Below are 57671 nucleotides of genomic sequence, written 5' to 3' on the forward strand. Positions count from 1 at the left end.
GGGGTGGCGGCGGTGGCGGCGGAGGTGGCGGTGGCTCCTTGATCATGTGCACCTCGACCGGCGGCTTGGGCGGCTCCTGGGGCGCATCTGGCGGCGAGCTGAGCCCGAACAGAAGCGCGAGCACCAGCAGCCCCTCGAATGCCAGGACGAGGGCAAAAACGATTACCTTTTGTAGTGTGTTATCACTCTGTTCCGCATACGTCATACCCATACCTCACTCAGAACGGCATAGTTTTTAGGAAGGATTATTACAGAATTTGTTCTGGATGTTCTGATTTCACCAATTTGACTACGGGAGTATGACCAGATTTCTACGAAACGACTGATGCGATCCGCCTTGTTCTCCCCGGCTTGACCCTGAAGCACGATAATCCTCTTTCCCGGCGGAACGGAAAAGCATGACAGTCGTAGCCTCCGGCAGTCCATACGCCAATGCACGGACACTGGATGCATCCTGCCCTGACAAGCCAAGCCATTCATTCATCACGTTTTATCCATAAACATTATTAACATCTCGAAATCAACCCTGATCTTATATGAAATATCTTTATGTGACCCTGCTGCCCGGCAGGTCACTTTTTCCATGGCAGAAAGCCTCCATGAAGCTGTGCTCCTTCCGCATGGCAGCCAGACAAAAAACCGTTTGTTCCAGCTTGATCAAAAAAAAAATTCAGTCAAGCAAAGTGTTAAAAAAATAAGAGAAAAATCGGCTCACGTCCCTGCGGGCCAGCCACGCCGCCAGCATATTACTTATTCGATATGAATGGGGCCGCGCCAGCAATACAGGCGGCAACATTCATGCCGCCACCGCCTTGGTTTCTTGCCAAAAACGGTTCAGGCCGCGCCGTCGCGCTCCACGTTGCCAAAACGGGGGAGCGTATCGGGGCCGGGCTGGTAGGCCAGCGCCTCGCCCTGCTTGACCATTTCGAGGCAAGCGGTGAACGTGCTGCTCCACGCCGAACGCCGCAGCCCCGTGCCCCGCGCGCCCTCCTCCGCCCCCCGCCGAACGGAATCGGGCAGCATGCGGTCCAGCGGCACGGGTTTGCGGGCATGCGCCAGGCAGGCGCGCACCCGTACCCGCGCCTCCTCGACCGAGAACAGGTCAAGCTGCACCGGGGCATAGAAGGGCGTCTGCTCCGGCATGGCGCCCCAGTTGCCATCAAACACCGCAAGGCAGCCCCACAGGAATTCGATCCGGTCGACTTCCCATGCAGCCGATTCGTGACAAAGGGCGGGCTGTGCGCCGCCAAAGGCATGGACATCGCGCCCGAGCTGCGCGCGCGCGGCAAGCCATCCGGCCAGCTGCCCCGCCTGCTCGGCCGCGATCAGGCGCGCGCGCAGGTCATGCGCCTCCTGTTCCGCCTGCTGCTGGCGCGGATCATCGGCAGGCAGCAGCAGGCGCGAGCGCAGCAGCAGCAGGCCCGATGCCATGACCGCCCACTGCGCCTTCATGCCCAGCGGCAGGGCGGCATGCGCCCGCGCAGCCTCGGCCAGCTGGTCGATCAGGGCCACGATATCAAGCCGGGTCAGGTCGATTTCACGCGCATGGGCCAGCTGCACCAGATGCGTGAGATCACCCTGGTACGCATCCAGCATGATGACCGGCTCAAGGCCGGGCCGCGCGGGGTCGAACAGGTCGGGCTGGCCGCTCATGTCAAAGGCCGCGACGTCAGGCGGAAGGTCAGCAGGGGGTAATGCTCCTCCATCCGGCGCACCACGGGTGCTGGCGTGCCGCCACGGGTGAAGAAGCCATACACCACCGCCCGATGCCCGCGCGGCAGCCGCCGGCCCGCCCTGCGCCCCGGCACCAGCGCCATCCGGGCGGGCGCTTCCAGCACGCCCCAGTTGGCCATGAGCCAGGCGCGGGCATCGGGGTGGGTCGCGCCCAGGTGCAGGATGCGGTCCGGCACGGGCACCAGGCGGTTAAAGTCCAGCGGGCAGGCGCCATCAGGCCGCAGGGCGAGACGGGCATGACGCGCCTCCGCCGCCGCGCGGAACTGGCGGGCAAGGATGCGGCACCCTTCCACCGACAGGCCGCCCCGGTCCTGACCGGGCCTGTTGGCCCCGATGGCCAGCGCGAACATGTCTTCTTCCACCCGCTCCGCATCGAACGGCCATGGAATCAGTCCCGGCCCGGCGGCCTCGGTGGCAAAGGCCGCCATGCCCGCGTCAGGGCCATGCACCAGCAGGTGCCAGCCCTGCCACGGCAGCGGCCCTGCGGGCGCGGGCCAGGCGGAAAGCGGTCGCCGCCCCCGGCGCGCGGGCGGGCGGCGGGCCGGGGCGGATGGACCTTCCCCCTCGCACAAGGTGGTGGGTGGCAGGTCGGCCCAGGGCAGGCGCAGGGTTTCAGTCATGGGCCAGCAGTTCCGCATAGGGACGCAGGGCGCGCGGATCACGGTAGCGGGTGCGCTGGCCCAGGGCCGCGGCGTCCATGCCATGGCGCAGCGCCTCGACAATAAACCCCGCCCGCAGCGCATGGGCGCTGAGCCGGGCCACGGTGGCGGGTGGCACCTCGGCCATCAGCGCCCGGCGTTGCAGGATGCGGGTCACGGCATAGGGCGTCAGCGCCCGCCCGCCCACGCGCTCACCCTTGGAAATGGCGCGGAACAGCGGCCCGGTCTGCCGGTGTGCCACCTGCTGCCATGCCGTAAAGGCCATTGCAGGGCACAGGTCACGCTCCTGCGCCACGGGCAGGGCGATGGTGGGGGCCTCATGGCCGTCGCGCACCGTCAGCATGACCGCCTTGGGGGTGAGGCGCACATCTTCCACCTGCAGGCCCACCAGTTCCGAACGGCGCAGCGCACCCGCGAAGCCGAACAGCAGCAGGCAGCGGTCGCGCAGGCCACGAATGCCGTCGGTGCAGCGTTCGGACATGGCGCGCAGCATGGCGGGCGTGACCACGGCGGGGGGTGGCGCGGGGCGGCGGGCCTGCTCCAGCATCTCGGCCAGTGCCGCGCGGATGAGCGGATGCGTGACATCCCACGCCAGCCCGTTGAAACGGTGCATCTTGCCAATGGCGGCAAGGCGGCGGCGGATGGTGGCGGGGGCAAACGCACCAAGGCTGCGCAGGTAGGCGGCCACCCCCTCAGGCGCTGCGGGAATGGGGGAAAGCGCATGCTCCGCGCACCATTGCGTAAAATGCACCCAGTCCGCCCGGTAGGCACGCAGGGTGGCCGTGGCCTCCCGCGTGGGGGCCTCCTGTGGCGGGATCATGGGCACTTCCTGCCTGACCGGATCAGACCAGTTCCATCCGGTTGACATCGACCATGCCGAAATCCGTGATCTTGAGGTGCGGGATCACCGGCAGCGGCAGGAAGGCAAGCTGGAGAAACGGCTCATCAAGCTGGCAGCCCAGCGCGCGGGCGGCGGCACGCAGCACCTCGAGCTGGTCGCGCACGGTCTCGAACGGCGCATCGCTCATCAGCCCCGCCACGGGCAGCGGCATGTCGGCCACCACCTTGCCATCACGCACCACCACAAAGCCGCCGCCGGTCTTTTCCAGGTGGTTGACCGCCAGCGCCATGTCGGCATCGTTCATGCCCACCACACATATATTATGGCTGTCATGCCCCACCGATGAGGCCAGCGCCCCGCCAGACAGCCCGAAGCCTTTCACGAAGCCCCGGCCGATATTGTCGTTATGCCCATGCCGCGCCACCACGCAGATGCGCGCGATATCCTGCGCCGGGTCGGGCTGCACGATGCCATCCACAACAGGCAGGTCGGCATGCAGGAAGGGTGTGATGATCTGGCCGGGCAGCAGGCCGATCACGGGGCGCTGCGTGCCGCTGCCCTTTATTTCCATATCCGTAGCGCTGACCGGGGCGGGCAGGCTGATGCTCTCCAGCCCCACGGGGGCGATGACCTCACGGGCGGCGAACAGCGCGTCATCCACCAGGCGGCCTGCGCTGATCACATCCGACACAACGCATTCCCGCAGGTCATCAAGCAGCACGATATCGGCACGCCTGCCCGGCGCGATCATGCCCCGGTCACGCAGGCCAAAGGCATTGGCTGCACTGAGCGAGGCGCTGCGATAGGCTGCCAGCGGCTCGACACCCAGCGAGATGGCCAGGCGGATCAGGTAGTCCAGATGGCCTTCATGCGCGATTTCCAGCGGATTGCGGTCATCGGTGCAGAAGGCGAAGAACGGTGACGTAACCGGGTTGAGCAGCGGCACCAGCGCACGCAGGTCCTTGCACACCGAGCCTTCGCGGATCAGCACCATCATGCCCTTGCGCACTTTTTCCAGCGCCTCTTCAGCCGTGGTGGCCTCGTGATCGGTGGTGATGCCCGCACTCAGGTAGCCATTGAGTTTGCGCCCGCGCAGCAGCGGGGCATGGCCGTCGATATGGCCACCGGCAAAGGCTTCCAGCTTTTCCATGCAGACCGGGTCGCCATTGAGCACGCCGGGGATGTTCATGAACTCGGCCAGGCCAATCACCTTGGGGTGGTCGCGATAGGCCAGCAGGTCGGCGGCCCCCAGCGTAGCGCCCGAGGTTTCAAGGTGGGTGGACGGCACGCAGCTCGACAGGTTGACCCGCAGGTCCATCACCGTGCGCAGGGCGGCCTCGGTAAAGTAATCCAGCGCCGGGCGGCCGAGCACGTTGGCCATCTCGTGCGGGTCGCATATGGCGGTGGTCACGCCATGGGGCAGCACGCAGCGATCGAACTCGAAGGGCGTGATGAGCGAGGATTCGACATGCAGGTGCGTGTCGATGAAGCCGGGCACGGCAATGCGGCCATGGCCCTCGATCACGTTCGTGCCCTCGTAATGGTCCAGCGTGCCGACAATCGTGTCGCCACAGATGGCGATATCGGTTGGCAGCAGTTCCCCCGTCACCAGATCGAACAGGCGCACATTGCGGATGACGGTATCGGCCACCGCGCGCCCGCTACCCTGTGCAATCCGGCTGGAAATCGTGCTTGCTGCCATCCTGTATCGCTTCCCCGCAAAAATGATGTTCGCCAGTACTCTACCACAACGGGGCGGCTGGCAAATCGGCACACGAATTCTTTTTCAGGTCCTGCACCCCGCACCCCGCCTGCATGATTGACAAGACAGGCGCGATTGATGATCCTGACCGGACCAAGGGGAGTCCCGGCAAGGGGCTGAGAGACCGCTGGCAGGGGCAACCCTGCGCGCGGAGACCCTTCCGGGCGCATTGTGCGTTCCGGGGAACCTGATCCGGCTCATACCGGCGGAGGGACTGGTGCGGACAATCGGCAACACGCCGCCTGCCCCCGGCACGCGGCCGCCCGCATGAGGCGTGGCATCCCCGATTTTCTCTCCACACCCCCTGTCGGAGAGAGGATGCGAGGAGCACTGCCATGACGACCGCCGCTTCGCCTTCATCTCCCGACCATGTCACCACCGGCCCCATCATGGGGTCCGTCAAGGTCTGGTCATCGCCCGAGGGGCATGCGGATATCCGCGTGCCGTTCCGTGAAATCGCACTCGAACCCAGCGCCAACGAGCCGCCGGTGCGCGTGTATGACACCTCTGGCCCCTATACCGACACCAATGCCCACATCGACGTGCGCCAGGGGCTCAAGCCCGTGCGCGCGCCGTGGATCGTAACCCGTGGCCTGCCTGCGGTCAGGCCGCGCGCCGTGCGGCCGGAAGATAACGGCTTTGCCAAGGGCGAGAATCTGGTCCCCGCCTGCCCCGCGCCGCATGTGGTGCATGAGGGGCGTCCGGGCCAGATGGTCACGCAATACGAGTTCGCACGCGCAGGCATCATCACGCAGGAGATGATCTACGCCGCCCACCGCGAGAACCTTGGCCGCACCACCATGGCCGAGGGCGCCGAAGAGCGCCGCGCCAATGGCGAGGATTTTGGCGCTGACATTCCCGCCTTCGTCACCCCTGAATTCGTGCGCTCCGAAATTGCTGCGGGCCGCGCCATCCTGCCCGCCAACATCAACCACCCCGAGCTTGAGCCGATGGTGATCGGGCGCAACTTCCTGGTGAAGGTCAACGCCAATATCGGCAATTCCGCCGTGACCTCATCGGTCGCGGAGGAAGTGGAGAAAATGGTCTGGTCCATCCGCTGGGGCGCCGACACGGTGATGGACCTCTCGACAGGCCGCAACATCCACAACATCCGCGACTGGATCCTGCGCAACGCGCCGGTGCCCATCGGCACGGTGCCGCTCTATCAGGCGCTGGAAAAGGTGGGCGGCGTGCCCGAGGACCTGACATGGGAGATCTTCCGCGACACGCTGATCGAGCAGGCCGAGCAGGGCGTGGATTACTTCACCATCCATGCGGGCGTGCGGTTGCAGCATGTACCGCTGACCGTCAACCGCGTGACCGGCATCGTCTCGCGCGGCGGGTCGATCATGGCCGGGTGGTGCCTGCACCATCACCGCGAGAGCTTCCTGTACGAGCATTTCGAGGAAATCTGCGACATCATGCGCCGTTATGATGTCTCGTTCTCGCTCGGTGACGGCCTGCGCCCCGGCTCGATTGCCGATGCGAATGACGCCGCCCAGTTCGCCGAACTCGAAACGCTGGGCGAACTGACCAGGATCGCCTGGGCCAAAGGCTGCCAGGTCATGATCGAGGGACCGGGCCACGTGCCCATGCACAAGATCAAGGTCAACGTGGAAAAGCAGCTGCGCGAATGCGGCGAGGCCCCCTTCTACACGCTTGGCCCGCTCACCACCGATATCGCACCGGGCTACGACCACATTACATCGGGCATCGGTGCCGCCATGATCGGGTGGTTCGGCACCGCCATGCTGTGTTACGTCACACCCAAGGAACATCTCGGCCTGCCCGACCGCAATGACGTGAAGGTTGGGGTTGTGACATACCGCATCGCAGCCCATGCCGCCGATCTGGCCAAGGGGCACCCGGCGGCGCAGATCCGCGATGACGCCATCAGCCGCGCGCGATTCGACTTCCGCTGGAATGACCAGTTCAAGCTCTCGCTCGACCCCGATACGGCATGTTCGTACCATGACGAGACCCTGCCGCGCGAGGCGCACAAGAACGCGCATTTCTGCTCGATGTGCGGCCCCAAATTCTGCTCCATGCGCATCAGCCACGACCTCAAGGCCAATGCCGAGCGCATGGCCGGGCTGGAACAGAAAAAGGAGGAGTTCCGCAGCCACGGCAACCGGCTCTATGTGCCGGTGGATGAGGCTGCGACGCCTGCGGAATAAGGCAGGCGTTTTCGGGTGCCGCCTTTTTTCAATAAAGGGGGCACCCTTCGAAGCCTTTATCCGTATTTTACCACAGGGTGGGCGGATGCCGCCACGAAGGTGGCCAGTTCCAGCGATGCTGCAAGGTAACATGAACGGCCTGGCCCGCCTGCGTGCGGACCGCGCTGACCGCCACATCACCGGGATCGCTGCCGATCATGGTCACGACATACCATAACCCGACGGGCAGGTTGCCAAACGTGAAACGCCCATCTTCCCCGCAGGCCTGATGGCGCACGTCCTGTGCCACATCGGCAGGCGCGAGGGCTGTATCCGTCAGGGTATTGTAGCGGAACATAGTGTCCACCGCATGGTCAAACGGGGCGCCCTGCGGCATGAGCAGCACGTCATGCCCCGCACAGGTGAGCAGCGCGCCCTTGCCCGTACTGTACCGGATCAGCCCCCCATGCCCGTTTGGCACGCTGGCATGCCTGAAGACCTGCCGGTAGGCATAACCGGCCAGTTGCGCCGTGCCCGGCCCGCGTGACCATGTCGTGTCAGCCGGCACGGCTTTCGGTCTCGCATGACCCGTGCAGGCGGCAGACAGAAACAGAATACAGAATGCGGAAATCCTTATGGCCGGGATCAATCTGTTGCCTGTCATGAAACAGGGTGCCGGGTATTGTCTGCTTGAAAAATATTCACCACGAACCCGGATCATTTCTTGCCAAAAATTTTCAGGCAATGTTCCAGCTCTTCAATGCAGTCCTGTACAGTGCCTTCGGCATAAGGTATCTGTTTATTCATTGTCTTATGGAACGCCTTTTCCAGGGCCAGACTTTCCCTGATCCTGTAACTCGTCTTGCGCATGGGGTAATAGGTTCCCACAGGACCACCTCGATCTCCTGATCCGTCATGTCACGCGGGCCTTCATAGATCATTTTTGAGATTTCCTGCCTGGATCGGGAACGATCAACAGCACAGGGATCAGTCAGCCAGCACTGCGGCCTCACGCCGCACGGCGGTTGCATTGCCCTTGCCGCGCGACATGCGAAATGCCCCCGACCATGACCCGGCAATCCGCCACTCCCCTTCAATTTCGGTGCCATCGGCATTGAGCAGGCCGGTATAGAGCACCGGATGCTGGCGGTTCCCGCTGCCGTCATAGGTTTTGGTAAAGCGCACGGTCACGCCATGGCGCTGGCCCTGCACGGTGGCAATGAAACACGCCTGCGCCGATGGCGCGCGTTCCGTGACCGTGCCGCCCAGCATGGCCCCTGCCTCAAACAGCGATGCGGAAAACGACTCCGGCGGCAGCGCATGGGGATAGCTGAACTGCCCCTCCCACTGGCCTGTCACATTAAGTCGGTTTGCATCCATCGTGCCGTGGCCTCCAGCCCTTCTGCCGCCTGTGGGTCATTCGAAAAACGGGCCATGCCTTATGGCATAACCCGTCCATTTAATGCCAATGACCGGACCCGGACATTCAGCAGAAATAAAAGTTTTCGGGCGCCGCTTTTTTAAAAAGGCGGCGTTCTTTGAAGCTTTTTGAAAAAAGCTTCACCAAAAACTTTTGCTCATGTCAGATGACCTTTTCCACCCAGTCATGGGTGTCAGGCGCCGTGCCGCGCTGGATGCCGATCAGGGCATTGCGCAGCTTTGCCGTCACCGGACCGATGCCCGCGCCATCGCCAATCACCGCCTCGCCCTTATGGCCACGAAAGCGCCCGATGGGCGAGACCACCGCCGCCGTGCCGCAGGCGAACACTTCCTTCAGGCGGCCCGAGGCGGCATCGGCATAAAGCTGGTCGATGGCATAGGGCTCCTCGCGCACGGTCAGGCCCATCTCACGCGCCAGCGTCAGCAACGAATCGCGGGTGATGCCGCGCAGGATGGTGCCGGTCAGCGGCGGGGTGGCAACCGAGCCGTCATCAAACACGAAGAACACGTTCATGCCGCCCATTTCCTCGATCCAGCGGCGCTCCACTGCATCAAGGAACAGCACCTGCGCACAGCCATGGCCCTTGGCCTCCTGCTGGGCCAGCAGGCTTGCGGCGTAGTTGCCGCCGCACTTGGCCTCGCCCGTGCCGCCGGGGGCGGCGCGACAGAAATCGGACACCCACACGCTCACCGCTTCCGCCCCGAAATAGGCCCCCACGGGCGAGGCAATGACCATGAACAGGTATTCCGACGCGGGCTTGACGCCAAGGAACGTCTCGCTCGCAATCATGTAGGGGCGGATGTACAGGCTCTCATCGGGCCTGGACGGCACCCAGGCATGGTCCATGCGCACAAGCTGGCGCACGGCCTCGACAAACACGTCTTCGGGCAGTTCGGCCATGGCGAGGCGTGCCGCCGATTTGCGGAAGCGCGCGGCATTGGCCTGCGGGCGGAACAGGGTGATGCCCCCTTCCGCCGTGCGGTAGGCTTTCATGCCCTCGAATATTTCCTGCGCGTAGTGCAGCACGGCCGCCGCCGGGTCGATGGTGAACGGCGCATAAGGCTGTACGCGGGCATCGTGCCACCCCTTGCCTTCCTGGTAGCGGATCACGACCATGTTGTCGGTAAAGACACGCCCGAAACCGGGATTGGCCAGAATTTCCGCCCGTCGCTCGGGTGAGACCGGCGTTGCGGTGGGTGAAAGCGTGAAGGGAAGGGAAGTGGCGCTGTCCATAGCCGTTATTTCTCTTTCATCATGGCGCTGGCGCGCCATACGGAGCGCGCCCCTGCCCGCGACAAGCTGCGGGCAGCCGCACCAGAAGTTCACCAGAACATTGCGCCGGTCAACCCCGCCCTGTGCGCATGACCCCTGCTTTTACGCCTTGCCCAGCACAAAACCCAAGGCGTGCAGGGCAGCGGGCAGGCGCTCGCGGCCATGGAGTGCCGCCACATCACCCAGCCGCGCCACCACGCTCCCGCTCCAGCTCCGCGCGCCCGCGCGGCTGGCCGCGAGAAGGGCGTCATAGGCGCTGATGCTGGCGTCATCGGTGGCAGTGGCGGGGTTGTAGCGTTCCTCATGCAGCACCAGGGCCTGCGGCAGGCGCGGCTTGATGGAGGTGGGCTGCGCGCGGTCAGGGTAGCCTACGCTCATGCCAAACAGCGCGAATGTTTGGGGCGGCAGGCCGAGTTCGGCAGCAATGGCCTCGGGCTGGTTGCGCACGGCGCCCACGTACACGATTCCCAACCCGTAGGATTCAAACGTCGCCGCCGCATTCTGCCCCGCCAGCGCCGTATCCACCACGCCGCCCAGAAATGTATCGAGGCAGTCCAGCCCCGGCAGTGCGTGGCCCTGCGCGTGGCCCACATGCTCAAGGCGCGACAGGTCCACCACCCACACGAGGAACAGCGGCGCCTGCGCAATGAACGCCTGCTCGCCCGCAATCCTGGCCAGCCGGGCGCGCCGCGCCGGGTCGCGCACGGCAATCACGCTCCACGCCTGCAGGTTGCATGAACTCGAGGCCGACTGGGCTGCGGCAATGGCGGCTTCCACCACGCCTTCGGGCAGGGGGGCGGGGCTGAAATGCCGCACGGAGCGATGCGCCATGAGGCTGCGCGCCACCGGGCTTTCGGGCAGCGGTTTTTCAGGCGGCTTCGTGCCATAACGGGCCTGCCACAGCGCGTTCATGGAGGACTGGGCGGAAAAGGAAGAAACGGTACTGTTGGACATGCATGCCTCCTGCCTGTGCAATGCTGGCTGAAAAAGCAGCACACCACAGCGCAACAGGGACAGGTAGCGGGGCGATCTCACACCTGCCCTGCGCATTTTCATGCCGCAGGCCGCAGCATGGGCGCGGTGCCTCCGGCCGCCTTTCAGGCGTGGTCTGCTTTTGTTAAAATTCGTTTCCAGATCAGGTGTTTATTGCAGCCCGCCCATCACGTTCATGCGAAATCACACGGCTGTAAATAGGAAGAAACACCTAAAATGGAGCATGAAGACCACAGCACGCCCCCTGTTTTCACCACCTGCAAGGAAACCCGTTCGCATGTTCGAGGCCCTCATGATCCGCCAGGCCGATGGCGCGACCACCACCCGGCTGGAACAGGTCGACCCCACAAGCCTGCCGCAGGGCGATGTGACGGTTGAAGTCGCGCAGTCGAGCCTGAACTATAAGGATGCGCTGGCCATCACGCGCGGGGCGCCGGTGGTGCGGCATTTTCCCATGATTCCGGGCATCGACCTTGCAGGCCGCGTCCTCCATTCCGATGACCCGGTCTTCCGCCCCGGCGATCAGGTGCTGGCCACTGGCTGGGGCCTGGGGGAAAAGCATTGGGGCGGCCTGGCTGGCATGGCCCGCCTGCCGGGGCGGTGGCTGCTGCCGCACCCTGCGGGCCTGTCGGGGCGGCAGGTGATGGGCATTGGCACGGCGGGCTTTACGGCCATGCTGTGCGTCATGGCGCTGGAGGATGGCGGGCTGACGCCTGCCTCCGGCCCCATCATCGTGAGTGGCGCGGGCGGCGGCGTGGGCGGCATGGCCGTGATGCTGCTGGCGCAACTGGGCTATCAGGTGGTGGCGGTGACCGGGCGCGCACAGCTCCAGGCGTATCTGATCAGCCTGGGTGCGGCCGAAGTGCTGCCGCGCGAGGCGCTGGCCCCCACCGGCAAACCGCTGGAAAAGGCGCGCTGGGCGGGCGGGATTGACGTGGCCGGGGGCGCGGTGCTGGCCACGATGTGCGCCTCGATCATGCATGGCGGCACGGTGGCGGCCTGCGGGCTGGCCGGGGGCATAGCGCTGCCACTGACGGTGGCTCCCTTCATCCTGCGCAATGTGCGCCTGCAGGGAATCGACAGCGTGATGTGCCCCCGCCCGCGCCGCATGACAGCCTGGGCACGGCTGGCGCGTGACATCGACCCCACCCGGCTGGACAGCATGCTGCATGACGCAGCCCTGGCCGAGGTGCCCGACATCGCACCGCGCCTGTTGGCGGGGCATATAAGGGGGCGGACGGTCGTCCACCTTGACTGATTGAAAATAACAAAAGTTTTTGGGTGCCGCCTTAATTTTTCAAAAAGGCGGCGTTCCTTGAAGCTTTTTGAAAAAAGCTTCACCAAAAACTTCTGCTTTTGAAGCAGGCAATAAAAAACGGCAGGCGCGAGGGGCGCATGCCGTTCTTCATGTCAGGCCATGCGGGGCAGGAGCCCCGCGCCCCTTAGTGGCAGGGGAAGCCAAGCAGATGGCGGCCATCATGCACGAATTCATGCACGTAATGCCCGGAAATGAGCGAAGTCGCCCCCTGCTCCGCGCCAACGAAGTAGATCAGCAGCGAGGCCAGAACCAGCCCGAACACACCCCACGGCAGCAGGTCGCGCACCGGGATGGCAACCGGCGGGGCGGCAATATTGGCGGACAGGACGGATGTGTCTTGGCTCATGCTGAAAAACTCCATGGATCATGCTCGACCCGGAGCAGTATGGCATGACAGGGCGGCATGCAATGCCCTTGCCGTGTAACCGGATCAGTCGCCATGGTTCCAAAATCGACCGGCAAGGTCAATCATCCATTGCTCGCCCCACCCTTTCAGGCCACGCAGGGCATCATGCACCAGACACTGACCTGCATCGCCCTGCCCGCGCCCGATGGCTTGCGCCGGGGCGTCATGCCCCCGCGCGATGCCATTCCCATCCTGCCCGCAGGCTTCATGGGCGCGCTGCCACCAGCCGACCGCCTTTTTGTGCCACCCGCCCTGAGCAGAATCATCGGGACCGATGCGGGCGAAGCCGTGCCCGCCCTGAATGCTGCCGATATGGGGGCGTGGCACGGGCTTTCGCTCAAGGCCCTGCCTCCTGCCGATCTGGCCCGCTGGGTCGGGGATGCCAGCTTTGCCCCACCGGGGGGTGAAAGCCGCGATTCGCTGCTGCGCCGCGTGGCCACATGGCTGGCCGCCCTGCCCGCAACGCCAGCCCGCCTGCTGGCGCTGGCCGATGCCACGACCGTCCGCGCCCTTGCCATCGCGGCCCTTGGGGGTGATGGCGCCATGATGGCGCGGCTGGATATCGCCCCCCTCACCCGCACGGTGCTCACCCGCCACGCCACATGGCGGCTGGCCACAAGCGGCGCGCCCCTGCCCTGAAACCGGCCGTGTCTTTTTTGACAGCGCGCCCCGCAATCGGCTAGATCCGCCGCTGATGGTTCCCCCACCAGGGAGAATAGGGAAGACGGTGCGCCTGACAGCAATGCCGTCGCTGCCCCCGCAACTGTAGGTGGTCGAATCCGGCCCGGTGCATGCACCGGCCCCGCCACTGGTCCCGAAGGGGCCGGGAAGGCGGCCGGATACTGAGGGTGTGGCCCGCCACGCCCTTCGCCACAAGCCAGGAGACCTGCCATCCCCGCCCGTGCGGGATAGAGTTACCGTTTCGATCGCATGGCTGGCGGGGTGCCCGGCACGCGACTGGCCACCACCCGGGCAATGCCTGCCGCCGGGTGGGGCATGACCGCGCACCCCGCTTTTTGTGCTGCCCGCCCGGCAGCGCCGCGAAAGGGCACGGACCAGATGACCACTCCCTCCCCGCCAGACACGACACCACCGCCCGTGCACCTGCATGTGTGCGTGACCTGCCGCCGGGGACTGCCCGCATCGGACAATCCGCAGGGCCGCCAGCTGCACGACGCCATGCAGGCACTCGCCGCGGGCAACCCAAACCTTGTCGTGCATGAGGTCGCCTGCCTTGCCGCGTGCAACGATGGCTGCACCGCCGTTATTGCCACGCCGGGCAAATGGGGCTGGCTGCTGGCCAACCTTGGCCCCGAAAAGGCAGATGACCTGCTGACCTATATCGACGCCTATGCCGCATCGGCCAAAGGCACCGTCATGCCCTCGCGCAGGCCCGCAAGCCTGAGCGACATGGTGCGCGGCCGCTTTCCCTCATCCCTCTTTTCCGGAGTCTGACTGCCATGAACACCGCCGCCACGGCCCGCGCCAAAGTGCCCGTTACCGTCATCACCGGCTTTCTGGGCGCGGGCAAGACCACGCTTCTGCGCCACGTGCTGGCCAATGCGAAGGGCAGGCGCATTGCCATCGTGGTCAATGAATTCGGCACGCTGGGCATTGATGGCGACACGCTGCGCGCCTGCGGCGTGGAAGGCTGCACGGATGAGGACATTGTCGAGCTGACCAATGGCTGCCTGTGCTGCACCGTGGCCGATGACTTCCTGCCCACCATGGAGGCCCTGCTCGACCGCGCGACCCCGCCCGACCATATCGTGATCGAGACCTCCGGCCTCGCTTTGCCCAAGCCGCTGCTCAAGGCGTTCGGCTGGCCCACCATCCGCACGCGCATGACGGTTGATGGCGTGGTGACCGTGGTCGATGGCCCCGCCGTGGAAGCCGGCCGCTTTGCCGATGACCCCGCCGAAGTCGCCCGCCAGCAGGCGGCCGACCCCTCGCTCGACCACGACAACCCGCTGGCCGAGGTGTACGAGGACCAGCTCCTGTGCGCCGACCTCGTGGTGCTCAACAAGACCGACCTCATGACGCCACAGCAGGCCGATGCGGTCGAGGCCGCGATCCGTGCCGAGATCCCGCGCGCGGTCAAGGTCGTGCGCGCAACCGACGGGCAGGTCGACCCCGCCGTGCTGCTCGGCCTCGATGCGGCAGCGGAAGATGACCTGGCCGCCCGCCCCTCCCACCACGATGCCGAGGGCGGCGAGCACGAGCATGATGATTTCGAGAGCTTCGTGCTGCCCATCCCCGAGCAGGACAGCGTGGAAGGCTTCATCACGCGGCTGAAAAAACTTGCCGGACAGCACGACATCCTACGCATGAAGGGCTACGCCACCGTGCGCGGCAAGGCCATGCGGCTGGCGGTGCAGGGCGTGGGCAGCCGCTTTCGCCACCAGTTCGACCAGCCTGTGCCCAAGGATGGTCCGCGCACCGGCAACCTTGTGGTGATCGGCCAGAAGGGCCTTGATCAGGCTGCCATTACGGCGGCACTGGCCCAGGGCTAGACACCGGGCAGACGGGAGCCGCATCATGCACCTGCTGGCACGCGAGGTCCGCACGCTCGATGAAGCCGATCAGGCCGAGGATCTCGGCCACGCCCCGGCTGATATCGTGTTCCTGTCCTTTTCGGACAGTGACCTGCTGTGCCTCAACGCCGCCCATGCGGCAGGGGCCGCCCCCGATGCCAGCCTGCGCACCGCAACGCTTGCGCGCCTGCGCCACCCCATGTCGATCGACCTGTACGTAGCCGACACCATCATGGAGTCGCGCTGCGTGGTGGTGCGGCTGCTGGGCGGGCTGGAATACTGGCGCTACGGGGTGGAGGAACTGGGACGGGCCTGCCAGCAGGCGGGCATTCCGCTGGTGCTGCTGGCGGGCGACGGGCGTGATGACCCACGTCTTGCCAGCCTGTCCACCGTGCCCGACGCCATCCGCACCCGGCTTGATGCCCTGCTGCGTACGGGGGGGGCCGTCAACACCGCCACCGCCCTGCGGCTCATGGCCCATATTGCCGGGCGCGGGCCGGATGATGGCATGCCCGCCGAGCCGCTGCCGCCCGCAGGCGTGCTGCATGCCGCCAGCCCGGCCCTACCGTTTCGCGCCATGGTGGTGTTCTACCGCGCCCACCTGCTGGCCGCCGATATCGCCCCCGTCACGGCCCTCGCCACTGAACTGGAGCGGCATGGCATGGGGGCGGACCTTGTTTATGTCACCTCCCTCAAGAACCCGGAATCGGCGGCTTTCGTTACGGCCCGGCTGGCGGAGGCACCGCCGGATGTCATCATCAACGCCACCTTCTTTTCCGCACGCTCCGGGGGGGATGGCCACGCCCCGCTCGACATGGCGGGCGTGCCGGTGCTGCAGGTGCAGCAGCCCGGCATTCCCCACGGCCTGTGGCGCGACAGCGTGCGCGGCCTGTCGCAGGCCGACCTTGCCATGCAGGTGGTGCTGCCCGAACTCGATGGCCGCATTCCCGCCTTCCCCATCTCCTTCAAGGAGGACACCACCCCCGGCCTGCCCGCCCGCCATGTGCCTTACGCGCAGGGCATTGCGCTGACCGCCGCCCGCGCGCTGGGCTGGGCGCGGCTGGGGCATGAACTGCCCGGCCAGCGCCGCGTGGGCATCATCCTGTCCGATTATCCCGGCGCGCAGGGTGCGCCCACCGGGCAGGCCGCCCATGCCGTGGGGCTGGACAGTTTTGCAAGCCTTGAACACATCCTGAGCCTGCTGCATGCGGCAGGCTACGACACGGGTGATGTACCCACGGCGGACCAGCTGACGCACGCGCTGGCCCGCGCGCCTGCCACGCCCTTTGTTTCGGTTGCGACCTATCGCCAGTGGCTCGAGGCCCTGCCACAGGCCCTGCGCGACCAGCTTGCCGCCTGCTGGGGCGCGCCGGAGGAGGATTCCGCCGTGCAGCACGGCCAGTTCCACCTGCGCCACCTGCATGCAGGCCGTATCCTGCTAGCGCTGCAACCCGACCGGGGCACGGCCACCGACCGCCACGGCGGCTACCATGACCCCGACACCCCGCCGCGCCATGCCTATGTGGCCTTCTACCTGTGGCTGCGCCACGGCTGCGGGCTGGACGCCATGGTGCATCTGGGCACGCATGGCACGCTGGAATGGCTGCCGGGCAAGGCGGCGGCCCCATCGGCCGAATGCTGGCCCTCGGTGCTGGTGGGGGGGCTGCCGGTCATCTACCCCTTTATCGTCAACAACCCCGGCGAGGCGGCGGCGGCGCGGCGCAGGCTGGGGGCGGTGACCATCAGCCACATGACGCCACCCATCGCGGCCGTGAACAGCGCAGGCGCCGATACGGGTGAACTCGAACGCCTGATTGACGAATATGCCGCAGCCGACGGGCTCGACCGCAGGCGGGGCGCCATCCTGCGTGGCGAGATCCTGCAACGCGCCGACAGTCTTGGCCTGCTGGAGGAAGGCGGCATTGCCCGTGCCGATAACGAGGATGAAGCCCTCGCCCGGCTCGATGCCTATCTGTGCGATGTAAAAGACCTCCAGATCCGTGACGGGCTGCATGTGTTTGGCCGCCCCCCCACCCGGACAGTGGAACTGGCCCATGCCATCGCCCGCGCCTGCGGTGAAAGCGCGCCTGCCGACCTGCCCGCCCGCCTGCACGCCTGCGGCGCGGCGGAGGGAGCGGCCCTGCTGGCCGCCCTTGATGGGCGATTCGTGCCGGCAGGCCCTGCGGGTGCCCCCACCCGTGGCCGGGCCGACGTGCTGCCCACGGGGCGCAACCTTTACGCCATGGACCCCCGCGCCATTCCCACCCGCTCGGCGCTTGTGCTGGCCGAGCGCACGGCGGCGCTGCTGCTGGAGGAACACCTGCAGGACCAAGGCGAGCCGCTGCGCGCGCTGGTCATCGACCTGTGGGGCTCGGCCAGCCTACGCACCGGCGGCGAGGACCTGGCCCTTGCCCTGCTGCTGATGGGCGTGAAACCGGTATGGGATGGCGCATCGGGGCGCGTAAGCGGTATCGAGGTCATTCCCATGGCTGCGCTCGACCGCCCGCGCGTGGATGTGACGCTGCGCCTGTCGGGGCTGTTCCGCGATGCATTTCCCGGCCAGATCGCGCTGTTCGAGCAGGCGGTGCAGGCCATTGCCGCCCGCACGTTCGAGGCCCCCGACCTCAACCCGCTGGCCGCCAGCACCGAAGGGCTTGAAGGCGCAGCCCGGCACACCGCCACCGCCCGCATGTTTGGCGCAGCCCCTGGCAATTATGGCACGGGGGTGGAAGATGTGCTGGCCAGCGGCCAGTGGCACGAACGTGACGGGCTGGGGCAGGCATGGCTTGATGGCTCGGCCTGGACCTATGGCGGCGGGCGTGAAGGGCAAAAAGCGCCTGACATCCTGGCCGGGCGCATGGCGCAGGCGGGCGTGCTGCTGCATGTGCAGGACCATGCCGAGACCGACATCCTCGAAAGCGTGGACATGGCCACCCATGAGGGCGGCATGGCGGCGGCCGCCACGATGCTGGGCAACACGCCGCGCCTCGTGCATGGCGACACCTCCCGCCCCGATACGCCCCGCCTGCGCGGCACAGCGCAGGAAGTGGCCCGCGTGGTGCGCGGGCGGCTGGCCAACCCGGCCTGGCTTGCGGGCATGCGCCGCCATGGCTACCGGGGGGCGGGCGAGATCGCACGCGGCGTGGAGGCGTTGCACGGCTTTGCCGCCACCGTGCCCGCGCGCTTTGACCGGCAGTTTGACCTCGCCTTCAGCCGCCTGCTCGATGACCCGGAGATGGACGCCTTCCTGCTCGCGGCCAACCCCGATGCCCATACCGCCATCCGCCACCTCATGGCCGATGCCCTGCGCCGCGACCTGTGGCGGCCGCGCAGCAACAGTGCCGCCATGCTGCTGGACCCCGCGCCATGACCACGGCCCCTTCCGTGCGCGGCTGGTGCCCCGGCCTGCACACCCCCATGGAGGCCGCCGATGGCTGGCTGGTACGCGTGCGCCCGCCGCTTGGCCGCCTGTCCGCAGCGCAGGCCCGCATCGTGGCCCAGGCCGCCCGCACGCATGGCAACGGGCTGATTGAACTGACCAGCCGGGGCAACCTGCAACTGCGTGGCCTGACACCGGCCAGCGCCCGCGCCTTCGCCCGTGACATGGCTGATGCGGGCCTTGCCAGCACGGACGCCGCGACCGAGGCCCGGCGCGCGCTACTGATTTCGCCCCTTGCAGGCATCGACCCTGAAGCCGCACCCGGTGCCCCGGCCCTCATCCACGCGCTCGATGCCGCACTCGCCGGGGCCAATACCCTGCGCGGCCTGCCCGCCAAGTTCGCGATTGCGGTGGAGTGCGGCGGGTATGTGCCCGCCGGCAGCCTGCGGGGCGATATCATGATCCGGGCGGACAGGGATGGCTGGCAGGTCACCTGCGGCACGCGCGCCCTGCCCTGTGCCGCGCAGGATGTGCCTCCCACCGTGCTGGCCCTTGCCCATGCGCTGGCCGATATGGGCGGCCAACCCCGCCCGCTGCGCAATCCGGCGCTTGGCGCACAGGCCTTTGCCCGGATCGGGCAACTGGCCGCCACATGCGCCGCAACCACGCCCCCCCACGCGCCAGCCTGCCTTGCCGGGCCGCTACCCGGTGGCGCGATGGGGCTGGTCCTGCCGCCCGGCCCCATTGGGGCCGACCTGCTGGCGCATGTGGCGCAATGGGCCGAACAGGCTGGCAATGGCCAGATGCGCGTGGCCCCCATGCGCGCCCTTATTGTTGAACACTGCGCCACGGCCCCGCCCCTGCCCGGCCTGATCACCCATGCGGATGACCCGCGCCTGCGCATCAGCGCATGCATCGGCACGCGCGGCTGTGGCTGCGCCGCGCGTGACGTGATTGCCGATGCGCAGGTTCTGGCCCCCGCCCTGCCGCAGGACGTGCGCCTGCATGTATCGGGCTGCCCTAAGGGCTGCGCCCATCCGGAGCCTGCCGACATCACGCTGGTGGCGCAGCCGGAGGGCTATGGCCTGTGCCCGCATGGCCGGGCGGCTGATACGCCTGTAGACAACGGGCTTTCGCTGGCACAGATACAGCACATCCTGCGGGACTGGCCCCGCAACCTGACCACGCCACGGAACGGGAGAACCCAACCGGCATGACCGCGCAAACGGAACCGTACGACTACATTCACGACGGGGCGGCGATCTATGCCCGTTCCTTTGCCATCATCCGTGAAGAAGCCGACCTGAGCGGCCTGAGTGAGGCCGAAGCCCGCGTGGTGGTGCGCATCATCCACGCCTGCGGCATGGTGGATGTGGCGAAAGCCGTGCGCATGTCGCCCGATTTCGTGGCCAGCGCGCAGGCGGCGCTGAAGGCAGGCAGGCCCATATTGTGCGATGCCAACATGGTGGCCCACGGCGTGACCCGCGCGCGCCTGCCTGCCGACAACCCGGTCATCTGCACCCTGCGCGACCCGCGCACGCCGGAAATTGCGAAACAGATCGGCAATACCCGCTCGGCTGCCGCGATGGACCTGTGGGGCGCGGAGCTGGCCGGTGCCGTGGTGGCCATTGGCAATGCGCCCACGGCCCTGTTCCACCTGCTGGAGATGATCCGCGCGGGTGCGCCCCGCCCGGCGGCCGTGATCGGCATGCCGGTGGGCTTTGTGGGTGCTGCCGAATCGAAGGAGGCGCTGGCCGAATTTGGCGACCTGCCCTTCATCATCGTGCGTGGCAGGCTGGGCGGCAGCGCCATGGCGGCGGCCACCGTCAACGCACTGGCGAGTGACACGGAATGAGCACGGGCCGCCTGTCCATCCTCGGCATGGGGCCGGGTGACCCCGAACTCATGACCATCAAGGCCGCGCGTCTGCTACGCGAAAGCCCGGTGGTGGGCTGGTTCTGCCGCCACGACCGCCCCGGCCATGCCCGCCAGATCGCAGGCGACATGATTGCCCCCGACGCCACCACGCTGCGCTTCGCCTACCCCTTCACCACCGAGATTGCGGTCAGCGACCCGGCGTACCTTATGCGCATGGGCCAGTTCTATGATGAATGCGCGGCCCGGGTTGCAACACACCTTGAGGCAGGCCAGGACGTGGCGCTTCTGTGCGAGGGTGATCCGTTCCTGTTCGGCTCGGCGATGTATGTGTTCGACCGGCTGCATGAGCGTTTCGAGTGCGCCATCGTGCCCGGCATCACCGCCATGAGCGGCTGCTGGTCGGCAGCCCGGCGGCCCATGGTGCATGGTGATGACGTGCTGTGCGTCATCCCCGGCACGCTGGATGAGGCAGCGCTGGTGGCGTGGCTGGAAAAGGCCGATGCCGCCGTCATCATGAAGCTGGGCCGCAACCTTGAAAAAGTGCGCACTGCCTTGCGCCGCACCGGGCGCGAAGGGCGCGCGATCTATGTGGAACGCGCCAGCCAGCCCGCCCAGCGCTGCCTGAAACTGACCGACATGACCGGCCCTGCCCCCTATTTCTCCATCATCCTCGTGCCAGGGCGGGAGGATGCGCGATGAATGGCCGCATCTTTGTCGTGGGCCTTGGCCCCGGTGCCCCGGCCCAGCGCACGCCCCAGGCCGATGAGGCACTGGCGCAGGCCACCGACCTGATCGGCTACGCGCCCTATGTGGCCCGCGTGCAGGCAGGCCCCGACGTGGTGCGCCATGCCAGCGACAACCGCGTGGAGCTTGAACGCGCGCAGCATGCCATTGAACTTGCGCTGGCAGGGCGCACGGTCGCGGTCGTGTCGGGTGGTGATGCGGGCGTGTTCGGCATGGCGAGTGCGGTGTTCGAGGCGATTGACCACGGCCCCGCCGCATGGCGCGGGGTGGAGGTGAGGGTCATTCCCGGTGTCTCGGCCGTGCTGGCCGCAGCCGCGCGGCTGGGCGCGCCGCTGGGCGGGGATTTCTGCGTCATTTCACTGTCTGACAACCTCAAGCCGCAGGCGGTGGTGCATAAGAGGCTGGCGGCAGCGGCGGAAGCCGGGCTGGTGATGGCGCTGTACAATCCGCGCTCGAAAGCCCGCCCGCACCAGCTGGGCGAGGCGTTCGACCTGCTGCGCACCATCCTGCCGGGCGATGTGCCGGTCGCCTTTGCCCGCGCCATTGGTCGCCCCGATGAGCGCGTGATCCTGACCGATATCGCCCATGCCGATCCCGGGCAGGTGGATATGAGCACGCTGGTGCTGATCGGTTGCCCGCTGACCCACGTCATTGAGCGGGCCGATGGGGAAAAATGGCTCTACACCGCGCGGCGGGTGGATAAGGCAGAATAAAAGTTTCTGGGTGCCGCCTTTTTTCAAAAAGGCGGCGTCTTTTCGAAGCTTTTTGAAAAAAGCTTCACCAAAAACTTCTTATTGATTCTAGGGTTTTTCGTGAGCAGGTTTCCCACATCATTCCGACAGGCTTTCCAACCACATCATGGCAGCCGTGGCATCCGCCACGGTCTTGGCCTGGGCCACGGGCGGGCGCTCGACCATGATCACGCCAAGGCCCAGCCTGCGGGCCGCCGCGAGCTTGGCCTGTGTTGCCGTGCCGCCGGAATTCTTGGTCACGATCACATCAATACGTTCCCGGCGCAAAAGCGCTTCCTCGCCCGCTTCATCAAACGGGCCACGGGCCAGCAGCAGCCGCGTGCCCGCGGGCAGCAGGGTTGGGTCAGGCGCATCCACGCAGCGCAGCAGCCAGTCATGCGGCCCTGCGTGGTGGAAGGGCAGCAGGTCCTTGCGTCCCACGGTCAGCAGCACGCGGCGGGGTGTGCTGCCCAGCGCGTCCGCTGCGGCCTGCATGTCGCGCACGCGGGTCCAGCGATCGCCCGCAACAGGCGTCCAGCCGGGGCGTTGCACGCGCAGCAGCTTCACATGGGCCTGCGCACAGGCGGCGACGGCATGATTGCTCATCTGCACGGCAAAGGGATGGGTGGCGTCGATTACAGCCTCGACATGATGGGCCACAAGCCACGCATGCAGGCCATCCACGCCGCCAAAGCCGCCAATGCGCACATCGAGCCTGGGCAGGACCGGCGCACGGGTGGCCCCTGCCAGCGAGACGGTGACCTTAAAGCGGTCAACGCACTGCTCAAGTGCTGCGTAAAGCTGGCGGGCCTCCGTCGTGCCGCCCAGAACCAGAACCCGCATCTTTTCCTTCCTGCTGTTTGCAAGGCCACGCCATGAGCACGCCGTGGCTGCATGTTATCGGCATTGGGGAGGACGGTGTCGAGGGGTTGCCCGCCGCCACCCGTGCCCTGATCGCAGGCGCGGAACTGGTGGTGGGGGGCGCGCGCCACCTTGCCCTTGCAGGCCCCCTGATAACGGGCCAGACGCTGGCCTGGCCGCACCCGCTGGCCGATGGCATTGGCGAGGTGCTGCGCTGGCGGGGCAGGCGCGTATGCGTGCTGGCCTCGGGCGATCCGTTCCTGTTCGGCATTGGCACCACATTGCGCCGCCATGTGCCCCTGGCCGAGATGATGGGCCTGCCCGCGCCATCATGCGTGGCGCTGGCGTGCAACCTGCTGGGCTGGGCGGAGCAGGATGTGAGCGTGCTCTCGCTATGTGGCCGCCCGATGGAGGCCGTGGCCCCGGCACTTCAGCCCGGTGGCAGGCTGGTCGTGCTCTCGGCGGATGAGCACACGCCCCACGCCTTTGCCCACTGGCTTGACGCGCGTGGCTTCGGGGCTTCCGTGCTGCATGTGCTGGGCGCGCTGGGCGGCCCGGGGCAGAGCCACCACACCGCCACGGTAGCCGAGGCCGCGCGGGGCGAAGGGCCACGGCCACCCCGGCTGAACCTGATGGCACTGGAAGTGGTGGCCGGCCGGGATGCGCAGGTCATTCCGCTGGCCTGCGGCCTGCCTGACGGGATGTTCGCCCATGACGGGCAGATCACCAAGCGCGAGATCCGGGCGGTCACGCTGTCGGCCCTTGCGCCACGACGGGGCGAGATGCTGTGGGATATTGGTGGCGGCTCAGGCTCGATCAGCATCGAATGGATGCTGCGCCACCCCGCCAACCGCGCCATCGCCATTGAAAAATCGCCCGAACGCGGCGCGCGGATCGCCCATAACGCGCTCAACCTTGGCGTGCCCGGCCTGCGCGTGATGGCGGGCGAGGCCCCCGCCATCCTGCCCCGCATGCGGGCCGAGGGACTGGCTGCGCCCGATGCCATTTTCATCGGCGGCGGCATCAGCAACCCCGGCATGCTCGAGGCCGCATGGGACGTATTGCGCCCCGGCGGGCGGCTGGTGGCCAATGCCGTAACGCTGGAAAGCGAGGCTGCGGTGATGGCCGCCCATGCCCGCTGGGGCGGCACGCTGACCCGGCTGCATGTGGAGCGGCTGGAGCCGATCGGGCGCTTTCACGGCTTTCGCCCCGGCATGACCGTGACCAGCTACACCGTGAGCAAACCCGCATGATCGTGGCTGGTCTGGGCCTGCGCAGCCTGTGCGATGCGCAGGCACTCATTGCCCTTGTGCTGGCCGCGCAGGAGCGCTGCGGCAGGCGCGCGGAGCTTGTGGCCGTGCCCGCCTTCCGCTACCGCGAGGCAGGCGTGCAGGATGCCGCCCGCCAGCTGGGGCTGCACTTGCGGGCCGTCACGCCAGATGAACTGCTGGCCGTCCAGCCGCGCTGCGTCACCCATTCCGCCCGGGCGCAGGCAGCCCTGGGCGTGGCCTCGGTGGCAGAAGGCTGCGCGCTGGCGGCGGCAGGACCGCACGCAAGGCTGATCGTGCCGCGCCTGACCGGCAGCGGTGCAACATGTGCCATGGCACAGGGAGAGGATGCATGACCGTACACTTTATTGGCGCAGGCCCCGGTGCCGCCGACCTGCTGACCCTGCGCGGGCGCGACCTGCTGGCAAAATGCCCGGTGTGCCTGTACGCAGGCTCGATCGTGCCGACCGAGATGCTCGAACACTGCCCGCCCGGTGCCCGGCTGGTTGATACCGCCCCCCTCACGCTCGACCTGATCGAGCAGGAATACATTCGTGCCCATGCGGCAGGACAGGATGTGGCGCGGCTGCATTCGGGCGACCTTTCGGTGTACAGCGCCGTGGCCGAGCAGATCCGCAGGCTCGACCGCAACAATATTCCATGGACCATGACCCCCGGCGTGCCCGCCTTTGCCGCCGCCGCCTCCGTGCTGGGGCGCGAACTGACCGTGCCGGAAGTGGCACAAAGCGTGGTGCTGACGCGCGTGAGCGGCCGGGCCTCGGCCATGCCGGAGCGCGAGAAGCTGGCCGCCTTTGGGGCTACGGGGGCAACACTGGCCATCCACCTGGCCATTCATGTGCTCGACCAGATCGTGGCCGACCTGACCCCGTTTTATGGCGCGGACTGCCCCGTGGCCATCGTGGCGCGCGCCACATGGCCCGACCAGCTCGTGCTGCGCGGCACGCTGGGCGACATCTGTGCAAAACTGGCCGAAAACCCCATCGAGCGCACCGCTCTGGTGCTGGTGGGCCGGGCGCTGGGCACGCATGACTTCCGTGAAAGCGCGCTATATAACGCCGATTACCACCGCCGCTTCCGCTCCTGAAACGTGCCGGGAGCATTTGAGGAATAGGGAAAACCTTAAAGACTTCTTGAAAACAACTCGTCGATAAAAAACAAAAGTTTTGGGGTGCCGCCTTTTTTCAAAAAGGCGGCATCCTTGCGGCCCGACAATGGCAGGCAGGTGCGCCTGCGCCCGTCAGAATGAGGTCGAGACCGTGCCGATCATGGAGAAATTCGCCATCGGGTAATAAAGCGGCGATCCACCGCCCGCGATGCGGTTTCCATTCAGGCCATAGGTCGGATGCGCATTGGTGGAAAAGCTGTAGACGCCAGCCGCCTTGTACGTGCCCGTAAGGTTGGTGAAGTTCAGCTGGAAGGTCGGGGACTGCGCGCGCCAGATCTTGGGGAAATGATAGCCCAGCGACAGCGTATCCGTATAATAGTGGTTCATGTATTCATCGTTCATGAAGGTCGAATACTGCCTGCCGGTATAATGCACGCTGACATTCATGAAGAACGGCCCTTCATTATAGGTCGTCCCGAGGCTGAACATGACCTTTGGCGTCATCACAGGGGTATTGCCCTTGGTGCGCAGGTAGTCCATCTGGCCATTTTCCGCGGCGGCGGGCAGGTTGTTGTCCATGGTCGCATGCAGGTATTCAAACGATACATAAGGCCGGAACCGGTGCAGCAGCGGGCGCGTGGACAGCATCAGGTCAACGCCGCGAATGGTCTCGCCACCGGCATTGACGGTTTCACTGACGGCATCATTGTTTGATGTATAGGTGTTCAGGGTCAGCAGGCGGTTGGTGATATTGAAGTTGTACACGCTCACATCCGCGATCAGGGATTTGCCTGAATAGCGGTACCCGAGTTCTTCCTTGATGGAATACTGCGGCTTCACGTTCGCGCCAGACGTGGTCATGGCGCCTGTTGTCAGGCTGTAGCGCGTCACCAGCCCTTCGGGGGAAGGCGCGCGGAAATCGCCTTCCGCATTGATATAGACCTGGTGGCGCCGCGAGATGTTCCACGACCATGAAAAACGCGGCATGGGCGAGACAAAATGGCTCGTCATCCTGCTGTTTGCGCCCGGCAGGTTGCTCTGCCCGGTCAGTTCCTCGGTAAAGATCTTGAAGCCCGCGGTCACGGACATCTTGTGGTTGAGGAAATACTGCGTGTCTTCCACAAAGCCGGTATGCGAACGATAGGTGCCCACGTAATTCGTGGCGTAATAGATCGAACCATTCGCCAGGCGGTAATAGGAGGCGACATCGTTATCCGCGTACTGCCCCTCATTCGTCTGGTTCATGCGCTGGACGGGGGTCCTGAGCGAATAGGCGCTCTGCTCGTACCAGTAGCCCGCCTGCCCCTCGTTGTTCCTCAGGTGCCAGTGCAGGCTGCTCACCACCCCGCCCTGCTGGTTGAGGGAGATGGCCGGCTCGGACACGTCCTGATAGGCGGACGTGACCTTGCCATTGCCGTCAAGATCGACCGCAACACTCTCCGAGCCAGAATAGGTATGGCCTTCGCGCAGGCGGGCGGCCGTGTTTTCCGTAAAGGCGGAACGCTCGTAATACGGCACGATGCTGAGCGAGAGCTGATGGGTCAGCCCGACCTTGACCGGCAGCGAGGCATAGAAGGTGTCCTTGTCATTGGCATGGACGCCATAATAGCTCGAGGGTGAAGTCGGGATGGGGCCGGCATCGTAGTTGAGCGGGATGCTTGGCTTGCCTCCGTCCATGTCCGCCTTCAGGTTCGCCATGGTGGGATAGCGGTTCTGAAAGTTATGGGAATGGTTATAGCCAAGGAAGAAGTCGATGGAGGTGTTTTCCCCGAACTTCTTCTGCAGCCGGTAGTCAAGATGCTTGCGGTCGCTGATGCCCGAGCCGCGCCACGGCTCCGCACGGGTATGGGAAAGCGAGATGTAGCTGGTCACGCCGGAATGCCCGATCTCGCCCGAATCAACGCGCAGGAACTCGCGTGAGGTATCAAACGACCCGTAGCTGCCCGAAATCATGCCGCCGAACTTCTGCGATGGCGCGCGCGTGGTCACCTCGAGCGAACCGGCGGCAGCCGAGTTGAGCGGGGCGCCAACGGACGTCGAGCCGGGCGCCATCGATTCGGCGGCGATATTGTTGCTGTCCACGTAGTTCTGGATGAAGCCGGTGGCCGAGGAGGTCGAGCCATTGGCAATCGGCATGCCGTTGACGAGCACGCCGATGTCATTGTCGTTCAGGCCACGGCTGCTGATCGCTCCCCCATCGATGCCACTGGGATCGGAAGAGGATACGTTGACGCTGGGCAGGTTGCGGATCAGGTCGAGCGGCGCGCTTGTCGGGCTCTGCATCGCGATATAGTCCTGCGTTACCGTCTGGACCGCGTGCGCTGCCGTTTCCCTGCGCATCATGCCGCCACCGGGCGCGTTATTGCGCCGGGCGATGACATCGATGCTCTCGGGCCGGCCCGTAGCCGCCGTGGCGCCAGACGGCGCGGGTGCCGCCTTCTTCGCCACGCCGGCGGACGATGGAGGCATGGCCGTGGCCACCTGCCGCGCGCAGGCGGTATCCACAATGCCCAACCCGCCAAGGACCGTTGCCATGACCAGGCAGTTCTTTCCGCTCCACTGGGCGCGCCCCGACACGGGCCGGGTGGCATTCACAGGGAAGAACACATGAAACGACATGGGCAACGTTATCCTAGCAGGGCATCAACATTGCAGTATCGTTTCAAATACAGGCACGATGATAAAGAACACCTGAATGGGGAAATTATCAACCTGTCGTTGATAGTCCCGCCCTCATGCCGTCGCGCCCCGCCTGAAAAGACGCGCCGACAACAACAGCGAAGCCAGCGCCAGCATGGCCAGCCCCGCGACATAGAGCATGGGAATGCTCTCCAGGCCCGTATGCGCAATCAGGGCGGCATTGACCAGTGGTGCAAGGCTGCCGAACACCACCACGCCGGATGAATACCCGATCGCCAGGCCCCGCCCCCGGTTCCCGCGCGGAAACAGCAGGCTGATGAACCCATCAAGGGCCGCAAAATACATCAGGGCCGCCATATTGAAAACCAGCGGCATCGCCAGCAATGCGTATGAATGACGGTGCAGGACCGCAAAGGCCAGCCATGGCAGGATCATCATGATGACGCAGCCCAGCGCAAGGGGGCGTATGTCATGGGTGCGGTCGAAATAGGCGGCGAGCTTCCACCGCACGGGCGTCAACAGCAGTTGCACCGCATACGTGACAAGACTCGCCAGATAGACCGTATGGGTCGCGATATGGAAATGGTGCCGCGCGTAGTACGGCATGTAGATCCCGAGATAGGTGATCCCGCTGCCAAGGGAAATCATGCCCGCGACCAGCATGGTGCGGATGAGCGTGCCGGGTTCGACAAACGGGAGCGCCATGGCCGGCGGCGCAAGGGAGCGCAGGGAGAACAGCCGCCTGCGCAGCACCAGCCCGCCTATTCCCGCACAGACACCCCCCAGGGTCGCGATGCGGAAGCCATAGCCGTCAAACGCAGGCGGCGGCAGGACCACGCTGAGGGCCAGCGCCATCGCGGCGGCAAGGAAAGAGGCAAGGATCTGCCCGATGGGCTGCCAGCTTGCCGCGCGGGCTTCATGATGGGGCGAATTCTCGATCAGGCAGGACGTGGCGCTGCTGAACTCCCCCCCGAGGGAGAAGCCGTGCAGAAGCCGCGCGCCAATGATGGCGGCAGGCGCCAGCACGCCAATCGTGTCATAACCCGGGGTCAGGGCCAGCAGGAGGCTGCCCAGCGTCATGAGCCGGATGCACAGGATCATGGTCGGCAGCCGCCCCCTGCGGTCGGCATAGGTGCCCAGAACCACCGCCCCGAGCGGGCGGCCGATCATGGTCAGGCCAAAGGTGGCCAGCACCAGCGCCAGCGGGGAAAAGGCCAGCCCGGCCGGAAAGAATGTCTGGGCGATGGAACCCGAAAAATAGGCGTATATGACGAAATCGTAATATTCGATCACGCTTCCAATGACGCATGCACAGGTGAGCAGCCTGCGATCAGGGGCACAAGCAGCCATTTCAGGACGTGGAGGTGCCAAGATTGCGGATCAGGAAGTCAATGAACGAACGCAGCGTGGGGGCATTGTACCGCTCCTTGTGGTACAGCAGGTAGATGGGCCGCGAAGGCAGCGCATATTCAGGCAGCAGCGCCTGGAGCTGGCCATTATGCAGGTCGGCCTGGACCATGTCCTCGGGCAGCATGGCCACGCCCAGCCCCGCGAGCGTGGCGCGGTGCATGGCCTGCGTGTTGTTGAACAGCATCCGGCGCTTCATGGGCACGATCACCTGCCCCTCCGCGCCCTCGAGCCGCCATTCGCGCTGGCCCCATGCCTGCGGGGATGTGGTGGAATAGGCGAAGGCCAGCCCGTCATGCGTGGCAAGCTGGTGAGGGTCCACGATCTCCTCGTGGCAGGCGACATAGGCGGGTGCGGCGCACAGGGTCATGCGATAATCCCCCAGCCTGCGGCAGATCAGCGATGAAGGCTCCAGGTTGCCCAGCCTGATGGCCACGTCGAATTTGTCGCGTGTCAGGTCCATGGCGCGCGCGCTCAGCACCACCTCGATATCCACCGCCGGGTGCCGCGCCAGGTAGCGGGCAATGCACGGCGTTACACTTTCAATGCCATAGGTAATGGGGGTTGTTATGCGCAGCGTGCCCGCCGGGCTGTCCTGCGCGGCCTGCGCCAGTTCCTTCGTTTCATCCACAAGGCGCAGGATCTCCTTGCATTTTTCAAAATAAAGGGCGCCAAACGGGGTCAGGCTCTGCCGTCGGGTGGTGCGCCGCAGCAGGGTGCTGCCCAGTTCCTCTTCCAGCACGCGCACGTAATTCCCCACCATTGTGGAGGAAATGCCGCACCGGTCGGCCGCAGCTGTCATGCTGCCGGTTTCAACGACTGCGACGAAGATGGTGATAGCCTGGAAAACATTCATTATAAACCACGATTTGATAATCTTCTGATCGTAAGCGCATTTATCAGCCTACGTGAAGTTCGTATCGGTAAAGCGACGATATTTTGGTTCAGAGTATGAAAGTTGCTGATTCCAATATGCAAGCATCTGCCCCCAACCCGCTTCCTTCCTTCCGTTCACGCAAGAAGCGCCTCGCCGCGGGCGCGGTGGGCACGCTCATGCTGATTTTTGGCTCAGCGACGATGGGCCAGGCACAGGAGACGGACAGCGCCACCACGGCGCGCCACTTCATGGTGGCAACGGCCAACCCGCTGGCATCGCAGGCGGCCTCAAACGTGCTGGCGCAGGGCGGCAACGCGGTCGATGCCGCCATTGCGGGGCAGATGGTCCTGGCCGTGGTCGAGCCGCAGGCCTCGGGGCTCGGCGGCGGTTCCGCCATCATGTACTGGGACAAGGCACAGAAGAAACTTGCCTTTTATGATGGCCTGGCCAGCGCCCCGGCCAGCGTGCCGCAGGATTACGCGCATGACGCGGCCGGAAAGCACCTCCCGCCCGAGGCGCTGGCGCGCAGCGGCCGCGTGGTGGCGGTTCCGGGCACGCTGCGCACGCTGGCGCTGCTGCATGCGCGTTCTGGCAAGATGCCGTGGGCGAGCCTGTTCACCGATGCCATCAGGCTGGCCCGCAACGGCTTTCCCCTGCCCGGCTACCTGCACCTTGTGCTGACCGAACGGCCCGAACTGGCGCATGTTCCGGCACTGGCGCAGTATTTTGATGAGACGGGGCACCCCCTGCCCCTGGCCACCACGGTGCATAACGAACCCCTGGCGCAGACACTCGAGCATGTCGCGCATGAAGGCGCGGAGTATCTCTATAAACCCGCCTTCGCCCGCAAGATCGAAACAGCCGTCGCCACCGGGCCCTATCCCGGCACGATCGTGCCCGCGGACCTTGCCGCCTACCGGGTGCGCGAACGCGCACCGCTATGCATCACCGCGTTTAAACGCCGGATCTGTTCGGCAGCGCCGCCGGTGGCCGGTGGCCTGTCGGTGCTGCAGCAGCTGGCCATTCTGGACCGGCTGGATATTGGCCGTTACGCGCCCGGCAGCGTGCAGGCGGCGCACCTGCTGCTCGAGGCCTCGCGGCTGGCGGAAGCCGACCGCCGCAAATACGCGGCTGACCCCGATTTCGTGCCGGTGGCAACAGCCCAGCTGCTTGATTCTGCCTATCTGGACAGCCGGGCCGCCCTTGTTTCCGACAGCACCGCGATGGAGAAGGTCACGCCCGGCGCGCTGGCGCAGCATGCCTTCATGCATCCTGCTTCCGATGCGATGACGGTCCCGGCCACCACGCATCTCGCCATACGTGACAGCAAGGGCAATGCGGTGTCCTTCACCACCACCATCAACCTGAATTTCGGGGCGGATATTGTTGTTGATGGCGTGGTGCTCAATAACGCCATCACCAATTTCGCCACCCTGCCGGTGGTGAATGGCCAGCCCGTGGCCAATATAGCGGCACCGGGCAAGCGCCCGATCACCACCATGGCCCCCACCATCGTATTCGGCAAGGACGGCCAGCCAGAGGTCATTATTGGCGCGGGCGGCGGGGCCCGCATCATTGATTCGGTGGTGCAGACGCTGGTGGGCTACCTGGCCTGGGGGCAGAACATCCGCACCGCCATCGAGCAGCCCCGCATCGGGGCACAGAACCACAACCAGGAGCTTGAACGCGGCACCAAGGCCGCGGCACTGGAGCCAGAGCTGCGCAAGATGGGCCATAAACCCAAGATTGCGGTCATGAATGCGGCGGTTCAGGCCATTACGGTCGGACCGGACGGCCTGCAGGGCTGGGGCGACCCGCATCGTGATGGCGTGGCGATGGGCCAGTAATGCCGGGCCTGCCGGGGTCTCCATTGATGGCGCCAGCCAGCACCCATAACCCGCAGCCCGCCTGAAGGCCCTTCACGGCCGCGCCATGCGGGCCTTCGGAAAACGCCACCTTTTTAAAAAACAGGGCGGCACCCGGCAGCCTTCATGCTTCATCCGCCAGCAACCGGGTGCGGGCCATGCCGGGCCACCAGCGTGCCCGCACGGTCGAACAGCAGCACATCCAGCATGCATGGCGTGCCTGCCAACACGTCACACGCCGTCTGCCAGGCTCCTCGTGCGACTGCCGCGCCAAGCGGGTGGCCCGCCCCGGCGGCCTGCGCGAAGGCGGAGGCAACCGAATGGGCCTGCGCAATGGCCGCCGCCAGCGCATCGGGCGCGCCAATGCCGCGCGCCAGTTCCGCCAGGCGGGTCATGTCCGCCTGCCCCCGGCGGGAATGCAGGTCAAGGAACCCCTGCGCCAGCTTGGTCATCTTGGCCACGCCACCACCAATGGTGATGCGCGGCACGGGATGGCGGCGCAGGTATTTGAGCAGGCCACCGGCAAAATCGCCCATCTCCAGCATGGCTTCCTCCGGCAGGGCGTACAGCGCGCGGGTGGCGCGTTCCGACACATCGCCCGTGCAGCCCGCCACATGCGGCAGGCCCAGCGCGCGCGCCACGTCCACGCCACGATGGATGCTGTCGATCCACGCAGCGCAGGAAAACGGCACCACGATCCCCGTCGTGCCCAGAACGGACAGGCCACCCACAATGCCCAGCCGGCCATTAAGCGTATGCCGCGCCATTTCCGCACCACCCTCAATCGAGATGGTCACCTCCGCATCGGGCACGCGCCCGTCCGCGCCGGTCAGGGCAGTGCGGATCATGCGCCGGGGCACGGGGTTTATGGCAGGCTCGCCGGGCGGTATGGGCAGGCCGGGCAGGGTCACGGTACCCACGCCCGGCCCCGCGCGGAACACCACGCCGCTGCCCGGCGGGCCACGGCGCACATCCGCGCGCACATGCGCACCGTGGGTGACATCAGGGTCGTCGCCCGCATCCTTCACCACCTCCGCCCAGGCGCTGCCAGGACCATGACCATGGGCGGCCAGCGCAAAGGCCACCTCCTGCCCGCCGGGCAGCGTGATGGTGACCGGGTCGGGAAAGCCCTGCCCGCGCAAGGCTGCCCACGCGGCCTTTGCTGCGGCAGTGGCGCAACTGCCGGTCGTCCACCCCCGGCGCAGGATGGTATGGGTACGCTCCATCGGGATGACCTTCTCGTCCAACAGGGGTAAGGGTGGCATCGCTCGCCACGCTTTAGCAGGAACGGACATGATGACACGAGGGCTGATGATCGCCGCCCCCCGCTCGGGCGGGGGCAAGACCACGCTCACACTTGCCCTGCTGGCCGCCCTGCGCCGCAGGGGCGTTGCCGTGCGCGGCGCCAAGACCGGGCCGGATTACATCGACCCCGCCTTCCATGAAGCCCTGACCGGGCGCACCAGCCTCAACCTTGATAGCTGGGCCATGCCCCCGCACCTGCTCGATGGCGTAATGGCACAGGCGCAGGCAGGCTGTGACGTGCTGGTAACCGAGGCCTCGATGGGCCTGTTCGACGGGTTGATGGAACCTGCGGGCGCACGCGGGGCACCAGCCGACATCGCGGCCCGCTACGGCCTGCCCGTGCTGCTGGTGCTCGACATTTCAGGCCAGGGCCAGTCCGCCGCCGCCACTGCTCTGGGCTTTGCCACGCTGGACCCGGCGGTAAAGATTGCGGGCGTGATCCTCAACCGCGTGGGCTCGCCCCGCCATGCCGCCATGGCAACACAGGCCATGCAAGCCATCGGCCTGCCGGTGCTGGGCGCCTTCGGGCGCGAGGCGCAGCTTGAACTGCCCGAGCGCCATCTGGGGCTGGTGCAGGCCCGCGAGCATGGCGGGCTCGACGCCCTGGCCGAACGGTTGGCCACGCAGGCCGAACGCGACCTTGACCTTGACGCCATCCTGGCCTGCGCGGCAGCCCCCCGCCTGCCCGCGCCCGCCAGCAGCCCGTGCGCCCTGCCGCCCCCGGGGCAGCGCATTGCGGTGGCGGATGATGCGGCGTTCTCGTTCCTGTATGCCCACATCATTGCAGGCTGGCGGCAGGCGGGGGCGGAACTGCACCCGTTCTCGCCCCTTGCCGATGAAGGTCCGGGCGAAGACTGCGATGCCTGCTGGCTGCCCGGCGGCTACCCTGAGCTGCATGCGGGCCGCCTTGCCGCAGCCAGCCATTTCCGCACGTCACTGGCCCGTTTCGCCCGCACCCGGCCCGTGCATGGGGAATGCGGGGGCTTCATGGTGCTGGGCGAGAGCCTGACCGACAAGGCGGGCGAGACCCACCGCATGACCGGCCTGCTCGGCCATGCCACGTCCTTTGCCACACGCCGCATGAACCTTGGCTACCGCAGCGCCACCTTGCGCGAAGGCTGCGCCATAGGCCCTGCGGGCGCCGTGCTGCGCGGGCATGAATTCCACTATGCCACGGTCACCGACCCCGGCCTCGATGCGCCACTGGCTGACATGACCGATGGCTATGGCGCGGACCGGGGCACCGGCGGGGCACGGCGGGGGCATGTTTCGGGCACGTTCTTCCATGTGCTGTCCACGCTTGGAAATGCAGCCTGAACGCGAGGCAATCTGTTCCGAACCTTTTTGAAAAAGGCGGCATCAGAAACTTTTTCATGTTGGATATTTAAATTGTTTTATCTCAAGTGTTTATGGAAACACGACTTTGGCTCCGAGCAACCAAATCTCATTTATTGCGAGTTTGATGGCGCAAGAACCGAACTGAGAAAAATCGAACTGTATGAAAATGGCCAGTGCGGCGTGGCGACAGAAACATTCTCGACCGGTAATACCCACCTCGCCGATATTGCCATCCCCCCGCTTGAAGGGATCAATGCGGACCCCCAGTTTGAAGCCCGTGACATAACCGCGGCGGAATTCGAGGCGGCATGGCAGGCGTGCCAGCCCTGACGCGGCATGCACGCATCGCAGCACCCCACCCAACCCCTGCACTGCCAACATATCGGTACCAGCGATAACGCAGGCATCGGGGCAAACGTGATGGACAATATTCCCGGCAGTATTTAATAATAATTATTACTTACTTTTACCATCCGGATTGTCCCTGTCTTATGCGACTGAATGACCTGCCACGCGGAACCGACGCCGTGATCGACAGCGTTGATGATAACGGCAGCCCCGACCCGGTGGCCCAGCGCCTGCGCGAGCTGGGCTTCGTGCCGGGCGAGGCCGTGCGCATCGTGGCGACCGCACCGCTGGGCGGCGACCCGCTGGCCGTGCGCATCGGCTTCACCCGCTTTGCCCTGCGCCGCACCGAGGCGCAGCGCGTGTGCGTGCATGTGGCGAAAGCGGCGGCATGACCCCGCTCAACATAGCCCTGGTCGGCAACCCGAACTGCGGCAAGACCGCCCTGTTCAACCTGCTGACCGGCAGCAGGCAGAAAGTGGCCAATTACGCCGGCGCCACCGTGGAGCGCAAGGAAGGCTGGTTCACAACACCCGCGGGCCGCAGCGTGCGGCTGCTCGACCTGCCCGGCGCCTACAGCCTCAACGCCACCAGCCCTGACGAGGCAGTGACGCGTGATGTCTGCGCAGGCACCTATCGCGGCGAGGCGGCGCCCGACCTGCTGGTGTGCGTGGCCGATGCCACCAACCTGCGCCTGCACCTGCGCTTCGTGCTGGAAATGCGCAGCCTTGGCCGCCCCGTGGTGCTGGCGCTGAACATGATCGACGCAGCCCAGCGCAGCGGCATGGAGATCGACCTGCCGCGCCTGCAGGCGGAGCTGGGCATGCCCGTCGTGCCCACGGTGGGCATAAAGCGCAATGGCGCGCGCGACCTGCTGGCCCGGCTCGATGGCGTGCCGCCACCCGTGCCCACGCCCCTGGCGCCGGGCACCGACCTGCACGCCATGGTGCGCCAGATCCTGGCGGACTGCGTAACCCACGCCACCCCCCTGTCGGACCGGATGGAGGAGCGGCTCGACCGCTGGGTGCTGCACCCGGTGTGGGGGCCGGTGATCCTGCTCGTGCTGCTGTTCCTCATGTTCCAGGCGGTGTTCGCCTGGGCGCAGCCGCTCATGGATGGCATCGACGCGGGCATGGGGCTGCTGGGCGAGCAGGTGGGCCGCATTATGCCCGATGGCGTTCTGCGCAGCCTGATCGTGGATGGCGTGATCGCAGGTGCTGGCAGCGTGGTGACGTTCCTGCCGCAGATCCTGATCCTGTTCGCGTGGATCCTTGCCCTTGAGGAGTCAGGCTACCTGCCGCGCGCCGCCTTCCTGCTCGACCGGCTGATGTCGGTTGCGGGTCTGAGCGGGCGCTCGTTCATTCCGCTGCTGTCCAGCTTTGCCTGCGCGGTGCCGGGCATCATGGCCACCCGCACCATCCAGAACCCGCGCGACCGGCTGGTGACCATTCTCGTCGCCCCGCTCATGACCTGCTCGGCCCGGCTGCCAATCTATACGCTGCTGATCGGGGCGTTCATTCCGCACCGCAACGTGGCGGGCTTCATGAACCTGCAGGGGCTGGTGCTGTTCGGGCTGTACGCGCTGGGCATCATCTCGGCGCTGGTGGTGGCGCGCGTCATGCGCTGGCGCAACCCCGACCAGCGCGAAGCCACCCTGCTGATGGAACTGCCCGCCTACCGCCTGCCCAACCCGCGCGACCTGGCGCTGGGGCTGTGGGAGCGCGCGCGCATCTTCCTCATGCGCGTGGGCACCACCATCGTCTCGCTGACGGTGCTGCTGTGGGGGCTGTCCAGCTTTCCCAAGCCGCCCGCGGGCGCCGTGGGCCCCGCCATCGACTGGAGCCTCGCCGGGCGCATCGGGCACATCATGCTGCCCGTCTTCGCGCCGCTGGGCTTCAACTGGCAGATCTGTGTCGCCCTCATTCCCGGCCTTGCCGCGCGTGAGGTGGCGGTGGGCGCGCTGGCCACGGTCTATTCGCTCGGCTCGGGAACCGATACCGACCAGGCGGCCCTCCAGCTTGGCGGCATGCTGCCCACGCACTGGAGCCTGCCCACAGCACTTTCGCTGCTGGCATGGTACGTCTATGCGCCGCAATGCGTGGCGACGCTTGCGGTCATCCGGCGCGAGACCGGCTCATGGCGCGTGGTGGCGCTGACGGCGGGCTACCTGTTCGGCCTGGCCTACGCGGCGGCCTTCCTGACCTATCACATCGCGCGGATGCTCTGATGCACGTGCCGCAATGGCTGCAGGTACTGGTGGCGGCAATGCTGGTCATGGCGTGTGCCGCCTACTGGCTGGGGCGGCTGTTCCCCCGGCTGGGGCAGAAGGGCTGGCAGGCCACGGCCGGGATGCTGGGCCGCCTCCATGCGCCCGAGGCGCTGATACGCCACGCGCAGGCCAGGAGCCGCCCGCGCCGCAAGGGCGGATGTGGCGGCTGTTCAGGCTGCGAAGGCGGGAACTGCGGCCCGAAAAGCTGACATGCGTGGAATAGGGCAATTTTGCGTGCGCGATGCGATGGATCAACCGCGCCGTGAATGCTATATGGACCTTTCAGTTTCATACGGAAATTATTAAAGACGGCCTTAATTCATATCAATGTGGTATAATGATTATCTTGAATAATATATAATATGCTCATCACCATCCTATGATATTCCTGCGGCCGCCATGCATCGTCCCCGCCCGGGCGATGGTGCGGCCCGCGCGGGCATTTCAGGCCGCCTTATACCCCTGCTGCAACCGCCTGCCGGTCGTTGCCCCTTGTCCCTTTTGCGAGGTAATTCAATGTCAAAGCCTAACCTGAGCGCTGAAGTCCTGATTTCGGCACTGGAGCAGGCCATAGACGCAACCGTGATTATTGATGACAGGAACGAGGTCATCTTCTTCAATCAGGCGGCGTCGAACCTGTGGGGCCTCGACAAGAAGGACGTGCTGGGCAGGAACGTGAACGTGCTGGTGCCCACACTGCATCAGGCCGGGCATGACGCCTTTGTCGAGCGCAGCCGGGGCAGCGAACACAACCGCATTGTCGGCACCTCGCGCGAGGTGGAGTTCACCCGCTCGGATGGGGAATATATCTGCGGCGAGCTTTCGCTGTCCAAGGTCGTGACCGATGACGGGCGCATCTTCTTCATGGGCGTGATGAAGAATGTCACCACCGAAAGCCAGCAGCGCAAGATCCTGATCCTGCAGAACGACGTGTTGCAGGCGCTTGCCAGCGACATGATGATCCAGGACGTGGCCGACCTTCTGTGCCGCCGGGTGGAAAGCTTCGTGCCCGGCACGGTGGCCGTGCTCATGCTCATTACGCCAGACGGGCAGCTGCGCGTCCTGTCCAGCCCCACCCTGCCCAAGCGCTACCGCGCCTCGCTCGAGAGCCTGTATGTCTCGTCATCCGAACTCGAGAAGCTGCGCGTCGACCCCATGCATGCCACCCGCATGGTATGGGACAGCTACCGCTCGCTCGGCATCTCGCTGGGGCTGCAGCAGTGCTTCTGCACGCCCGTCAGCACGCGCTCGGGACAGGTCAAGGGCATTTTCGCGCTCTATGCGCGTGAAGACCAGGGCCGCAACACGTGGCCGCAGCGCATTGTTGATTCGTGCATTCCCTTCTGCGCGCTGGCCTTTGAGCAGAACGCCACGCAGGAGCATATCTCCCACCTTGCCAATTTTGACAGCCTGACCGGGCTGCTCAACCGCTCCTCGGTGCACAAGGTGATCGAGGGCATGATCAGCAAGCAGGATGGCAACCGACAGTTCGCCATCTTCATGCTCGATATCGACCGTTTCCGCGATATCAACGATGCGCTTGGCCATGTCTATGCCGACCAGTTCCTGGTTGAGATCGCAGGGCGCATCCGCTCCATCGCCAAGGAGGATTACGTGCTCAGCCGCTCCGGCGGCGATGAATTCGTGGTGGTGGTGCCCAACTGCCCGCACAAGGAAGCCACGGCCTTTGCCAAGCACCTGCTCGCCACCATGACCCTGCCCATGCAGATCGGCCAGAACACGCTGACCATCTCATGCTCGATCGGCATCAGCACCTACCCCGATAACGGGCCGGACAGCGAATCCCTGCTCAGCACCGCCGATGTGGCGCTGCGCCAGGCGAAGGAAGACGGGCGCGGCATCTTCCGCTTCGCCAACCTGGAAAAGAACCAGGTGGCGCAGGACCGGCTGGTGCTGGGCTCGGCGCTGCGTGATTCGCTGGCCAAGGGCATGCTCAACCTGCACTACCAGCCGCAGGTGCGCACCCATACGCTTGAACTCAGCGGTGTGGAGGCGCTGTCGCGCTGGCACCACCCGCATCTTGGCAACATCTTCCCCTCGCGCTTCATCGCCGTGGCGGAGGAGACCGGCCAGATCGAGGCCATCGGCCGCTGGTCGCTGCTCGAGGCCTGCCGCCAGATCGTGAAGTGGGACCGTGACGGCATCCATGTGCCCACCGTGGCCGTGAACCTGTCCGCCGTGCATTTCCGCAACCGTGCGCTGCCCGAGCATATCGCGGCCCTGCTCAAGAACCATAACCTCAAGCCTTCGCGCCTGACGGTGGAAATTACCGAGAGCGTGATGATGGATAACAGCCGCGACACCGAGGAAGTGCTTCAGTCGATCCGCAACATCGGCTGCGGCCTGTCGATGGATGATTTCGGCACCGGCTACTCCTCGCTCTCGCGCCTGACCCGCCTGCCGCTGACCGAGATCAAGATCGACCGCAGCTTCATCAACGATTTCGAGCATGATACCAACGCCCAGGCCGTGACCATGGCGGTGATCGGCATCGGCTCGCGGCTGGGCATGACGGTGGTGACCGAAGGCGTCGAGACCGAGCAGCAGCGCGACCTGCTGGAACAACTCAATTGCGACGTGATGCAGGGCTACCTGTTCGCCAAGCCGCTCCTCGCACCTGACGACTTCGAGAAGTGGATGCGCCACCACAAGACGATCCGCCAGATGCTGCCCGCCACGCCGGCTGCCAAAAATGTTTCGCCTAAAAAGAAATCATCCTAAATTACCAACCGGTCAATTCAGGTTTTCCGATCCGCATCCGAGGTAACAAAATGTCCGCACCGCATGATAACAGGCTCCGCGCCCTTACACATGAAGATGCCGACTTCTGGGCGGACGTGGTGGATAATGTCCTTATTGTCGCGGTCACGGACCGCAAGGGCATCATTACCTACGTCAATGATAAATTCTGCGAGATCAGCCAGTATTCCCGCGAGGAACTGCTGGGCCATACCCATCGCATCCTGAACTCGGGCGAGCATGGGAAGGCCTTCTTCCGCGAGATGTACCAGACCCTGTTCGCAGGCCGCACCTGGTACGGCAATTTGTGCAACCGTGCGAAGGATGGCAGCCACTACTGGGTGGCCACCACCATCATGCCGCACCGCAATGCCAAGGGCGAGATTACCGGTTTCGTGGCGAGCCGGTTTGAAATCACGGAACTGATGAACACCAAGGTCCGGCTCAAGAAACAGGCCGCGACCGATGTGCTGACCGGGCTGCTCAACCGTGGCGGCTTCAATGCCAGCCTTGTCACCGCACTCGAGAACGCCAAGCGCCCGCACCCCGAGCCGCAGGCGCTGGTCATGTTCGACCTCGACGGGTTCAAGCCGGTCAATGACATCCATGGCCACCATGCGGGCGATGAGGTGCTCAAGGTGATCGGGCGGCGCCTGATCGAGCTGATCGGCCCTGATGATGCGATCAGCCGGCTGGGGGGCGATGAGTTCGCCATCATCCTGCGCCACAGCCTCAAGCTCATGCCGCTCGAAACCATCCTGACCAAGGTGCAGAACCTGCTTGAAGAGCCGATCATGCTGGAAAGTGCCACGGTGCGCATATCCGGCAGCATCGGGGCCACGCCGATCACGGCGGCGGACACGCTTGAGGGCCTGCAGAAAAACGCCGATGTGGCGGTCTATGCCGCCAAGCAGTCAGGCGGCAAGCAGGCGCGCATGTTCACGCCCAGCCTGCACAAGACCACGATGGAACGGGCCAAGATCCTGACCGAGGCCCGCAAGGGCGTGGAACTCAGGCAGTTCGAGGTGTACTACCAGCCCATACTCAACGCGCGCACGGGCCGCATAGAGCAGGCGGAGGCGCTGATGCGCTGGCACCACCCTGACCGGGGCCTGCTTTCCGCCGGGGCGTTTACCGATGTCTTTGCCGACTCGGCCCTGGCCCAGATCATGGAGACGCACCTCGTGCAGTCCTTCCATGACGATATCCAGAAATGGAAGGAAGCAGGCCTGCCAAGCCTGCGGCTGGCGGTCAACCTGTCGCATCTGGACCTGCTCAACCTTGAGCAGCAGATCGACCTGTTCAGCGAGATCCGTGAGCTCAACCTCGAGCCCTCCACCTTCATGCTGGAAGTGACCGAGCAGATGCTGCAGGGGCGGCGGGCGGAGAAAAGCCGCCTGCGCCTGCGCGCCCTGGCGGAAGACGGGTTTGGCCTGGCGATGGACAATTTCGGCTACGGCACGGTGCGCCTGTCCACCCTGCGCGAACTGCCGCTGCAGTCGCTCAAGCTTGACCGCTGCCTCGTGCGCGACATCGCCACCGACGCGGAAGCCCGCAACCTGCTCGCCGCCCTCATCAAGCTCGGCCATGGCTATAACCTGGCGGTCACGGTGGAAGGCGTGGAAACGCAGGAGGAATTCGACACCGTGCGCGCGCTGGGCGTGGATTACGTGCAGGGCTTCTTCATCTCACGCGCGGTTTCCGCCACGGAACTGATCCGCATCACCCAGCGTGATGCTTGGAACCCAGCGAAGACGAAAACGGCCTGAGGCATATCCCCTGCCCTGCCGTTTTTTAGAGGCTGTTTGAAAAGTCAGCCCGGAAAACATCCAGAAATCATAAGGACGTTTTTGGTGAAGCTTTTTTCAAAAAGCTTCGATAGAACGCCGTCTTTTTGAAAAAAGGCGGCACCCAGAAACTTCTTTTTGGCATTCATAAAAAAACCCACCCGGCAACAAGGTTGCCGGGTGGGTTTTTGTTGCGGTGGCAGGTCAGATATGGATGGCGCGCTTGTCCACATCGAGTGCCGCTTCCTTCACCGCCTCGCTCAGCGTGGGGTGGGCGTGGCAGGTGCGGGCAATATCTTCCGACGAGGCGCCAAACTCGATCGCCATGGTGCACTCGGCAATCAGTTCGCCCGCCATCGGGCCGATGATGTGCACGCCAAGCACCTGATCGGTGGTGGCATCGGCCAGAACCTTCACGAACCCGTCGGTCATGCCGATGGCGCGCGCACGGCCATTGGCGGTGAAGGGGAATTTGCCAACCTTGTAGGCAACGCCCTCTTCCTTCAGGGTTTCCTCGGTCTTGCCCACGGTAGCCACTTCCGGCCACGTATAGACCACGGCGGGGATCGCGCCGTAATTCACATGGCCTGCCTGGCCTGCCAGCAGCTCGGCTATGGCAACGCCTTCTTCCTCGGCCTTGTGGGCCAGCATGGGGCCTGCAATCACATCGCCAATGGCATAGATGCCGGGCACGCTGGTGGCGTAATGCGCGTCGGTCACGATGCGGCCGCGCTTGTCGAGTGCGATGCCCGCCTCTTCCAGCCCGAAGCCCTTGCTCGCCGCCGTGCGGCCAATGGCCAGCAGCACCACGTCGGCTTCCAGCGTTTCAGCCGCACCACCCTTGGCAGGCTCCACGGTCAGGGTCACGCCCTTGGGGCCTTTTTCCGCCTTGGTCACCTTGTGGCCCAGCTTCATCTTCAGGCCCTGCTTGGTCAGGATGCGCTGGAAGGTCTTGGCCACCTCGTTATCGGTACCCGGAACCAGACGGTCGAGATATTCGATCACAGTCACATCCGCGCCAAGGCGGTGCCACACGCTGCCCAGCTCAAGGCCGATCACGCCGCCGCCAATCACCACCATCCTTTTGGGAACGGCGGAAAGCTCAAGCGCGCCGGTGGAGGTGACGATCTGCTTTTCATCCACATCCACGCCCGGCAGGCCCGCACTGTCGCTGCCGCTGGCAATGACGATGTGCTTGGCCGTAACCGGCTTGCCATCAACCGTGATGCGGCCCGTGCCTTCAACCTTGCCGGTGCCCTTGAGCCAGGTGACCTTGTTCTTCTTGAACAGGAATTCCACGCCCTTCACGTTCGCATCGACTACGGACTGCTTGCGCGCCATCATCTTCGCCAGATCCAGCTTCACGCTGTCGATGATGATGCCCATCTCGCCGTATTCATCCTTGGCGGCATGGAAGTTCTCGGACTGCTGCAACAGCGCCTTGGACGGGATACAGCCCACATTGAGGCAGGTGCCGCCAAGGGTGGCGCGCTTTTCCACGCACGCGACCTTGAAGCCAAGCTGGGCTGCGCGGATGGCGCACACATACCCGCCGGGCCCTGCGCCGATCACGATCACGTCGTAATCCGTCTCGGATGGCGCCTCGACCGCGGGCTTGGGAGCGGCAGCCGGGGTGGGTGTGGCAGCCTGCGCAGGCTTTGCGGCAGCAGCCGGAGCCGCCTTGGCGCCGCCAGCGCCCGGCGTAAGGGTGGTCAGCACGGTGCCGACCTCGACCTCGTCGCCTTCATTGACGGCATGCGCGCCCAGCACGCCCGCCTGCGGGGCAGGCACTTCCACGCTGACCTTGTCGGTTTCCAGTTCGGCGATCGGGTCATCGGCATTGACCGCATCACCGGGCTGCCTGAGCCATTTGGCGACCGTGGCCGTGGTCACGCTCTCGCCCAGCGTGGGCACCTTGATATCGATTGTCATGTCTTGTCAGTCCTGCTTGCTATGCGGTTGCGCGTAGGGGCCGCGACACAGGCGCGGCCCCGGCAGGCATCAGACCTGCAGCAGCAGACGGCGCGGATCTTCCACGTTCTGCTTGACGCGCACAAGGAAGCTGACCGCCTCCTTGCCATCCACGATCCGGTGGTCGTAGGTCAGCGCGATATACATCATCGGGCGGATCACCACCTGCCCGTTCACCGCCACCGGGCGCTCCTGGATGGCATGCATGCCAAGGATGGCCGACTGCGGCGCGTTGATGATGGGCGTGGACATGAGCGAGCCATAGATGCCGCCATTGGTGATCGAGAACGTGCCGCCTGACAGTTCATCAATCTTGAGCGTGCCTTCGCGCGCCTTCTTGCCAAAGCCTGCAATCGCGCTTTCGATCTGGGCAAAGCCCATCTTGTCGGCATCGCGGATCACGGGCACGACCAGCCCGTTGGGGCCACCCACGGCAATGCCGAGGTTGACGAACTCGCGGTAGATCACGTCATCGCCGTCGATCTCGGCGTTGATGGCCGGGAATTCCTGCAACGCCGCAACGACCGCACGGCTGAAGATGGACATGAAGCCCAGCTTCACGCCGTTATGCTTCTTGATGAACAGGTCCTTGTATTCGGCGCGCATCTGCATCACCGCCGACATGTCCACCTCGTTGAAGGTGGTCAGCAGGGCGGCGGTGTTCTGCGCATCCTTGAGGCGGCGGGCGATGGTGCGGCGCAGGCGCGTCATCTTCACGCGCTCTTCACGCGGGTCGTCCTGGCGCGGCGGGCGCGGGGCGGCAGCGGGGGTTGCCGCGCGCGGCTGTGCGAGGAAGCTCTGCACATCACCCTTGGTGATGCGCCCGTCCTTGCCCGTGCCGGTGCCAACCTGTGCTGGCGTTACACCCTGCTCGGCCATGGCCTTGCGCGCGGCGGGGAAAGCCACGTTGGCCGCACCCTGCGCTGCCACATCGGATGGCGGGGTGGCCGGACGGGCCACCGGGCCGGGCGTTGCAGGCTGGGCCTGCACGCCAGCAGGTGCGGCTTCCTTCTTGGGCGCGGGGGCAGCGGCAGCCTTGGGGGCCGCACCACTCCCGGCCTCGATGGTGGAGAGCACGGTGCCCACTTCCACTTCAGCGCCCTCGGGCACCAGCAGCGGGCCAAGCACGCCAGCCTGCGGGGCGGGCACTTCCACGCTGACCTTGTCGGTTTCGAGTTCCACCAACGGGTCATCCTCGTTCACGGCGTCACCCGGCTGCTTGAGCCACTTGGCGATGGTTGCCGTGGTTACGCTTTCACCCAGTGTCGGTACCTTGATCTCGGCGGACATTTCCTGTTTCCCAATCCCTTGGCCACCCCTGCCCCAAGCGGGCTGCGGGGCGGCCCCATTCGTTATCCGGGGATGCAGCCCGAAGGCCGCCCCCATGTTTTGTGTGTTCTACCCAGCCAGTGTCAGGCGCTGACGCCCAGCGCCTTGTTCACCAGCGCCGCCTGCTCGGCCACGTGCACCTTGGCCAGGCCCGTGGCCGGGCTTGCTGCCGCAACCCGCCCCACAAAGGTCGGGCGCGTGCTCTTGTGGCCAATATCGCCCAGCACGCCCTCGATCAGGCGATCGACAAAGGTCCAGCCGCCCATGTTCTCGGGTTCTTCCTGGCACCAGATCACCTTGGCCTGCCTGTAGCGGGCCAGTTCCTCACCCAGCATCTTGGCCGGGAAGGGATAGAACTGCTCGAGGCGCAGGATCGCGACATTGTCGAGCTTGCGCTCGCGGCGCTCGGCCAGCAGGTCATAATAGACCTTGCCCGAGCAGATCACCACGCGGTCCACCTTGTCAGGCGCTGCAATCGGGTCGATCTCGCCAATCACCGGCAGGAAGCGCGTGCCCGGACCGAAATCCTTGAGGTCCGACACCGCCAGCTTGTGGCGCAGCAGGGACTTGGGCGTCATGATGATGAGCGGCTTGCGGTAGTCGAGGAACAGCTGCCGGCGCAGCGCATGGAAGTAGTTGGCCGGCGTGGTGATGTTGCACACCCGCATGTTGTTCTCGGCGCAGAGCTGCAGGTAGCGCTCGAGGCGGGCGGAGGAATGCTCGGGCCCCTGCCCCTCATAACCGTGGGGCAGCAGCATCACGAGGCCCGACATGCGCAGCCACTTGGTCTCGCCCGAGGCGATGAACTGGTCGATAATGACCTGCGCGCCGTTGGCGAAGTCACCGAACTGCGCCTCCCACAGCACCAGCGCGTTGGGGTCGGCCAGCGAGTAGCCGTATTCAAAGCCCAGCACGCCGAATTCGGACAGCAGCGAGTTGTAGATCTCGATCGCGGCCTGATCCTTGGCGATGTTGTTGAGCGGCACGTAGGTGTTCTGGTTCACCTGGTCGATCAGCACCGCGTGGCGCTGGCTGAAGGTGCCGCGCTGGCAGTCCTCGCCCGACAGGCGGACATGGTGCTTGTCGAGCAGCAGCGTGCCGAAGCCCAGCGCCTCGCCCGTGGCCCAGTCGATGCCGCCGCCGGTCTCGAACATCTTCGCCTTGGCCTTGAGCTGGCGGATGATCTTGGGGTTGGCGTTGAAGTCATCAGGCACATGGGCCAGCGATGCACCGACTTCCTTCAGCCGGTCGATGGCGACACCGGTTTCGGGCGCGGGCAGGGTGGTGTCGACCGGCGGCGGCTTGAGGCCCTTCCACGCGCCTTCCAGCCAGTCGGCCTTGTTGGGCTTGTAGCCCTGGGCGGCCTGATAGGCCTGCTCGAGCCTGTTGTGGAAGCCATCCCACTCGGCGGTGACCTCGGCCTCGGTCACCACGCCTTCACGCACCAGGCGGTCGGAATAGAGCGTGCGGATGGTCGGGCGCGCCGCGATGGCCTTGTACATGGTGGGCTGCGTAAATGACGGCTCATCGGACTCGTTATGGCCGTGGCGGCGGTAACCCACGATGTCGAGCACCACGTCGGATGCGAACTTCTGCCGGAACTCGGCGGCAAGGCGCGAACAGTAGATCACCGCCTCCGGCTCGTCGCCATTGACGTGCAGGATCGGCGCCTGCACCGCCTTGGCCACGTCCGTGCAGTACAGGCCCGAGAAAGAATGGACCGAAACGGTGGTGAACCCGATCTGGTTGTTGACCACGACATGGATCGTGCCGCCGGTGCGGTAGCCGATCAGCTGCGACATGGCCAGCGTTTCATACACGATGCCCTGGCCCGCGAATGCCGCGTCGCCATGCAGCAGCACGCCCATGTGGCGGCCACGCTGGTGGGGGTCGTCATCATCCTGTGTTGCGCGCACCTTGCCGATCACGACCGGGTCGACCGCCTCGAGATGCGAGGGGTTGGGCTGGAGCGAGATATGAACGGGGGTGCCGCCAATCTCGACATCGGTGGAGGTGCCGAGATGGTATTTCACATCGCCCGAGCCCTGCACGTCGTCGGGCTTGAAGGATACGCCCGCGAACTCGCTGAAGATGGCGGTGTAGGGCTTGCGCACGATGTTGACGAGCGTGTTCAGCCGCCCGCGATGCGGCATGCCGATGGCCACCGAGCGCACGCCGCCCGAGGCCGCCTGGTCGATGATGGCGTGCAGCGCGGGAATGGTCACGTCCTCGCCCTCGAGGCCGAAGCGCTTGGTGCCGACATAGCGCTTCTGGCAGAAGGACTCGAAGCCCTCCGCCTCGGTCAGCTGCTGCAGGATGACCTTTTTCTGCTCGGGTGTCGCACCCTTGCGCCAGTTGTCGCCCTCAAGCCGGGCCTGCACCCACATGCGCTGCTCGGGGTCCTGGATGTGCATGAACTCCGCGCCGATCGGCCCGCAATAGACCGCGCGCAGGGCATCGAGCACCTGGTTGATGGTGGCGGTGTCCGAGCCGATCAGGCTGGCGACGATGTGGCCAAGATAGATCGGGCGGTCACAATCCTTGGGGCCGAAGCCATAGGTGGCGGGGTCAAGGTCCGCATGGGGCTTGGGCACCTGCAGGCCGAGCGGGTCGAGCCGCGCCTCGAGGTGGCCGCGCACGCGGAAGGCGCGGATGAGCTGGGTCGCGCGCAGGCTGTCATCGGCTGCCGCCTTCAGGCTCTCCGCCGTAACGCCCGCCGCCTTGCCATCCGGCAGGGGGGCCGGTTCATCGCCGGTGATGATATGCGGGCGCGGCGCCCAGGAGGCCCCTTCCGCATCATGAACGATTTCGGAGCCTTCCTCATGCAGCTCCTGGAACAGGGAGGCAAAGGAAGGATCGACGCTGTTGGGATCGGCCACCCAGCGCGCATACAACTCGGCCAGATAGGCCGTATTGGCGCCGCTGAATGCGGTCGAAAGAATATCTACGCCCGCCATATTGAAGACATCTCCTCGCTGGCGGCCTTTGTGGCCGCGCTATTTCCGGATCCGGCCTGAAACGGCAGCCGGTCCGATTTGTATCGCTACCCTAGCCGCACCCTTGCCGGGATGCCGCCATCATTCATCAGGATCAGGTCTGCTTGCCGCGCATACTGACATTTTCGTGCCTGACCCCACGGTGGCGGGACGGGGCGCTGCAAAACATCGCTCTGCGCGGCACGGCTCCCGGCTGATGCGAACTTGCCCATACCCAAGCAAAGACCGCACGCCTTGCCTACCGCCCCGGCAGTCACACCACCGCCATAACCGTCACGATGGCGTGACCCTTCGGCCGTTTTTGCCCATCATGCGTTGAGGTGCGGCAGCTGCATGTAGGCCGCACTCTGCATCTCCTCGAGCCGCGAGGCCGTGCGCTCGAACGCGGTCGCCCCCTGCCCCTTGGCGTAAATGGCGTCGGGCCGGTCCTCGGCCGAGGCAAACAGCTTGACGTTCTGTTCGTACAGCGTGTCGATCAGCACGATGAAGCGCCGCGCCTCGTCAAAATTGTCCGGCCCCATGCGCGGCACGCCATCAAGCACGAGGTTGGGGAAGCGCGTGGCCAGTGCCAGGTAATCGCCCGCGCCGAGCGGCCTGCCGCACAGCTCGGCAAAGCTGAACCGTGCAACAGGGCCTGCGGCGCGCGTCACGTTCAGGGTGCGGCCCATGATGTCGAGCGCGACAGGCGCCACCGGCGCGCCATCGGCCAGCCGGGCAAAGATCGAGTCGAGTTCCTTCGTCGCCGCCGCATCGACGGGGATGATCCATGTCTGCATGCCGCGCGCGTTGCCGCGGCGGTAATCACGCGGGGAATCGAGGATGACGGTATCGACCTCCTTGAGGATCGCGGCGATGAACGGCTTGAACGCATCGGCGCCGGGGCGGTCCTGAAACAGGTCCTCGGGCTTTGTGTTGGATGTGGCCACCACCACCACGCCATCGGCGAACAGGTAGTCGAACAGGCGGCCAAGGATCATGGCGTCCGCGATGTCATTGACCTGGAATTCATCAAAGCACAGCAGCCACGCCTCCTGCGCGATCTGGCGGGCAAGCGGCGGGATGGGGTCGGACAGGGAGGGGTCGGCTTCCTTCATGTCATGCAGGCGCTGGTGCACATCTTGCATGAAGCGGTGGAAATGCACCCGGCGCTTGTGCTCGACCGGGGCGAGGCTGAAGAACAGGTCCATCAGCATGGTTTTGCCACGCCCCACCTGCCCCACCATGTACACGCCACGCGGCCGGGCCTGTTCATGAGCCGGGCGGGCGAGGCCGAGCCGCGCCCTGAGCCCGCCCAGCCAGCCACTCGCGGGCGGGGTGGACTGGACCACCGGGTGGTAGTCACGCAGTTCGCGCCAGAGCTGGTCGAGCCTGCGGGCGGCTTTTTCCTGCTCGGGGTCGCGATCCAGACGGCCTGAAGCCACGCGGGCCTCATAGGCGGCGAAGGGGCCTGTGCCTGCGGGCTGCGCCGCAGCGGACAGGCGGGCGGGTGCGATATCGGTATTCATGATATTTTGGCGATAGTCCGTTAAAAAAGGCCCAGCAAGGCCCCGATCTCGCCAAACTGTGTCATGACAGGGGTTCTCTCCATCTGGTGAACTCAAACCCTACCAGATGGAGGATTTGTGATGACTGACTGGAACGCCTACCGCGCCCATCTTGGCGAGTCCATCGGCGCGTTCGCCACCCTCTCGCCCGGCACGCTCAAGGGACTCCAGACCCTCGACCGCGCCGCCGCCGAAACCGGCCACCTCGATGCCAAGACCCGTGAACTCATCGCGCTGGCCGTGGCCGTGACCACGCGGTGCGACGGGTGCATTTCCGTCCACTCCACCGCGGCGGTAAAGGCCGGCGCCACAAAGGCGGAAATTGCCGAGGCGCTGGGCGTTGCCGTGGCGCTGAACGCGGGGGCCGCCGTGGTCTATTCCAGCCGCGTGCTTGATGCGGTGGATACGGTCAAGGTCTGACCTGCGCGATCACTTGCGGGTGAAGGCAACTGGCCCTAGTCTGGCACGTATTGGTTTACCGGCCCCGGTTGCCGGGGCCACTTTCACCCGCGTGCTTGCAGAGATGGCATGATCCAACCCGTCACCCCCGACTATGCAGCACTTGAGGCGACGCCGGTCGCAACAGCACCCTTCGCCCATGTGGTGGTGCCGCATTTCATCACGCCGCCCGACCTGCGCGCCTTGGCCACGAGCCTGCCCGCCATCCGCTCGGGCGGGTCGTTCCCGCCTGCGGCCCTCAGCCTCTCACCGCTCATGGCGGGGCTGGTGGCCGAGCTGGAAGGGCCGCGCCTGCGCGCGCTCATCGCCGCCAAATTCAACCTCGACCTGGATGCCGCCCCCACCATGCTCACCCTGCGCGGGCGCACGCGGGCCAAGGACGGGCGCATCCACCGCGATTCCGACAGCAAGCGCGTGACCGTGCTGCTGTACCTCAACGCTGCCGACGAGGCCGCCTGGGCCCGGCATGAAGGCTGCCTGCGCCTTTTGCGCAATGGACACGACCTGGAGGATTTCGCCGCCGAGATCCCGCCGGTCAATGGCACGCTGCTCATCTTTCCCAACGGGCCGGACACATGGCATGGGCACCGGCAGTATGTCGGCCCACGCCATACAATCCAGCTCAATTACATGACCAATGACACCCGCGCACGCAACGAACTGCGCCGCCACCGGTTATCCGCCCTGACCAAGCGGTTGCCCTGGGTGGCCTGAACACGGCCCGGGCCATTGTTTCGCCACGCGGGGCGCCTATCATGCTCCTGTTCTTCGCCTTCACGTCATGCCGAGGTACTCAAAGCCCATGAAGCTGCGTAAACTCACTGCTTCCCTCCTGTCAGCCAGCTTCGCCCTTGGCCTGCTGGCCACCGCCATGGCTGCGGCCCATGCCCAGCCCTGGCACGGCGGCCCGCGCGGTCCCGGCCCCGGCTGGCATGGCGGCCCGCCCCGTGGCGGCTGGCATGGTGGTGGTGGCTACCGCCGTGGCGGTGGTGGCGCGGGGCTTGCCGTAGGCAGCGGCATTGCCGGCCTTGCGGTTGGCGCCATGCTGGGCAGCGCACTTGCCGAACGGGGCGCCGCCCCGCCGCCGCCCGCCTATTATCCGGCCCCCCCTCCGCCGCCCCCGCCCCCGGCCTACTACCCGTATGGCGGCGGTTACTGACCGCCTGACATCCCACGCACCTGATCTCTCCCGCGAAGGAAAATACACAACATGATGTTCCGCCGGTTTCTCCCCGCTGCCGCCCTCATGATGCTGCCCGCCATGGCCATGGCCGCCGACGCGCAGCCCGCAACCCCCGCAGCGCAGGGCACGCCCAACACGACCGCATCGCTCGCCCACACCCCGCGCGACCCGGCCCCCGATGAGGTCGAGGCCCACATCAAGGCCCTGCATGACGAACTGGGAATCACCAAAAAACAGGAAACGCTCTGGACGCCGTTCGCGCAGGACATGATGGACAACGCCCAGCGCCTGCATGACGCCATCGAGGCGCGCCGCGAAAAGCTGCCCAAGATGAACGCGGTGGAAAACATGCAGTCCTATGCCGACCTCGTGGCCGAGCGCGCGCATGACATGCAGACGCTGAACAGCGCGTTTGCACCGCTTTATGGCAGCTTCTCCAAAAAGCAGCGCAAGCATGCCGATACCCTGTTCGTGCAGGGCGACAGCGAGCATGCCGAGAAGCAGCAGGAGCGTGCCGCCGCAACGCAGGGCGCAACAGCAGCCCCCGCCGCGCAGTAACCAACTGCGCCAAAGGCATTAAAAAAAGCCCGCACCATGATGGTGCGGGCTTTTTTGTTAAGTGAAAAAATTTTTGGTGAAGCTTTTCTCAAAAAGCTTCGAAAGAACGCCGCCTTTTTGAAAAAAGGCGGCACCCGGAAACTTCTGTTCTTTCAGGCTTTGTCCAGCGGGTACCAGGCCCGTCCGTCACGTGCCAGCAGCGCATCCGCGCCCCTGGGGCCGGTGGTGCCAGCTTCATACAGTTCGGGGCCGGTGCTGTCCTGCGCCCAGGCCTGCAGGACCGGATCGACCGCCTTCCACGCCGCCTCGATATTGTCGGCGCGCTGGAACAGGGTCTCATCCCCCATCAGGCAGTCATAGAGCAGGGTCTCGTAACCCACGTTGGGTGACTTGGCGAACACGTCCTCGTAGCGGAAGCGGGCCTGCACGTCGGTCAGGTCCATTTCCGGCCCCGGCTTCTTGGCGCCGAGCTCCACCGTCAGCCCCTGTGCGGGCTGGATGTTGAGGATGATGCGGTTGGGCGGCAGGTTCTCGGTCTCGGTATCACGGAACATCAGCATCGGCGGCTTGCGGAACTGCACCACCACCTCCGTGCGTCGGCCGCCCAGCCCCTTGCCGGTGCGCAGGTAGAACGGCACGCCCGCCCAGCGCCAGTTATCGACATGCAGCTTGAGCGCCACATAGGTCTCGGTATTGCTGTGGGGCGAAACACCGGGGCTTTCGCGGTAGCCCACCATGGGCTTGCCCTCCACTGTGCCGGCTGCGTACTGGCCGCGCACGGCGTCCTCCGGGGCGATGGGGGTCACGGCCTCGAACAGCTGCTCCTTGGCGTTGCGCACGCTCTCGGCATCAAAGGTGTTGGGCGGCTCCATCGCCACCATGGCGAAAAGCTGGAACAGGTGGTTGGGCACCATGTCGCGCAACGCGCCGGTGGGCTCATAGAACGCGCCGCGCTGCTCCACGCCAATGGTCTCGGCAGCGGTGATCTCGATATGGTCGACATATTCGTTGCGCCACAGCGGCTCGAAAATCAGGTTGCCGAATCGCATGGCGAGAATGTTCTGCACCGTCTCCTTGCCCAGGAAATGGTCGATGCGGAACACCTGCGACTCGTCAAGCACCGACAGCACGCGGCGGTTGAGTTCCCTGGCCGAAGCAAGGTCCGAGCCAAACGGCTTTTCAATCACCACCCGGCGGAAGGCGCCATCCTTCTGCGCCACGACTCCGGCAGCGCCCAGCGTTTCCACCACGGTGGCGAAAAAGCGCGAGGGGATGGCAAGGTAGAAGATGGCATTGGCGGGCAGTTTTTCACCAAGCGCGCGGATGGCGGCCACGTCACTGAAATCCGCCTTCACGTATTCCAGCCGCTGGGCCAGCCAGTCCCACTGCGCGGCATTGATGCTGGCGGGGTGGAATTCGGCATTGGGGTCGTGGGTGAAGGACTGCATCATTGCATTCAGCCCGTCGCGCCACGCCGCCGTGGTGCTGTCCACCCTGTCCACCCCGATCACGCGGAAATCCGGGTGCAGCAGGCCGCTGCCCACCAGGTTGTACAGCGCGGGCATGAGCAGCCGCTTGGTCAGGTCGCCATGCGCGCCGAATATGACCAGCGTGCACGGCGGCGCACGGTGCGCGCCCGCAGGGGTGACCGGGCGCACCGGGGCGGGCGTTGCGGGAATATCAGTTGATGGGGCCATGATCTCTTTAACCGTCCTTGCCTGCGCGGCCGCGGGGCAGGCCACAAAGGCCCCCACGCACGGGCGCGATGGGTCAAGCGTGCCTCGGGCACGCGGTACGCCACAACACCTATCATCGCATGGAACCCGCCACCTTGACCTGCCCCCGATTCGATTCCCCCGTTCGGGGCGGCACAGGTTGCTTGCACGTTGGCGATACAGGCTCTAGGTGTCCCTACAGTGACGGAAAACGGCCCGTTCCGCGCGAATGGACCGGCATGACAGGACAGGAAAGAAGATTATGGGTTACCGCGTTGCGGTGGTGGGCGCCACCGGTGCTGTGGGGCGCGAAATCCTCAAGACTCTGGCCGAGCGCCAGTTCCCTGTGGATGAGATCGTGGCCCTCGCCTCCGCCCGCTCGGCGGGCAAGGAAGTCTCGTTTGGCGACAAAAAAGTGCTCAAGGTGCAGAACCTCGAGACCTTCGACTTCACCGGCTGGGATGTCGCCCTTTTCTCGCCCGGCGGCGCGGTCTCGGCCGTGCACGCGCCGCGCGCGGCCAAGGCGGGCTGCATCGTGATCGACAACACATCCCACTTCCGCATGGAACCGGATGTGCCGCTCGTGGTGCCCGAGGTCAATCCCAACGATGTGAAGAAGGCGAAGCGCGGCATCATTGCCAACCCGAACTGCTCGACCATCCAGATGGTGGTGGCGCTCAAGCCGCTGCACGACCTGTTCACAATCAGGCGCGTGGTGGTGGCCACCTACCAGGCGGTTGCGGGGGCTGGCAAGAGCGGCATGGACGAGCTGTTCAACCAGGCGCGTGGCAGCCTTGTGGGCGACCCGATCAAGGCCGAGCAGTTCACCAAGCAGATCGCGTTCAACTGCATTCCGCACATCGACCGTTTCATGGATGACGGGGCGACGAAGGAAGAGTGGAAGATGACGGTCGAGACCCGCAAGATCCTCGACCCCGACATCGCGGTTTTCGCCACCTGCGTGCGGGTGCCGGTATTCATTGGCCATGCCGAGGCCATTACCGTGGAATTCGAGGAACCCGTTGATCTTGCACGCGCCCGCGAGGCCCTGCGCGAGGCGCCGGGCGTGGTGCTGCACGACAAGCGCGAGGATGGCGGCTACGCCACCCCGCTCGAGATCGTGGGCGAGGATGCGACCTATGTCTCGCGCCTGCGCATCGACCCCACCGTGCCCAACGGACTCGGCTTCTGGTGTGTTGCCGACAACCTGCGCAAGGGCGCTGCCCTGAACGCGGTGCAGATTGCCGAGACCATGGTTGCCCTCGACCTGCTCGGGCACTGAAGCACAGGTCTTTGGTGGCGGTGCAGCGCGGCTGTACCGCCACCATGGCGGGGGCTGGGTCTCTCAACCTCGTGTTCCCTGCCTGCGTTGACCCCGCCCGCCGCGCGGCGTAGGACCGAATTCAGACAAGGCGACGGAACAAACCGAAGCCATAACAGGGAAATTGACGAGACGACCATGCAGGATGTCCGTGATGCGCTCTATGTAGGGCAGCGAAGCGACGGAACTCTGACCAGGCGGCCTATGTCCCCACACCTCCAGGTCTACCGCTTCCGTCTTTCCATGTTCCTTTCAATCGCGAACCGCGCCGCCGGTGTCGCCGCCGCAGGCGGTTCGGCACTTGGCCTGTGCTGGATCAGCGCGGCGGCAAAGGGACCCAAATCTTTCAAGAAGGTCCAGAAAGTGACCGGCAACCCGCTCGGCCAGATGCTGATGGCAGGCTGGGCGCTGGCTCTGGTCTACCACTTCGTGGCGGGGCTGCGCCATCTGGCGTGGGATAGCGGCTATCGCTTCTCCAAAAAGGAAATCAACGAGGATGGTCCGGTTGCCGTGGGTGTCACGGTCGGCACCACGCTGGCCCTCGTCGCCGGTATCGTTGGCGTTGCGATCTGTCGCTCCCGCAAGAAGGCATCCTGACCATGAGCAATCCAAAGAAGCCACATGTCACGGTCATGCGCTCGCAGCTTTCGCGCGCGCGCGGGCTGGGTTCGGGGCAGGCCGGTGTCGGCCACTGGTGGGCCGAGCGCGCCTCGGCGGTGGCCCTCGTGCCGCTTTCGGGCTGGTTCGTGATCCAGGTGTTCCGCCTGGCTGGCGCATCCCAGCCGGAAGTGGCGAAGTGGGGGGCACGCCCCTTCAACACCACCATGATGCTGTCGCTGGTGATCCTGACCTTCTATCACACCCAGCTCGGGCTGCAGGTCATCATTGATGACTATGTGCACGGCAAGGCGCACCTGCCTGCCGGGCTGCTGATGAAGGGGATCGTCTTCCTTCTGGGTCTGTTCGGCGCCGTTTCGGTACTGAAGCTGGCGCTCGCCGGCAGCAGCCGGAGCACGATTGCCGCGGGCTGAGCCCCGCGCCATTGCCTGAGCAGAACATGACATTCGCGGACCGGCGGGCCGCACTTCCGGCTGGCCGTCCGAACGAGCATCGGGACACGTCCAAGACATGAACGCGACCACTTCACCACTCACCGGCTCCTACAGGATCGTTGACCACGCATATGACGTGGTTGTCGTAGGCGCTGGTGGCTCCGGCCTTCGGGCCACGCTGGGCATGGGGGCTGCTGGCCTCAAGACCGCCTGCGTGACCAAGGTTTTCCCCACACGCAGCCACACCGTTGCAGCCCAGGGCGGCATTGGTGCATCGCTTGGCAACATGGCCGAGGATAACTGGCGCTGGCACATGTACGACACCGTAAAGGGGTCGGACTGGCTGGGCGACCAGGACGCCATCGAATACATGTGCCGCGAGGCCGTGCCTGCCGTGCAGGAACTCGAGCACATGGGCGTGCCGTTTTCACGCACGGAAGATGGCAAGATCTACCAGCGCCCCTTCGGTGGCCACATGCGCAACTATGGCGAGGCCCCCGTGCCCCGCGCCTGCGCCGCCGCCGACCGCACGGGCCATGCCATCCTGCACACGCTGTACCAGCAGTGCCTGAAGCATAACGTCGAATTCTTTGTCGAATACTTCGCCATCGACCTGATCATGGATGAGGAAGGCGCCTGCCGTGGCGTAATGGCCTGGTGCCTTGAAGATGGCACGCTGCACCGCTTCCGCGCGCAGAAGGTGGTGCTGGCCACCGGCGGCTATGGCCGCGCCTACCATTCATGCACCTCGGCCCATACCTGCACCGGCGATGGCGGCGGCATGGCGATCCGTGCGGGCATTCCCATGCAGGACATGGAGTTCGTGCAGTTCCACCCCACCGGCATCTTCCCCGCAGGCTGCCTGCTGACGGAAGGCTGCCGTGGCGAGGGTGGCTACCTCACCAACTCCAAGGGCGAGCGCTTCATGGAGCGTTACGCGCCCACCGCCAAGGACCTCGCCTCGCGCGATGTGGTCTCGCGCGCCATGACCATCGAGATCAACGAGGGGCGTGGCTGCGGGCCGGAGAAGAACTACATCATGCTCCATCTCGAGCATCTTGGCCCCGAGATCCTGCATGAGCGCCTGCCCGGCATTTCCGAGACGGCGCGCATCTTCGCGGGCATCGACGTGACCAAGGAGCCGGTGCCGGTCCTGCCCACGGTGCACTACAACATGGGTGGCATCCCCACCAACTACCATGGCGAGGTCATCCGCCCCACGGCTGATGATGTCGATGCGGTGGTGCCCGGCCTGATGGCCGTGGGTGAAGCGGCCTGCGTGTCCGTGCATGGCGCCAACCGCCTTGGCACCAACTCGCTGCTCGACCTTGTGGTGTTTGGCCGCGCCGCTGCCCAGCGCGCCGCCGCCACCATCAAGAGCGAGGAAGTGATCCGGCCGCTGCCCGAGGGTGCTGGCGAAGCCGCCATCGCACGCTTTGACAGGCTGCGCTACGCCAAGGGCAAGACCCACGTGGCCGACATGCGCTCCAAGCTGCAGCGCACCATGCAGAAGCACGCCGCCGTGTTCCGCAACACCGAGAGCCTGGCGCAGGGTGTGGAGAAGATAAAGGAAATCTGGTCGGAACTGCCCGACATCTCGATCAACGACCGCTCGCTGATCTGGAACAGTGACCTGATGGAAGCGCTCGAGTTCGAGAACCTGCTCGCCAACGCCACCGTGACCATGGCTGGCGCCGATGCCCGCCACGAAAGCCGCGGCGCGCAGGCGCATGACGATTACCCCGATCGTGATGACAAGAACTGGATGAAGCACACCGTCGCCCACATGACCGACGCGGGCGATGTCACGCTGAGCTACCGCCCCGTGCACATGAAAACGCTGACCG

At 65.5% G+C, this 57671-nt stretch carries 52 protein-coding genes and 1 riboswitch (1 of these 53 running past the window's edge); of the genes, 30 read left to right on the top strand and 22 right to left on the bottom strand.

Features of this window, described 5'->3' with window-relative positions; translation table 11 throughout:
- Positions 1-583: 583 nt before the first annotated feature.
- Positions 584-763, top strand: a complete 180-nt coding sequence (locus DV027_RS10845; protein WP_130731819.1) for a hypothetical protein — start codon at positions 584-586, stop codon at positions 761-763.
- 71 nt (positions 764-834) lie between these two features.
- On the opposite strand, the gene DV027_RS10850 is transcribed toward DV027_RS10845, so the two are convergent.
- The 4 genes from DV027_RS10850 to ade are packed head-to-tail and all read right to left on the bottom strand — an operon-like array spanning position 835 to position 4936.
- The gene (locus tag DV027_RS10850) at positions 835-1653 is read right to left on the bottom strand and encodes a segregation/condensation protein A (protein WP_130731820.1); all 819 of its coding nucleotides are present in this window, start codon (positions 1651-1653) and stop codon (positions 835-837) included.
- Complete coding sequence (locus DV027_RS10855) at positions 1650-2354, bottom strand: hypothetical protein (protein ID WP_130731821.1); 705 nt, start codon at positions 2352-2354, stop codon at positions 1650-1652. Before DV027_RS10855 ends, DV027_RS10850 begins: the two co-directional genes overlap by 4 nt.
- Entirely contained in the window at positions 2347-3213 is an 867-nt protein-coding gene (locus DV027_RS10860) for a tyrosine-type recombinase/integrase (protein ID WP_130731822.1), read from the bottom strand. Before DV027_RS10860 ends, DV027_RS10855 begins: the two co-directional genes overlap by 8 nt.
- 22 nt (positions 3214-3235) lie before the next feature.
- Entirely contained in the window at positions 3236-4936 is a 1701-nt protein-coding gene (ade, locus tag DV027_RS10865) for an adenine deaminase (protein WP_130731823.1), read from the bottom strand.
- A 395-nt stretch (positions 4937-5331) separates the two neighbouring features.
- On the opposite strand from ade, the gene thiC reads away from it, so the two are divergent.
- Entirely contained in the window at positions 5332-7173 is a 1842-nt protein-coding gene (thiC, locus tag DV027_RS10870; protein WP_130731824.1) for a phosphomethylpyrimidine synthase ThiC, read from the top strand.
- Positions 7174-7240: 67 nt separating this feature from the next.
- Here the strand turns inward: thiC and DV027_RS10875 are convergent, their stop codons facing one another.
- The 5 genes from DV027_RS10875 to DV027_RS10890 form a co-directional block, all read right to left on the bottom strand.
- Positions 7241-7720 (bottom strand): hypothetical protein, encoded by a 480-nt coding sequence (locus DV027_RS10875; RefSeq protein ID WP_130731825.1) that lies wholly within the window; start codon positions 7718-7720, stop codon positions 7241-7243.
- Positions 7721-7869: 149 nt separating this feature from the next.
- On the bottom strand, positions 7870-8022 hold the full coding sequence (locus tag DV027_RS17570; RefSeq protein WP_165399174.1) for a hypothetical protein: 153 nt from the start codon (positions 8020-8022) through the stop codon (positions 7870-7872).
- Between the two features lie 117 nt (positions 8023-8139).
- A complete protein-coding gene (locus DV027_RS10880; RefSeq protein WP_130731826.1) occupies positions 8140-8532 on the bottom strand; it encodes a hypothetical protein in 393 nt (130 codons plus the stop codon).
- Positions 8533-8734: 202 nt separating this feature from the next.
- Positions 8735-9826 carry a branched-chain amino acid aminotransferase gene (locus DV027_RS10885; protein ID WP_130731827.1) on the bottom strand — a complete coding sequence of 364 codons (1092 nt, stop codon included), beginning with the start codon at positions 9824-9826 and terminating at the stop codon, positions 8735-8737.
- Positions 9827-9967: 141 nt separating this feature from the next.
- Complete coding sequence (locus tag DV027_RS10890) at positions 9968-10819, bottom strand: nitroreductase family protein (RefSeq protein WP_130731828.1); 852 nt, start codon at positions 10817-10819, stop codon at positions 9968-9970.
- A gap of 316 nt (positions 10820-11135) precedes the next feature.
- On the opposite strand from DV027_RS10890, the gene acuI reads away from it, so the two are divergent.
- Positions 11136-12116, top strand: coding sequence for an acrylyl-CoA reductase (NADPH) (acuI, locus tag DV027_RS10895; protein ID WP_130731829.1), 981 nt, complete (start codon positions 11136-11138; stop codon positions 12114-12116).
- 184 nt (positions 12117-12300) lie between these two features.
- On the opposite strand, the gene DV027_RS10900 is transcribed toward acuI, so the two are convergent.
- Positions 12301-12522 carry a CbtB domain-containing protein gene (locus tag DV027_RS10900; RefSeq protein WP_061275445.1) on the bottom strand — a complete coding sequence of 74 codons (222 nt, stop codon included), beginning with the start codon at positions 12520-12522 and terminating at the stop codon, positions 12301-12303.
- 93 nt (positions 12523-12615) lie between these two features.
- Here DV027_RS10900 and DV027_RS10905 point away from each other — a divergent pair, with 93 nt between their 5' ends.
- Positions 12616-13221 (top strand): histidine phosphatase family protein, encoded by a 606-nt coding sequence (locus DV027_RS10905; protein WP_242621852.1) that lies wholly within the window; start codon positions 12616-12618, stop codon positions 13219-13221.
- Positions 13222-13260: 39 nt separating this feature from the next.
- A riboswitch (cobalamin riboswitch) is annotated at positions 13261-13490 on the top strand.
- A 6-nt stretch (positions 13491-13496) separates the two neighbouring features.
- Here DV027_RS10905 and DV027_RS17575 read toward each other — a convergent pair.
- The gene (locus DV027_RS17575; protein ID WP_165399175.1) at positions 13497-13649 is read right to left on the bottom strand and encodes a hypothetical protein; all 153 of its coding nucleotides are present in this window, start codon (positions 13647-13649) and stop codon (positions 13497-13499) included.
- Here DV027_RS17575 and DV027_RS10910 point away from each other — a divergent pair.
- Genes DV027_RS10910 through cobJ form a run of 7 tightly spaced genes read left to right on the top strand, consistent with a single transcriptional unit; the run spans position 13642 to position 21830 of the window.
- Complete coding sequence (locus tag DV027_RS10910; protein WP_130731830.1) at positions 13642-14037, top strand: DUF1636 domain-containing protein; 396 nt, start codon at positions 13642-13644, stop codon at positions 14035-14037. The genes DV027_RS17575 and DV027_RS10910 overlap by 8 nt on opposite strands.
- 5 nt (positions 14038-14042) lie before the next feature.
- Positions 14043-15095, top strand: a complete 1053-nt coding sequence (gene cobW / locus DV027_RS10915; protein WP_130731831.1) for a cobalamin biosynthesis protein CobW — start codon at positions 14043-14045, stop codon at positions 15093-15095.
- Positions 15096-15120: 25 nt separating this feature from the next.
- Positions 15121-18486 carry a cobaltochelatase subunit CobN gene (gene cobN / locus DV027_RS10920; protein WP_130731832.1) on the top strand — a complete coding sequence of 1122 codons (3366 nt, stop codon included), beginning with the start codon at positions 15121-15123 and terminating at the stop codon, positions 18484-18486.
- A complete protein-coding gene (cobG, locus tag DV027_RS10925; protein WP_130731833.1) occupies positions 18483-19712 on the top strand; it encodes a precorrin-3B synthase in 1230 nt (409 codons plus the stop codon). The genes cobN and cobG overlap by 4 nt, the downstream gene beginning before the upstream one ends.
- A complete protein-coding gene (locus DV027_RS10930; protein WP_130731834.1) occupies positions 19709-20350 on the top strand; it encodes a precorrin-8X methylmutase in 642 nt (213 codons plus the stop codon). Before cobG ends, DV027_RS10930 begins: the two co-directional genes overlap by 4 nt.
- Positions 20347-21072, top strand: coding sequence for a precorrin-2 C(20)-methyltransferase (locus DV027_RS10935; protein WP_130731835.1), 726 nt, complete (start codon positions 20347-20349; stop codon positions 21070-21072). Before DV027_RS10930 ends, DV027_RS10935 begins: the two co-directional genes overlap by 4 nt.
- Positions 21069-21830 (top strand): precorrin-3B C(17)-methyltransferase, encoded by a 762-nt coding sequence (gene cobJ, locus DV027_RS10940; protein WP_130731836.1) that lies wholly within the window; start codon positions 21069-21071, stop codon positions 21828-21830. Before DV027_RS10935 ends, cobJ begins: the two co-directional genes overlap by 4 nt.
- Before the next feature lie 117 nt (positions 21831-21947).
- On the opposite strand, the gene DV027_RS10945 is transcribed toward cobJ, so the two are convergent.
- Positions 21948-22691, bottom strand: coding sequence for a cobalt-precorrin-6A reductase (locus DV027_RS10945; protein WP_130731837.1), 744 nt, complete (start codon positions 22689-22691; stop codon positions 21948-21950).
- 32 nt (positions 22692-22723) lie between these two features.
- On the opposite strand from DV027_RS10945, the gene cbiE reads away from it, so the two are divergent.
- Genes cbiE through cobM form a run of 3 tightly spaced genes read left to right on the top strand, consistent with a single transcriptional unit; the run spans position 22724 to position 25082 of the window.
- The gene (cbiE, locus tag DV027_RS10950; protein WP_130731838.1) at positions 22724-23962 is read left to right on the top strand and encodes a precorrin-6y C5,15-methyltransferase (decarboxylating) subunit CbiE; all 1239 of its coding nucleotides are present in this window, start codon (positions 22724-22726) and stop codon (positions 23960-23962) included.
- The gene (locus DV027_RS10955; RefSeq protein WP_130731839.1) at positions 23959-24333 is read left to right on the top strand and encodes a cobalamin biosynthesis protein; all 375 of its coding nucleotides are present in this window, start codon (positions 23959-23961) and stop codon (positions 24331-24333) included. The genes cbiE and DV027_RS10955 overlap by 4 nt, the downstream gene beginning before the upstream one ends.
- On the top strand, positions 24330-25082 hold the full coding sequence (gene cobM / locus DV027_RS10960) for a precorrin-4 C(11)-methyltransferase (protein ID WP_130731840.1): 753 nt from the start codon (positions 24330-24332) through the stop codon (positions 25080-25082). The genes DV027_RS10955 and cobM overlap by 4 nt, the downstream gene beginning before the upstream one ends.
- Positions 25083-25235: 153 nt before the next feature.
- Here the strand turns inward: cobM and DV027_RS10965 are convergent, their stop codons facing one another.
- The 3 genes from DV027_RS10965 to DV027_RS10975 form a co-directional block, all read right to left on the bottom strand.
- Positions 25236-27722: a TonB-dependent receptor gene (locus tag DV027_RS10965; RefSeq protein WP_130731841.1), complete on the bottom strand. Its 2487-nt coding sequence runs from the start codon at positions 27720-27722 to the stop codon at positions 25236-25238.
- A gap of 114 nt (positions 27723-27836) precedes the next feature.
- Complete coding sequence (locus DV027_RS10970) at positions 27837-29093, bottom strand: MFS transporter (protein WP_130731842.1); 1257 nt, start codon at positions 29091-29093, stop codon at positions 27837-27839.
- Position 29094: 1 nt separating this feature from the next.
- Positions 29095-30006: a LysR family transcriptional regulator gene (locus tag DV027_RS10975; protein WP_130731843.1), complete on the bottom strand. Its 912-nt coding sequence runs from the start codon at positions 30004-30006 to the stop codon at positions 29095-29097.
- A gap of 116 nt (positions 30007-30122) precedes the next feature.
- Here DV027_RS10975 and ggt point away from each other — a divergent pair, with 116 nt between their 5' ends.
- Positions 30123-31874, top strand: coding sequence for a gamma-glutamyltransferase (gene ggt, locus DV027_RS10980; protein WP_130731844.1), 1752 nt, complete (start codon positions 30123-30125; stop codon positions 31872-31874).
- Positions 31875-32023: 149 nt separating this feature from the next.
- Here the strand turns inward: ggt and DV027_RS10985 are convergent, their stop codons facing one another.
- The gene (locus DV027_RS10985; protein WP_130731866.1) at positions 32024-33118 is read right to left on the bottom strand and encodes a cobalt-precorrin-5B (C(1))-methyltransferase; all 1095 of its coding nucleotides are present in this window, start codon (positions 33116-33118) and stop codon (positions 32024-32026) included.
- Between the two features lie 67 nt (positions 33119-33185).
- On the opposite strand from DV027_RS10985, the gene DV027_RS10990 reads away from it, so the two are divergent.
- The 7 genes from DV027_RS10990 to DV027_RS11015 all read left to right on the top strand — a co-directional run bounded on the left by DV027_RS10990 (position 33186) and on the right by DV027_RS11015 (position 41678).
- Complete coding sequence (locus tag DV027_RS10990; RefSeq protein ID WP_242621854.1) at positions 33186-34514, top strand: cobyrinic acid a,c-diamide synthase CobB; 1329 nt, start codon at positions 33186-33188, stop codon at positions 34512-34514.
- 72 nt (positions 34515-34586) lie between these two features.
- On the top strand, positions 34587-34865 hold the full coding sequence (locus tag DV027_RS18120) for a DUF6881 domain-containing protein (protein ID WP_342633713.1): 279 nt from the start codon (positions 34587-34589) through the stop codon (positions 34863-34865).
- A gap of 161 nt (positions 34866-35026) precedes the next feature.
- Complete coding sequence (locus DV027_RS10995; protein WP_130731845.1) at positions 35027-35275, top strand: FeoA family protein; 249 nt, start codon at positions 35027-35029, stop codon at positions 35273-35275.
- A complete protein-coding gene (feoB, locus tag DV027_RS11000; RefSeq protein ID WP_130731846.1) occupies positions 35272-37107 on the top strand; it encodes a ferrous iron transport protein B in 1836 nt (611 codons plus the stop codon). Before DV027_RS10995 ends, feoB begins: the two co-directional genes overlap by 4 nt.
- Positions 37107-37358, top strand: coding sequence for a DUF6587 family protein (locus DV027_RS11005; RefSeq protein WP_130731847.1), 252 nt, complete (start codon positions 37107-37109; stop codon positions 37356-37358). The genes feoB and DV027_RS11005 overlap by 1 nt, the downstream gene beginning before the upstream one ends.
- A gap of 307 nt (positions 37359-37665) precedes the next feature.
- Positions 37666-39891 (top strand): EAL domain-containing protein, encoded by a 2226-nt coding sequence (locus tag DV027_RS11010; RefSeq protein WP_130731848.1) that lies wholly within the window; start codon positions 37666-37668, stop codon positions 39889-39891.
- A 50-nt stretch (positions 39892-39941) separates the two neighbouring features.
- Complete coding sequence (locus DV027_RS11015; RefSeq protein ID WP_130731849.1) at positions 39942-41678, top strand: putative bifunctional diguanylate cyclase/phosphodiesterase; 1737 nt, start codon at positions 39942-39944, stop codon at positions 41676-41678.
- A gap of 44 nt (positions 41679-41722) precedes the next feature.
- Here DV027_RS11015 and DV027_RS11020 read toward each other — a convergent pair whose 3' ends face one another.
- The 5 genes from DV027_RS11020 to zapE all read right to left on the bottom strand — a co-directional run bounded on the left by DV027_RS11020 (position 41723) and on the right by zapE (position 49497).
- Positions 41723-41929: a hypothetical protein gene (locus DV027_RS11020; protein WP_130731850.1), complete on the bottom strand. Its 207-nt coding sequence runs from the start codon at positions 41927-41929 to the stop codon at positions 41723-41725.
- Positions 41901-43628, bottom strand: a complete 1728-nt coding sequence (lpdA, locus tag DV027_RS11025) for a dihydrolipoyl dehydrogenase (RefSeq protein WP_130731851.1) — start codon at positions 43626-43628, stop codon at positions 41901-41903. The genes DV027_RS11020 and lpdA overlap by 29 nt, the downstream gene beginning before the upstream one ends.
- A gap of 69 nt (positions 43629-43697) precedes the next feature.
- Positions 43698-44957, bottom strand: a complete 1260-nt coding sequence (odhB, locus tag DV027_RS11030; RefSeq protein WP_130731852.1) for a 2-oxoglutarate dehydrogenase complex dihydrolipoyllysine-residue succinyltransferase — start codon at positions 44955-44957, stop codon at positions 43698-43700.
- Between the two features lie 122 nt (positions 44958-45079).
- Positions 45080-47953, bottom strand: coding sequence for a 2-oxoglutarate dehydrogenase E1 component (locus tag DV027_RS11035; RefSeq protein WP_130731853.1), 2874 nt, complete (start codon positions 47951-47953; stop codon positions 45080-45082).
- Positions 47954-48300: 347 nt separating this feature from the next.
- A complete protein-coding gene (gene zapE, locus DV027_RS11040; RefSeq protein ID WP_130731854.1) occupies positions 48301-49497 on the bottom strand; it encodes a cell division protein ZapE in 1197 nt (398 codons plus the stop codon).
- A gap of 120 nt (positions 49498-49617) precedes the next feature.
- Between zapE and DV027_RS11045 the strand changes: the two genes are divergently transcribed.
- From DV027_RS11045 to DV027_RS11060, 4 genes are all read left to right on the top strand, one after another.
- Complete coding sequence (locus tag DV027_RS11045) at positions 49618-49956, top strand: carboxymuconolactone decarboxylase family protein (protein WP_130731855.1); 339 nt, start codon at positions 49618-49620, stop codon at positions 49954-49956.
- 108 nt (positions 49957-50064) lie between these two features.
- Positions 50065-50709: a 2OG-Fe(II) oxygenase gene (locus DV027_RS11050; RefSeq protein WP_130731856.1), complete on the top strand. Its 645-nt coding sequence runs from the start codon at positions 50065-50067 to the stop codon at positions 50707-50709.
- Between the two features lie 88 nt (positions 50710-50797).
- Complete coding sequence (locus DV027_RS11055; RefSeq protein WP_130731857.1) at positions 50798-51154, top strand: hypothetical protein; 357 nt, start codon at positions 50798-50800, stop codon at positions 51152-51154.
- Between the two features lie 51 nt (positions 51155-51205).
- Positions 51206-51736 carry a Spy/CpxP family protein refolding chaperone gene (locus DV027_RS11060; protein ID WP_130731858.1) on the top strand — a complete coding sequence of 177 codons (531 nt, stop codon included), beginning with the start codon at positions 51206-51208 and terminating at the stop codon, positions 51734-51736.
- Positions 51737-51888: 152 nt separating this feature from the next.
- Here DV027_RS11060 and zwf read toward each other — a convergent pair whose 3' ends face one another.
- On the bottom strand, positions 51889-53433 hold the full coding sequence (gene zwf, locus DV027_RS11065) for a glucose-6-phosphate dehydrogenase (RefSeq protein ID WP_130731859.1): 1545 nt from the start codon (positions 53431-53433) through the stop codon (positions 51889-51891).
- A gap of 280 nt (positions 53434-53713) precedes the next feature.
- Between zwf and DV027_RS11070 the strand changes: the two genes are divergently transcribed.
- The 4 genes from DV027_RS11070 to sdhA all read left to right on the top strand — a co-directional run.
- Positions 53714-54733, top strand: a complete 1020-nt coding sequence (locus tag DV027_RS11070; RefSeq protein ID WP_130731860.1) for an aspartate-semialdehyde dehydrogenase — start codon at positions 53714-53716, stop codon at positions 54731-54733.
- Between the two features lie 243 nt (positions 54734-54976).
- Positions 54977-55369 carry a succinate dehydrogenase, cytochrome b556 subunit gene (gene sdhC, locus DV027_RS11075; protein ID WP_082770802.1) on the top strand — a complete coding sequence of 131 codons (393 nt, stop codon included), beginning with the start codon at positions 54977-54979 and terminating at the stop codon, positions 55367-55369.
- 2 nt (positions 55370-55371) lie between these two features.
- A complete protein-coding gene (gene sdhD / locus DV027_RS11080) occupies positions 55372-55803 on the top strand; it encodes a succinate dehydrogenase, hydrophobic membrane anchor protein (protein WP_061274364.1) in 432 nt (143 codons plus the stop codon).
- Between the two features lie 97 nt (positions 55804-55900).
- On the top strand, positions 55901-57671 hold the 5' portion of the coding sequence (gene sdhA, locus DV027_RS11085) for a succinate dehydrogenase flavoprotein subunit (RefSeq protein WP_130731861.1). Its footprint extends 41 nt past the window's final position; 1771 of the gene's 1812 nt are visible here — the first part of the coding sequence; its start codon is at positions 55901-55903; its stop codon lies beyond the right edge, outside the window.

Origin of the sequence: Komagataeibacter xylinus (assembly GCF_004302915.1) — a bacterium.
Classification (GTDB): Bacteria; Pseudomonadota; Alphaproteobacteria; order Acetobacterales; family Acetobacteraceae; genus Komagataeibacter; species Komagataeibacter xylinus_C.

Coding starts and splice junctions, on each gene's coding strand:
- cobJ (WP_130731836.1), top strand. CDS start 21,069: ATGAATGGCCGCATCTTTGTCGTGGGCCTTGGCCCCGGTGCCCCGGCC.
- zwf (WP_130731859.1), bottom strand. CDS start 53,433: ATGGCCCCATCAACTGATATTCCCGCAACGCCCGCCCCGGTGCGCCCG.
- DV027_RS10845 (WP_130731819.1), top strand. CDS start 584: ATGGCAGAAAGCCTCCATGAAGCTGTGCTCCTTCCGCATGGCAGCCAG.
- cobW (WP_130731831.1), top strand. CDS start 14,043: ATGAACACCGCCGCCACGGCCCGCGCCAAAGTGCCCGTTACCGTCATC.
- DV027_RS11045 (WP_130731855.1), top strand. CDS start 49,618: ATGACTGACTGGAACGCCTACCGCGCCCATCTTGGCGAGTCCATCGGC.
- DV027_RS11035 (WP_130731853.1), bottom strand. CDS start 47,953: ATGGCGGGCGTAGATATTCTTTCGACCGCATTCAGCGGCGCCAATACG.
- DV027_RS17570 (WP_165399174.1), bottom strand. CDS start 8,022: ATGCGCAAGACGAGTTACAGGATCAGGGAAAGTCTGGCCCTGGAAAAG.
- cobN (WP_130731832.1), top strand. CDS start 15,121: ATGCACCTGCTGGCACGCGAGGTCCGCACGCTCGATGAAGCCGATCAG.
- odhB (WP_130731852.1), bottom strand. CDS start 44,957: ATGTCCGCCGAGATCAAGGTACCGACACTGGGTGAAAGCGTAACCACG.
- DV027_RS10855 (WP_130731821.1), bottom strand. CDS start 2,354: ATGACTGAAACCCTGCGCCTGCCCTGGGCCGACCTGCCACCCACCACC.
- DV027_RS10890 (WP_130731828.1), bottom strand. CDS start 10,819: ATGTCCAACAGTACCGTTTCTTCCTTTTCCGCCCAGTCCTCCATGAAC.
- DV027_RS10990 (WP_242621854.1), top strand. CDS start 33,186: ATGATGACACGAGGGCTGATGATCGCCGCCCCCCGCTCGGGCGGGGGC.
- DV027_RS11020 (WP_130731850.1), bottom strand. CDS start 41,929: ATGTGGACAAGCGCGCCATCCATATCTGACCTGCCACCGCAACAAAAA.
- DV027_RS10945 (WP_130731837.1), bottom strand. CDS start 22,691: ATGCGGGTTCTGGTTCTGGGCGGCACGACGGAGGCCCGCCAGCTTTAC.
- DV027_RS10975 (WP_130731843.1), bottom strand. CDS start 30,006: ATGAATGTTTTCCAGGCTATCACCATCTTCGTCGCAGTCGTTGAAACC.
- ggt (WP_130731844.1), top strand. CDS start 30,123: ATGCAAGCATCTGCCCCCAACCCGCTTCCTTCCTTCCGTTCACGCAAG.
- lpdA (WP_130731851.1), bottom strand. CDS start 43,628: ATGACAATCGATATCAAGGTGCCCACGCTGGGCGAGAGCGTGACCACG.
- DV027_RS10970 (WP_130731842.1), bottom strand. CDS start 29,093: ATGGCTGCTTGTGCCCCTGATCGCAGGCTGCTCACCTGTGCATGCGTC.
- DV027_RS11060 (WP_130731858.1), top strand. CDS start 51,206: ATGATGTTCCGCCGGTTTCTCCCCGCTGCCGCCCTCATGATGCTGCCC.
- DV027_RS11005 (WP_130731847.1), top strand. CDS start 37,107: ATGCACGTGCCGCAATGGCTGCAGGTACTGGTGGCGGCAATGCTGGTC.
- DV027_RS10985 (WP_130731866.1), bottom strand. CDS start 33,118: ATGGAGCGTACCCATACCATCCTGCGCCGGGGGTGGACGACCGGCAGT.
- zapE (WP_130731854.1), bottom strand. CDS start 49,497: ATGAATACCGATATCGCACCCGCCCGCCTGTCCGCTGCGGCGCAGCCC.
- cobG (WP_130731833.1), top strand. CDS start 18,483: ATGACCACGGCCCCTTCCGTGCGCGGCTGGTGCCCCGGCCTGCACACC.
- cbiE (WP_130731838.1), top strand. CDS start 22,724: ATGAGCACGCCGTGGCTGCATGTTATCGGCATTGGGGAGGACGGTGTC.
- DV027_RS10910 (WP_130731830.1), top strand. CDS start 13,642: ATGACCACTCCCTCCCCGCCAGACACGACACCACCGCCCGTGCACCTG.
- DV027_RS10930 (WP_130731834.1), top strand. CDS start 19,709: ATGACCGCGCAAACGGAACCGTACGACTACATTCACGACGGGGCGGCG.
- DV027_RS11010 (WP_130731848.1), top strand. CDS start 37,666: ATGTCAAAGCCTAACCTGAGCGCTGAAGTCCTGATTTCGGCACTGGAG.
- DV027_RS10860 (WP_130731822.1), bottom strand. CDS start 3,213: ATGATCCCGCCACAGGAGGCCCCCACGCGGGAGGCCACGGCCACCCTG.
- DV027_RS10905 (WP_242621852.1), top strand. CDS start 12,616: ATGGTTCCAAAATCGACCGGCAAGGTCAATCATCCATTGCTCGCCCCA.
- sdhD (WP_061274364.1), top strand. CDS start 55,372: ATGAGCAATCCAAAGAAGCCACATGTCACGGTCATGCGCTCGCAGCTT.
- ade (WP_130731823.1), bottom strand. CDS start 4,936: ATGGCAGCAAGCACGATTTCCAGCCGGATTGCACAGGGTAGCGGGCGC.
- DV027_RS11055 (WP_130731857.1), top strand. CDS start 50,798: ATGAAGCTGCGTAAACTCACTGCTTCCCTCCTGTCAGCCAGCTTCGCC.
- feoB (WP_130731846.1), top strand. CDS start 35,272: ATGACCCCGCTCAACATAGCCCTGGTCGGCAACCCGAACTGCGGCAAG.
- DV027_RS11050 (WP_130731856.1), top strand. CDS start 50,065: ATGATCCAACCCGTCACCCCCGACTATGCAGCACTTGAGGCGACGCCG.
- DV027_RS10885 (WP_130731827.1), bottom strand. CDS start 9,826: ATGGACAGCGCCACTTCCCTTCCCTTCACGCTTTCACCCACCGCAACG.
- DV027_RS10965 (WP_130731841.1), bottom strand. CDS start 27,722: ATGTCGTTTCATGTGTTCTTCCCTGTGAATGCCACCCGGCCCGTGTCG.
- DV027_RS11070 (WP_130731860.1), top strand. CDS start 53,714: ATGGGTTACCGCGTTGCGGTGGTGGGCGCCACCGGTGCTGTGGGGCGC.
- thiC (WP_130731824.1), top strand. CDS start 5,332: ATGACGACCGCCGCTTCGCCTTCATCTCCCGACCATGTCACCACCGGC.
- DV027_RS10880 (WP_130731826.1), bottom strand. CDS start 8,532: ATGGATGCAAACCGACTTAATGTGACAGGCCAGTGGGAGGGGCAGTTC.
- DV027_RS10935 (WP_130731835.1), top strand. CDS start 20,347: ATGAGCACGGGCCGCCTGTCCATCCTCGGCATGGGGCCGGGTGACCCC.
- acuI (WP_130731829.1), top strand. CDS start 11,136: ATGTTCGAGGCCCTCATGATCCGCCAGGCCGATGGCGCGACCACCACC.
- DV027_RS10955 (WP_130731839.1), top strand. CDS start 23,959: ATGATCGTGGCTGGTCTGGGCCTGCGCAGCCTGTGCGATGCGCAGGCA.
- cobM (WP_130731840.1), top strand. CDS start 24,330: ATGACCGTACACTTTATTGGCGCAGGCCCCGGTGCCGCCGACCTGCTG.
- DV027_RS10995 (WP_130731845.1), top strand. CDS start 35,027: ATGCGACTGAATGACCTGCCACGCGGAACCGACGCCGTGATCGACAGC.
- DV027_RS10850 (WP_130731820.1), bottom strand. CDS start 1,653: ATGAGCGGCCAGCCCGACCTGTTCGACCCCGCGCGGCCCGGCCTTGAG.
- sdhC (WP_082770802.1), top strand. CDS start 54,977: ATGTCCCCACACCTCCAGGTCTACCGCTTCCGTCTTTCCATGTTCCTT.
- DV027_RS10900 (WP_061275445.1), bottom strand. CDS start 12,522: ATGAGCCAAGACACATCCGTCCTGTCCGCCAATATTGCCGCCCCGCCG.
- DV027_RS11015 (WP_130731849.1), top strand. CDS start 39,942: ATGTCCGCACCGCATGATAACAGGCTCCGCGCCCTTACACATGAAGAT.